The following is a 55,735-nucleotide window of genomic DNA, read 5'->3' as shown; positions in this document are numbered from 1 at the left end:
TCGGCCGTGCGTGCCACGTGCAGTCCGGCCGGATCCCAGACCATGGCGGCGAAGGTGCGCCGCGGCTCCGGCACCGATCCCGGCCGCGGGCCGTCGGCCCGCCAGGCCACCCGGCCGGTACGCGCGTCGAGCGCCACCAGCCTCCCGTCGGACCAGCGACTGACGACGGTGGTCTGCTCGGCGAACACTCCGGCCAGCTTCGCCGGCCAGCGGCGGAAGGACCAGAACGGCGTGACCCGGTGCCGTCCGGTGACCGGCTGGTCCGCGTACACCTGACGGGTGCCGGCGTAGACGCGGAGCCGGCCGTCCACCACCAGTGGCGCCACCGGCAGCCGGGCGAGCGCCCCGGAGGTCGGCGCGGGCGCCTCCGGGTAGGGCTTGCGGGCTGGGGTGTCGACCTCGGCGGGTGCCAGCACCCGGACGACCACGGCGACCGACGCCGCGACGGCGAGCACCGCCACCAGCGCCACCACGGCCCGCCGCTTCGCGGCCTTCGCCATCCGTCACCTCCGCCCCGGCACCATACCGGCCGGGTACGGGCCGGGTACGAGGAGCGGCCGGGTCGGCTCAGACGGCCTCGGTGGATCGGGCCGGACCGGCGGCCAGTGCCAGGTCGGCCAGGTCACGCCGGAGCGCGGCCTCGACCGCGCGGGCGGCCAGGCCGCCGAGGATCAGGGCCAGCACACGGCCGTACGCCCGGGTCGGCACCGCCTCCTGCTCGACAATGACCTCCGTGCAGCCGCGCCGCCGCCGCTCGACCGTGCGCAGCGTCCAGGTGATCCGGTAGTCGGCGCCGGCGCCGCGTGACCCGAGCACCAGGCGTCCGGGCGCGACCGCCTCGATCACCTCGAACTCCTCCGGCTCGGTGCCGCCGTCCGGCCGGACGCGGGTCTCCCGCCACACGGTGCCCGGCCCGAACCCGCCGGCGCCCAGGACCTCGACCGCGTCCACCGCCGAGAGCCAGTCGGCGCGGGCCGGGAGGTCGGCGAGCAGCCGCCACAGGTCGGCGTCCTGCGCTTCGATGAATGCGGATACCGTCACCGTCGACATGGCACCTCCCGTGTCGTACACGGTACGGGGCGTGACGGGAAACGGGGAGCCTCGCGCTGACATTTCCGCCACCGGTGCCCCGGCGGGGGCACCGGTGGCGCGGGGAGCGGTCAGCCGCCGAACGCGCCGCCCCGCAACGCGGTGACGAACGCGGCCCAGCCCGGCGGGCTCACCGCGAGCGCCGGACCGTCCGGGTCCTTCGAGTCGCGTACGCCCACCACGCCGTGCGCGGCGACCACGTTCGTCGCCACCTCGACGCAGAGGCCCTGATCGTTCGAGCGGCTGCTGGTGCGCCAGACGGCACCGGTCAACTCGGTCATGCTCGGTCCTTCCTGTTCGGCTTCCCGGGGTACGCCCCGACCCGGCACCGCCGGCGGCTCCCGGCTCGACCGGGAGCCGCCGGCCGGGCGTACGTGATCCGGACCGATCAACGGCGAAGGAAACGGCCCCGGTCGCACATCTGGTGCGACCGGGGCCGTGGCAGGCCGGATGTCAGCGGGCCGGGAGGATCGTCCCGGTGACCTCGCCCAACGCGACAGTGGTGCCGTCCGGGCCGGGCGCGGTGGCGGTGATCGTCACCGTGTCGCCGTCCTCCAGGAACGTCCGCTCGCGGCCGTCGGCGAACTTGACCGGCTCGGACCCGCCCCAGGTCAGCTCCAGGAACGACCCGACCTGGCCGCGCTCCGGACCGGAGACGGTGCCGGAGGCGTAGAGGTCGCCGGTACGCAGCGACGCGCCGTTGACGGTGAGGTGCGCGAGCTGCTGGGCCGGGGTCCAGTACATCCCGGCGAACGGCGGCTCGGCGACCCGCTCGCCGTTCCACTCGACCGAGAGCGTCAGGTCCAGCCCGAGGCGCGGGGTGTCGCGCAGGTAGTCCTGCACCGGCGGGTCCTGGTCCGGCGCCGGCACGAACGCGTCGGCAAGCGCCTCCAGCGGCGTCACCCAGGCCGACACGGAGGTGGCGAACGACTTGCCGAGGAACGGTCCGAGCGGCTGGTACTCCCACGCCTGGATGTCCCGGGCCGACCAGTCGTTGACGAGCACCACGCCGAAGACGTGGTCGGCGAAGTCGGCCACCGGCACCCGCTCGCCGAGCCGGCTCGGAACGCCCACCACGAAGCCCACCTCGGCCTCGATGTCCAGGCGTACCGAGGCGCCGGTGGTCGGGCCCTGTGCGCTGGCGCGCTGGCCGGTCGGGCGGGTCACCGGGGTGCCGGAGACGACCACGGTGCCGGCCCGGCCGTGGTAGCCGATCGGCACGTGCTTCCAGTTCGGCAGCAACGGCGGCTGGCCGGGCCGGAAGATCTGCCCGACGTTCGAGGCGTGGTGCTCGGAGGAGTAGAAGTCGACGTAGTCGGCCACCTCGAACGGCAGCGCCATCTCGACCTCGCGCAGTGGCACCAGCAACGGCTCGACCGCCGCCCGGTGCTCCGGTTCGGTGAGCAGCTCGATGATCCGCTGCCGGACCGCCGTCCACTGCGGGCGGCCGAGAGCCATGAAGGCGTTGAGCGTCGGCCGGCCCAGCGCGCCGCCGGCCAGCACCAGACCGGCCGCCTCCGCGCCGGCCAGGTCCAGCGCGACGTCGCCGATCCGGACGCCGACGCGCGGCTCGCCCTCGCCGTGCCGGAACACGCCGTACGGCAGGTTCGTCACCCCGTACGCCGAGCCCGCCACCCCTGGAACCCAGCTCATGCCGGCACTCCGCTCGGTGCGTTCGCTCATGCCTCGTAGCCTCCGTTCACCAGCCCCAGCCGGATCAGATCGGTAAGTGGTTCGGCGATGCTGCACGAGCCGTACCCGACCCAGAGCGGGCGCTCGGCGTCGCGGTGCGCCCGGGCCGGCTCGACCACGCGTACCGGGTCGGTGGCGGCGAGCAGCTCGGCCACGCCGTCCACCTCGGCGCCACCGACGGCGGCGAGCGTCGCGCCCAGCACGTTGACGAAACCGTGGTGGTTGAAGCCGGTCTCCGGGTCGCGGTGCCGGATCGCGTGGTGCAGCCCGGCGGTGAGCTTGAACGGCAGCTTCCGGTCCCGGCAGGCGCAGATCACCGCGGCCAGCTCGACCGGGGTGGGGAACAACTCGGCGGCGAGCCCGCCGGTGCGGAACTTGACCGCCACCGGCAGCCCGCCGGCGCGCGCCTCGGCGAGCGTGTCGAGCGCGCCCATCAGGCCGAAGGTCAGCGGGATCTCCGCGTACACGGCGGCGGCGCCGTCGAGCCGGTCGGCGAGCACCACCAGCTCGGACAGCCCGGGTTGCGGGTCCTCGCCGCGCTTGGCCACCGGCGCCTCGACCTGGCGGGCGGTGACGCCCAGCGGCGGGAGGAACGACAGCGCCTGCGGCAACCGGTCGAGGCCGGTGTCGCCGATGAGGCCGACGACGAAACCCTCGGCCGGGTCGACCAGGCCGTCGAGCGACCCGCGCTGGATCTCCGAGGCGGGCAGCAGCAGTGGGCCGACCATGCCGGCGTACCAGGCGGTGCGGTGGGTGCGGTGCGCGGTCACCGCGTCGGGCAGCGGGGCGTTGCCCGGCGGGAAGACCGCGGCGTCGTCCACCAGGCCGGAGAGGAGGCGGGGCACCTGCGTTGACACGAGACAAGAATGTACGGGACGCTACGAGGAACGGACAACAGCGTCCGATTATCGGACGCCACCGGCCGGAGAACGGGACATATCGGGAGGCGAGATGCCGTACTACCGCAGCGTCGGCGACGTGCCGCGCAAGCGCCACACCCAGTTCCGCCAGCCCGACGGCACGCTCTACGCGGAGGAACTGGTCGGCCAGGAGGGCTTCTCCTCCGACTCGTCGCTGCTCTACCACCGGCACGCGCCCACCGCGATCCTCGCCGCCGAGGAGTACGCCCCGCCCACCGTCACCCGCGTGCCGAACCTGCCGCTCAAGCCGCGCCACCTGCGCACGCACAAGCTCGACGGCACCGGCGCCGACCCGGTGCTCGGCCGGCAGTACCTGCTCGCCAACGACGACGTACGCATCGCGTACGTGCTGGCCGACCGCCCGTCGCCGCTGTTCCGCGACGCCACCGGCGATCACTGCCTCTACCTGGAGGCCGGGTCGATGCGGGTCGAGTCGCCGTTCGGCGTGCTCGACGCGGTGGCGGGCGACTACGTCGTCATCCCCACCTCGACCATCCACCGCCTGGTGCCCACCGGCGACGAACCGACCCGGCTGCTCGCCGTCGAGGCCGCCGGCCACATCGGGCCGCCCAAGCGCTACCTCTCCGTACGCGGCCAGTTCCTGGAGCACGCGCCCTACTGCGAGCGCGACGTCCGGGGACCGGACAGCCCGCTGCTCGTCGACGGCGAGGAGGTGGAGGTGCTGGTCAAGCACCGCCGCGGTTGGACGAGGTACGTCTACGCCAACCACCCGTTCGACGTGGTGGGCTGGGACGGGCACATGTACCCGTGGGCGTTCTCCATCCACGACTTCGAGCCGATCACCGGGCGGATCCACCAGCCGCCGCCGGTCCACCAGACGTTCCAGGGCCCGAACTTCGTGATCTGCTCGTTCGTGCCGCGCAAGGTGGACTACCACCCGGCCGCCATCCCGGTGCCGTACAACCACCACAACGTCGACTCCGACGAGATGCTGTTCTACACCGGCGGCAACTACGAGGCCCGGCGCGGCTCCGGCATCGAGCAGGGCTCGATCTCACTGCACCCGTCCGGCTTCACCCACGGCCCCCAGCCGGGGGCGGCGGAGCGGTCGATCGGGGCGGAGTTCTTCGACGAGCTGGCGGTCATGGTGGACACGTTCCGGCCGCTGGACCTCTGCGACGCGGCCGCCGACTGCGAGGACGACGGCTACGCCTGGACCTGGGCGCGCAAGTCCTGACGTACGCGACGAGGGGCCGCGCCCGGCACGGACGCGGCCCCTTCGCACGCGGTCGTCAGAACGTGGACGCGTCGATGACGAAGCGGTAGCGCACGTCGGACGCGAGCACCCGCTCGTACGCCTCGTTGATCTTCTCGGCTCCGATGACCTCGATCTCGGCGCCCAGCCCGCGCTCGGCGCAGAAGTCGAGCATCTCCTGGGTCTCCCTGATGCCGCCGATGCTCGACCCGGCGAACGACCGCCGGCCCGGGATCAGCGAGAACGCGTGCACCGACAGCGGCTCCTCCGGAGCGCCCACGTTGACGAGCGTCCCGTCCACCGCGAGGAGCCGCAGGAACGCGTTCATGTCGATGGTCGCGCTCACCGTGTTGATGATCAGGTCGAACGAGCCCGCCAGCGCGGTGAACGTGTCCTCGTCCGCCGTGGCGTGGTAATGGTCGGCGCCGAGCCGCAGCCCGTCCTCCCGCTTCTTCAGCGACTGCGACAGCACCGTCACCTCGGCGCCCATCGCGTGAGCCAGCTTCACGGCCATGTGGCCGAGGCCGCCCATGCCGATCACCGCCACCCGGCGGCCCGGCCCGGCGTTCCAGTGCCGCAACGGCGAGTACGTGGTGATGCCGGCGCAGAGCAGCGGCGCGGCGGCGTCCAGCGCGATGCCGTCCGGGATGCGCAGCACGAAGTCCTCGGTGACCACGATGGCCTGCGAGTAGCCGCCCTGGGTCGGCTTGCCGTCCCGGCCCACCCCGCCGTACGTGCCGGTGTTGCCCTTCAGGCAGTACTGCTCCAGGCCCTTGCGGCAGCTGTCGCACTCGCGGCAGGAGTCGACCAGGCAGCCGACGCCGACCCGGTCGCCGGCGGCGAACTTCGTCACCGCGGAACCGACCTCCCGCACCACGCCCGCGATCTCGTGACCCACCACGATCGGGTAGCGGGTCGGCCCCCACTCGCTGCGCGCGGTGTGGATGTCGGAGTGGCAGATGCCGGAGAACTTGATGTCGATGAGAACGTCGTCCGGTCCGAGATCGCGCCGCTCGATGGTGGTCGGGGTGAGCGGTTCGGTCGCGGACGTCGCCGCGTAGGCGTTGACGGTGAGCACTGGTTCCCGCTTCCTTCAGCCGGTGTTTCCGGTCCTCCTACCCTCTCACCGGCGAGCGAACGCGGTGAATCCCGCCACCACCGCGGCGGTGATCGCCCCGGCCAGCGGCCACGGGCCGCCGACCAGCGCGTACACGAGCAGCAGCAGCACCGCGGCGGCGGCCCCGTAGACCGGTGCGGACAGCCCGCGCGACATCGCCTCGCGCAGGCCGGGCCGCCATGTCGCCGGACGCCGCAACAGCACCGCCACCCCGGCCACCGACAGCACCGCGAACAGCCGCGACGCGCCCGGCGAGGCCGGGGCCAGGGCGGCGACCAGCACGCTCGCGGCCAGGGACCAGCCGGCCACCGACAGCAGGAGCCTCCGGATGCCGGCGTCCACGGTCCGCGCCGGGTCCGGACGGGCCACCGGCAGGTCTGCCATCGCGGTCAGGTGTTCCAGCGTCTCGGCGTACCGGCGTCGTTCCAGGCGGGCCACGCCCACGTCCTGCCCCGCCTCGCCCAGCTCCGGGTCCAGCCGCAGCGCCTCCCGGTAGGCCCGCTCGGCCAGGTCGAACAGTTGCAGCCGCACCGCGACCAGGCCGAGCACCAGATGCGCCTCCGGCTCGTCCGGGGCCAGCTCCACCCCGCGCCACGCCGCGTCCAGCGCCGCCTGCCCGTTGCGCGACGCGGAGAGGAGGGCGGCGGCACTGCGCTGCGCGTACGCGTCGCCCGGCGCACGCGTCAGGATCTCGTCGGCGGTGGCCGCGGCGGGCTTCCAGTGTTCGAGGTCGAGGAGCGCGAACCCGCGCGCCACGAGCGCCGGTACGACCGCAGCGGCGGCGTGCACGCCGGTGCCGGGTGTCTCAGCGGCGCGCGTCCCCGTGCCGGGTGTCTCAGCGGCCGGCTGCGCGCCGCCGTCGGCAGTGGCCGTCTCGACGGCCGGTGACACGGCGGCCACAGCCGTCTCCGTGGCGGCGAGCGCCTCGGCCGGGCGCCCGGCGGCCAGGTGCATCCGCGCCAGCATGGTCAGCGCGGGCAGGTGCCCCGGCTCGGCCGCGAGCAGCGCGGTGAGCTCGCCGATCCCCTCGTCGTAGCGCCCCAGCTCGGCGAGCAGGTGCGCACGCTGCAGGTAGCCGTCGGCGGCGGACTGGTCGGGTGCGGCGTCACTCGGCATCACCGCGAGCGTATCCGCCCCGGCCCACCGGGTACGGGCGTGCCCGGCGTCAGGCACTCCGGCAGGACGTGCCCGCCCGGCCGCCACACGTCCCCAGGCTGCACCACCGGCGCAGCCCGCTCTCGTCGAGGAACAACCACCCGCACCGCCGGTCCGGGCAGACCCGCACCGTGAACCGGGCCGGTTCGGCGAGCAACTGCGCGCCGCTGAACGCGGCGGCGTGCACCGGCAGCCGGAGCCCGGCCGTCAGGTCCGGCCACCAGCGGCCGCGTCCGTCGGCCTCGCGCCGGAAGACGAGCGTACGAGCGGCGGCCTCGGCGGCCCGGGCGACCGTCTCGAACGCCGGGCCGTCGTCCGGGTCGACCAGGCTGGCGTAGAGCGCGGCGCGGAGCGTACGGGCCTCGTCGAGCACCGCCTCCGCCGCTTCCGGGTCACGCCGCGCCAGGTGCAGCAGGCGGTTCACCGACACCTCGTCCACCAGCCCGACGTGGCCGGCCCAGACGGCAAGCGTCCGGTAGCCGCGCAGCCACTCGGCGCCGGGCAACGAGGGCTCGTGCCCCCAGCCGGCGAGGGTGTTGCAGAAGTCCAGGGCCGGGTGGCCGCCCACACTCCACGGCAGACTCTCGTCGCCGACCCGGATCTCGTGCATCGGCCGGCCGACCCGGTCCAGCCGGTCGTCGCCGGTGAGCACCCGGCGCTGCACCTCCCGGAGCCGAGGCCCCGGCTCGACGCCGAAGTCGGCCACGAGCAGGTCCCGGGTGGCGCGGTAGAGGCGCAGTGCTTCGGCCCGCCGGGCACCCCGGTACAGGGCTGTCATCAGTACTGCCACCAGGTGTTCCCGGGTCGGATGCAGGGCGGCCAGCGGCATCAGCTCGGCGATCGCCTGCGGGTGCCGGCCCAGCGCGAGCTGCGCCTCGGCGCGCAGTTCCACGGCGACCAGGCGAAGTTCGTCGAGCGAGCCGTGCAGCCGGTCGCGCAACTCGTCGTCCGCCGCGTCGGCGAGCAACGGTCCGCGCCAGAGGGCCAGCGCCCGGTCGAGCGACCGCACCCGCTCGCCGGGATCGACGGCTCTCCCGGCCGCCCGGACCAGCTCCGCGAACTCGTCGGCGTCGACCCGATGCCCGTCCTCCTCCACCACGTAGCCCTCGCCCCGGGTGCTGATCCGCACCCCGTACGGGTTGAGCGACCCCCGCAGCCGCCCGATGTACGTCTGCACCGCGCCGCGGGCCGTGGCCGGCGGCCGGCCGTTCCAGAGCAGGTCGATGAGGCGGCCGGTCGGCACCACCCGGCCCACGTCGAGCAGCAGCACCCCGAGCAGGCAACGCTCCTGGCGCCGGCTGCCGACCTCGACCGGTCGACCGTCGTGGCGGGCCTCGAACGGCCCGAGCAGGCGGAATTCCATACCGAACAGGACGACCCGGCCCGGGTCCCTGGTTGTCGTCCGACGGTGATCGCGTGGTGAGGGACCCGGCGGCCGGCCTCGCCCGCTCGGACGGGCCGTCGCTCGACGCGGTGAGCCGGTGGTGAGCAGGCCCGGTGATGCTGCCCGTCCAGACCAGCGACGGATGGAGTGAAGATGCGGTTCAGGATGAGTGTCACGGTGGCGAGCGTCGTGGCGGCGGTGGTCGCGGCGATGCCCGGCCCGGCGTCCGCCGCGCCGGAGCGGCACCACGGCGCCAGCGCCTGGGAACCCGCGCCCCAGGCGCCGTTCGAGATGCCGGCCGGTGCGCGGTGCGAGTTCGCGGTACGGGTCGAGCCGATCGTGGACGAGGTGCGGAAGCTGACGCTGGAGACCTACCCGGACGGCGCACCGAAGCGGGAGTTGTTCACCGGCGCCCTGATCAACCGGGTGACGAACCTGGAGACCGGTGCCACGTCCACGGCGGACGCGAGCGGCACCTCCCTCGTCGCCTACCGCACCGACGGCTCGATGACCTGGTACGTGACCGGGCCGGTGCTGCTCGGCTTCCGGGAGAACGCGGGAACGCTGCCGAAGGGGCTGTGGATCGTCGACGGCCAGTTCCGAGTCGAGTTCTCCCCCACCTTCGACAAGACCATCACGATGCTCCACGGCACGACCCACAACGTCTGCACCGACGTCGACTGATCCGCCGGACGCGGTGACCGGCGTTCCCGGTCACCGCGTCAGTCGGCCGGCGGCTCGTAGACCAGGGCCACAGCGATCCCGGCCAGTCCCTCCCCGCGCCCGGTGAAGCCCAGACCGTCGGTGGTGGCCGCGGAGACCGTCACCGGGGCGCCCACCGCCTCGGAGAGCACCCGCTGCGCCTCCTCCCGGCGCGGCCCGATCTTGGGACGGTTGCCGACCACCTGCACCGACACGTTGCCGATCCGGAAGCCGGCCGCCCGTACCCGGCGTGCGCTCTCGGTCAGCAGCGCCACCCCGGACGCGCCGGCCCACTCCGGCTGGTCCACCCCGAAGTTCGCGCCCAGGTCACCGAGTCCGGCGGCGGACAGCAGGGCGTTGCAGGCGGCGTGCGCCGCCACGTCGGCGTCGGAGTGACCGGCCAGGCCGTCCTGGTCCGGCCAGTGCAGGCCCGCGACCCAGCACGGCCGCCCGGCCGCGAACGCGTGCACGTCGGTGCCGATGGCCACCCGAGGAACGATCATGACCAGAGGGTACGCATATGCCGGGAGATATCTTGGTAGCAAGGAGCCCCTATGGGGGCCGTTACGTACCAAGATCTCGAAGCCGCGAGCGGCGAGCGTCAGGCGCCGGTGGTCAGCAGGTGTTCGGCCAGGGCCAGGTCGAACGGGCGGGTGATCTTCAGGGCCAACTCTGAGCCGGGTACGCAGGTCACCGCGCCGCCCTGCTTCTCGACCAGCCCGGCGTCGTCGGTGAGCACGTCACCAGCCGAACCGTGGGCCGCGATCAGCACCGACCGGCGGAAGCCCTGCGGCGTCTGCACCGCGCGCAGCGCGGACCGGTCGACGGTGCCGAGCACGCGCTCGGTCGCGTCGACCTCCTTGATCGTGTCGACCACCGGCAGCACCGGGATCACGGCGTCGTGCCCGGCGCGGACCGCCGCGGCCACTGACTCGACCAGGTAGGGTGGCGTGAGCGCACGGGCCGCGTCGTGCACCAGGACGATGTCCGGACCGGCGGGAACTGCCGCGAGGGCGGCCGCCACCGACGCCTGGCGTTCGGCGCCACCGGGGACCACTGCCACCGGGGCCACGGGGGCGAGCATCGCGCGGACCGTCTCGACCTCGGTGGCCGGCGCGGCCACCACGATCGTGTGCACGGAGGGCGCGGCGGCGATCCGGCGGACCGCGTGCACCAGCAGTGGCTCGCCGGCCAGCATCCGGAGCGCCTTGGGGGCGCCGGGTCCGAGGCGTACCCCGGCACCGGCCGCAGGAACGAGGACCGCGACGTCACCGCGCGGATTGAGCTGCGCGGTCACGTCGCGGTCCTCGGATTCGTTCGCTGCGGGGTGGGTAGAGGCAGAGGCGTGGATCAGGCCTCGGTCAGCACCTTGTCGAGCAGCGTCTCGGCCTCGTCCTTGGTGCTCTTCTCCGCCAGCGCGACCTCGCCGACGAGGATGTCACGAGCCTTGGCGAGCATCCGCTTCTCGCCCGCCGACAGGCCACGCTCCCGCTCCCGGCGCCACAGGTCGCGAACGACCTCCGCCACCTTCAGCGGGTTACCGGAGGCCAGCTTCTCCAGATTTGCCTTGTAACGCCGCGACCAGTTGGTCGGCTCCTCGGTGTGCGGTGCACGGAGCACGTCGAAGACCTTGCCCAGGCCCTCTTCGCCGACCACCTCGCGCACACCCACGATCTCGGCGTTCTCGGCAGGCACCCGGACCGTCAGGTCACCCTGCGCGACCCTCAGGACGAGGTATTCCCTGGGCTCGCCCTTGATGACCCGAGTCTCGATTGCCTCGATGAGTGCGGCCCCGTGGTGGGGGTAAACAACGGTCTCGCCGACACTGAAAACCATAGGTTCGAAACCCCTTTCGCTGTGTCTAGGGTAACACGCTCAGGCACCGATGTCTCACCGCTGTCCTGACCGTTGGCGCAGCTCAGGGGCCCTGTGAGAGGTATTTCTTCAGCTTGACAGGCGGCCAAACCAATGGTTTCAACACGCTCCGTCAGGAACACGTGACAACCCGGTAACGGGTGACGGGAGCGTCAGATCTAGGGCTATGCGCTCCTTCCATGGTAGCTCCGCAACTCCGTTCGCGCCCAGGTGTGGCGTTACGACGGCCGGTGCGGGACGCTGGTGAGGGACGTGACGTCCGCTCACCGAGACGTACCTGGGGGTCCGATGGGCGTGCCTGACGCTGACGGCCAGGGGCCGTCGGACGGGCTGCCCGGCCTGCCCCCGGAGTGGGGAAGGGTGGTCGTCCCGGACGACGCCTCGGCGCTCGCCGACGAGGCCCGGCAGGTCCGCCGGGAGCTGCGTGGCGCGCGGCGCAGCTCCGGCCGGCATACCGGCCCGGCCCGCCTCGGGCTGCCGGTGCTGATCCTGCTCGTGTCGGTGCTCGTCACGCTCGCCGGGCTGGCCGCCGTCACGTGGCCGCGTACCGGCACCCGGTCCGGTGCGCCGACGGTGCTCCCGCGCTCCACCGCCGCGCCCCAGCCGGTCGGCCCGCTGCCCGCCCTGGACCTGGTCGGCGCGGACGACACGCCGGTGCCGCTGCGCAGCCTGCTGCCCGCCGTGATCATCCTGGTCGACGCCTGTGCCTGCGCCGAGCAGGTCGGCACCGCGGCACGCGCCGCCCCGCCCGGCGTCACAGTGGTCACCGTCACCGAGGGCCGCAGCGCCGGGCCCGCGAGCGTCCCCGGGGTACGCCCGCTCGGCGACCCGGCCGGCGGCCTGCGCTCCTACCTGCACCTGTCGCCCCACCCCGGCACCGCCGCCGCGCTGCTCGTGGACCGGCGGGGCGCTCTGGTCCGGGTGGTGCCGGAACTGGGCCCGCTGTCGGACTACGGCGCCGACCTGGCCCGGCTGGCCGGCTGAGCCGCGGCGAGAAGGGCGGCGCGACCGCGGTCAGTAGAGCGCTTCGAGCCGGGCGTCCAGTTCGACCCGGCCGCGTACACCGCTGAACCGCACCAGCACCGGTGCGCCGGTCCCGCCCAGCACGGGCAGCTCCAGTCGCCCGCCGCACCGGAGGAACCGACGCCCGTCGCCGGACCCGGCGCCGGAGAGCTGCACGGCGACCGCCCCGTCCCCGGAGCAGCTCACCGTCAATCGGTAGTCGTCACCGCGCGAGGGGTTCACCTGCCGTACGACGGGCGGGCCGTCCGGCGTCAGGCCGGACGTCTCCCGCCACACCACGTGCGACGTCTGGAGCACGCGCGCGGTGCCGTCCGCCTCCACCCGCATCAGCACCGACCGGTCCGGCTCGGTGACCGCCCCACGGCGCACCCCGAGCGGCAGATCGCTTCCCGGACGGGACGGCCAGGCGGCGCCGGTCGACGGGTCGACCATCAAGGTGCGGGAGAGCGGTTCGACACTCGCGTCCGGGGCCGCCGTGGCCGGACCGGGCTCCGGTGCCGCCGACAACCACCAGGCCGCCCCGGCCACCAGCGCCAGAACGGTCAGGACGGCGAGCACCACCCGCCCGTCCCGCTCGTCGGAGGCCATGACGGCAGCCTATCCGCGCAGACCCGGGCGGGGCGAGCCGTCAGCCCACCCGTTCCAGCAACACCGCGTAGAGCGTCAGCCCTGGCCCGAACGCGAGCATCACCACCCAGCGCGGCGACGGCTCCGCGCGCCACAGCCGGTCCAGGATCAGCAGCACCGTCGGCGACGAGCAGTTGCCGTGCTCGGCGAGCGTCCCCCGGGACGCGGTGAGCCCGTCCGGCGGCAGGGCCAGTTCGCGCTCCACCACGTTGAGGATCCGCGGCCCGCCCGGGTGCACGGCCCAGCCGTCCACGTCGGAACGCTCGCACCCGTGCCGCGCCAGCAGGTCGTCGATAAGCGTCCGTACGTGCCGGGAGAGGACCTGCGGCACCTTCGGCGACAGCCCCATCCGGAACCCGGTGTCGGTGACGTCCCAGGTCATGTGGTCGGCCGTGGAGGTGTCGGTGACCGAGGCGACCTCGCGCAGCGCGTACCCCCGGCCGCCCGGGACGACCACGGCGGCGACCGCGGCGTCCGAGAACAGCGCGTGGGAGACGATCTGCTGGGTGTCCACCCGGGCGCCCGGCGGCTGGATGTGCAGGCTGGTCAGCTCCGCGCAGAGCAGCAGCGCCGGCCGCCCCCGGGCGGTGACGAAGTCGCTCGCCGCGCCCAGTCCGGGCAGCGCCGCGTAGCAGCCCATGTGCCCGACGAACATGCGCTGCGTGCTCGGCGACATGCCGAGGTCCCGGGCGAGCAGGATGTCCAGCCCCGGCGTGGCGTACCCGGTGCAGGAACAGACGATGAACAGGCCGATGTCGGCGGCGTCCAGCCCGGCGGCGGTGAGTGCCCGGCTGACCGCCTCCTTGCCCAGCGGCAGCGCCTCCACCTGGTAACGGCGCATCCGGCGCTCGGTCGGCCACTCCGAGACGTCCTCCAGCAGCGGGTTGACCGCCGCCTGCCGCCGGGTCACGCCCGAGTTCGCGAAGATCCGCTCGGCCAGTGCCCGGGTGTTCCCCTGGAAGTGCTCCGCGAAGAAACCCGTCCACAGCTCGTCCTGCGCCGCGGCCGGCGGTTGTGCCGTACCCAGACCCGCGATCACCGGTATGCCCACGTCCCCCACCCCTCGCCCTCCCTCACCTCTCGCACCAACCCTGCTCACCAACGAGGGAGCGCGCTGTCCCGGTCCGGGTCGCCGCCCAGCGCGGCGATGCCGAGCCAGTCGGCGCACACGTCGGACGTGGCCGGATGCAGCGATCCACAGCGGGCGTCCCGGTAGAGCCGCTCCAGCGGATGCCCGCGCCGCGTCGCCGACGTGCCCGCCGCCTCCAGCATCGAGGCGGCGACCTCGGCCGCGGTGGTGCCGGCGAGCAACTTGGCCCGCCACACCCAGCGGTTCGTCTCGGCGTCGCCGGGCGCCTCGTCGACCCGCCGGGCCGCCTCGGCGACCACCAGTTCGGCGGCGGCGGTGGCCGCGTCGGCCCGGCCCAGACGGGCCCGCACGGCGGGCAGGCCGGCGAGGTTGCGCGCGTTGAGGTGCTCGGCCGCGGCGTCGACGGCGGCCCGGGCCACGCCGACGTAGACCGCCGCATAGCTCGCCACCAGCCAGTGCGGCATGAGCTGGGCGACGACCAGGGCCAGCCCTTCGACGCCGCCGAGCAGCCGGTCGGCCGGGACCGTCACGTCCAGGTGCACGTCGTGCGAGGAGGTGGCCCGCATGCCGAGTGAGTCCCAGGTGGGCTCGACGGTGATTCCCTCCCCGGCCGGGACCAGGAACTGCGACACCACCGACTGGTCGGCGGCACTGCGGGCGGCCACCAGGTAGCCGTCCGGGTGGCCGGCCCCGGAGCAGAACGTCTTGCTGCCCTTGATGTGCCAGCCGCCCTCGACCGGCTCGTAGACGGTGCTGAGCTGGGACAGCCGGGCGCCGGCGCCGCGTTCGCTCATCGCGACCGCGTACCAGGCGCCGTCGGCCGCCGCGCGCAGCAGCCGGTCCCGCGCCGCCAGCGCCTCGTCCGGTACGCCGAGCGCCTCGGCCAGTTCCTCGGTGACCGCGCCCAGCGCCCCGGTGACCGAGGCGTGCATGTTGAACACCAGCGCGGTCGCGCCGTTGCCCCGGGCCAGTTCGGTGGCGACCGCCGCGTACTCGGCGAAGCTCGCGCCCGCGCCGCCCAGCTCGGGCGGCACCATCAGGCCGAACAGCCCGGCCGCCCGCAGGTCCGCGAAGTCGTCCACCGGGAACGAGCCGTCCCGGTCGTGCTCGGCCGCGCGGGCGGCCAGTCGCGGCGCCAACCGGCGGGCCGCCTCCAGCGCGTGCACACTCATGTCGCCCCCTTCTCGGCGTCCTTTACCCTGGGTGGCCCCGGCTACCCGCTCCGGCGCCCCCAGCCCTGGTACAGCACCGCCGTCGACCGGGTCGGCACGATGCGCGGTTCGGTCCTGCCCGGACGGTCGCCGCCGCCGCGCACACGGCGCAGCAGCCAGGCGAGTGTCCCGCCCAGCTCCGGGCGCACCCCGCGCACCGTCAGGGACACGCCGTGCCGGGCGCACTCGGCGACCAGTGCGCGGGCGTCGACGAACAGCCGTGGATCGTGGATGCCACGCGGCACCGTGGGCAGCCGTTCGCCCAGCTCCACCGCGATCAGCCGGGCCAGCAGCGTGTCGTTGAGCGTGTCCAGCACCAGCAGGCCGCCCGGTCGCAGCAGCCGGCACGCCTCGGCGACCGCCCGCCGCCAGTCCGGTACGTGCTCCAGCACCTCTCCGGCGGAGACCACAGCGGCGCAGCCGTCGGCCAGCGGCACCGCTGTCGCGTCGCCCTGGATCACCGTCACGCCGTGCGCGGCGGCCTGGTCGAGCGCGGAGCGGGTCAGGTCCACCCCGACGTGGTGGTAGCCCTTTCCGGCCAGGTGCGGCGCCAGCAACCCGGCGCCGCAGCCCAGGTCGACGAGCAAATCGTCCGCCGTGGACGCCGGAGGCACGAGCTCCGCCCGGGCGCGGGCCAGCCAGTGCAGCATCGCGAACGCTCCGTCCGGCCGCCACCACTCGCCGGCCAGGTCGTCGTACTGCCGGGGGTCGTTCGGCGGCAGCACCCGGTACGGAGTGGACACCGGGGACGCGTCGGGCATGCGTCGAGCGTGGCACGACTGACCGGTAACGACCAGACTTCCGGGTATGTCGACACGGGTGTCAGGGCTCGTCCGGGCGAGCCATCCGGAGCCGGCGGCGGCGGTCACGGTGGTCGCCGCGCTGCTCGCCGTCGGTGTCGGCCACTCGGCCGGGGGTGTCGTGGCGGTGGCGCTGACCGTGCTGGCCAGTCAGCTCGCGGTCGGGTGGAGCAACGACCTGATCGACGCCGACCGGGACGCCGCGGTGGGGCGTACCGACAAACCGGTGACCGACGGCGCGGTGGCCCGCCCGACGCTGGCCCGGGCCACCGCGGTGGCCGCCGTCGCCGTGCCCCTGCTGGCGCTGGCCGGCGGCCCGGCCGCGGCGGCCTGTGCCACCCTGGGCCTGGCCTCCGCGCTGCTCTACAACCGGCCGCTGAAGTCGACGCCGGTGTCGGTGCTGCCCTACGCGGTCTCGTTCGGCGCGCTGCCCGCGTTCGTGGTGCTCGCGCTGCCCGGCTCGCCGGCGCCCCCGCCGTGGCTGGTGGCCGCCGCCGCGCTGCTCGGCGCCGGCGCGCACTTCGCCAACGTGCTGCCCGACCTGGCCGACGACGCCCGCACCGGAGTGCGCGGGCTGCCGCACCGGCTCGGGCCGGCGGGCTGCCGGCTGGCCGCCGCCGGGCTGCTGCTCGCGGCCACCGTCGCGCTGGTCCTCGGCCCGCCCGGGCCGCCGTCGTGGACCGGCCTGACGGCGGTCGCCGCCGCCGTCGCCGTGCCGGCGGCCGGCTGGTACGCGGGACGCTCGGCCGCCGGACGTTCGGCCGCCGCCTTCCGGGCGGTGCTGGTGGTGGCGCTCATCGATGTGGTGCTCCTGGTGACGAGCGGCCGGGTCGTGTGAGCAGGCCCCTCCGAGGTGGTATTGCCGGGTCCGCGTGCGGGCCTCGATCAGCTCCAACTACCCTGGAGCGCGGTCTGCGCGGGTATGGCCACCCCGTGCCCGGTGGTCGACCGGGCGGGGATCGTGACGAGGAGGACCGACGTGACGCGCTCGATCAGGGGTTCCCGGGGGTCGGCCCTGCTACTGGCCGGCACGGCGGCGGCGGGCCTGCTGCTGTCCGGGTGCGGTACCGGGCAGATTTCCGAGACCGCCAACAAGATCCCGTCGGTGCAGGGCGTCAACGTCCAGACCTCCGACAACCTCTACAAGGTGCGCGGTCTCTACGTGCAGTTCCCGGGCCCGAAGGGCTACGAGGCCGGGTCGAACGCGCCGGTCAACGTGGTGATCTACAACGACAGCGAGAAGCCGGTCACCGTCACCGTCACCACCGACAGCGCGCGGGAGATCGTGCTCGCCGGTTCCGGAGCGGGCGAGAGCGGCGCGGCCACGCCGACCGGTTCGCCCACCGAGCCGGTCACCACCTCGCCGACCGCGAGCGACCCGAGCGCGTCGCCGAGCCAGTCGCTGGAGGTGACCGGGTCGCCGTCGGCGAGCGGGTCCGCCAGCCCGTCGCCGAGCGAGACCGAGTCCGCGCCCGCCGGCCAGCCGGCCCGGATCGAGATCCCGGCGCTCGGTTACGCCCAGCTCAACGCCGGCAACCCGCGGTTCCTCCAGCTCGTCGGCCTGACCGAGAAGCTGCTCGTCGGCCAGCAGGTCGACCTGACCTTCGACTTCGGCGACGGCAAGGTCATCAAGACCCCGGCCCCGATCGGCATCCCGCTGACCGCGGAGGCCACGCCGTCGAAGATCGTGAACCCGCGTGAGCACGCCGGTGAGGACGGCGGCGCCGAGGGCGGCCACTGACCTCCGTCCTCCTTCCGTCGGCACCGCCGCCGTGGCCAGCGCCACGCCGGCGGTGTCGCCGTTTCGGGTGGGCTTTCGTCGTACGGTCCGGTTAGCGTCCGGTGGTGACCTCGCCCCGATCGACCTCCTCCCGCGCCGGCGCCGGTCGCGGTCGCGCCGCCGCCCGCGAACCCCGCCCGGCCTACGAGTGCGACGCCTGCGGCCACCAGCCCCCGAAGTGGGTGGGCCGGTGCCCCGAGTGCGGCGAGTGGGGCTCGGTGGTCGAGTGCACGGTCACCGGCCCGATGGTCTCCGGCCGGGTGGTCAGCTCACGGATGCCGGCCGAGCCGGCCCGGCCGATCGCCACGATCAGCGCCGCGCCCGCCCGGGCCCGTCCCACCGGCGTCAGCGAGCTGGACCGGGTGCTCGGCGGCGGGCTGGTCCCCGGCGCGGTGGTGCTGCTCGCCGGTGAGCCCGGCGTGGGCAAGTCGACGCTGCTGCTCGACGTGGCCCAGCAGTGGGCGGCCGGGGCCGGCAGCCCGTCGCTGGTGGTCAGCGGCGAGGAGTCGGTCAGCCAGGTGCGGCTGCGCGCCGAGCGGATGGGCGCGCTGCACGATCAGCTCTACCTGGCCGCCGAGAGCGACCTGTCCGCGGTCCTCGGCCACCTCGACGCGGTGAAGCCGGGGCTGCTGGTGCTCGACTCGGTGCAGACCATCTCGACCACCGGCACCGAGGGGGTGCCGGGTGGCGTCACCCAGGTCCGCGCGGTCACCGCCGCTCTGGTCGCGGTCGCCAAGGAACGCGGCATCGCCACCGTGCTGGTCGGGCACGTCACCAAGGACGGCCAGGTGGCCGGTCCCCGGGTGCTGGAGCACCTGGTCGACGTGGTGCTGCACTTCGAGGGCGACAAGCACTCCTCGCTGCGCATGGTGCGTGGCGTGAAGAACCGCTTCGGCGCGGCCGACGAGGTGGGCTGCTTCGAGATGCACGAGGGCGGCATCAGCAGCCTCGCCGATCCGTCCGGGCTGTTCCTGACCCGCTACTCCGAGCCGGTGCCGGGCACCTGCGTGACGGTGGCGATGGAGGGGCGCCGGGCGCTGGTGACCGAGGTGCAGGCGCTGATCGGGGCAACTGTCGCCGGCTCGCCCCGGCGCACCGTCTCCGGCCTCGACAGCGCCCGGCTCGCCATGGTCCTCGCGGTGCTCCAGCGCCGCACCGAGCGGCTCACGCTGCACGACCGCGAGGTCTTCGCCGCCACCGTCGGCGGCATCCGGGTGGTGGAGCCGGCGGCCGACCTGGCCGTGGCGCTCGCGGTCGCGTCCGGCGGGCTCAACCTGGCGCTCAACCCGCACCTGGTGGCCATCGGCGAAGTGGGGCTCACCGGCGAGGTCCGCCGGGTCGGCGCGGTGCCCCGCCGGCTGGCCGAGGCGGCCCGGCTCGGCTTCCGGCTGGCCCTCGTGCCGACCGGGTGCGGGCCGGAGAGCAGCGGCGCCGGGCCGGAGAACATGCGGGTGGTCGAGGTCACCGACGTGCGAGCCGCCCTCCAGGCGGCCGCCCGGGCGTCGGCGGAGTGACACGGTGGGATCCGCCGGACGTTTTCGGGCAGGCCACGCAGGCCGCACCGACCCGCCCGAGCCGGGCATCGTGACACATCACAGTAACCACGAGAGCACCCACCGCATGGCAGTCCGTAGACTGTGCCCGTGCCGATCGACCGCGATGCCACAAAGCCCGCAACGGCGACGCCGCACGCCCGTACCGGCGCCGTGAGCGGCAACCCCGCTCGCGCCATCAGCGTGAGCGTCAACGGAAGCGTCGGCGGCGGGGCCGGCGCCGATCCGCTGCGCGCCAATCTCGCCCTGATGGCTCCGGGCACCGCCCTGCGCGACGGCCTGGAGCGGATCCTGCGCGGCCGCACCGGCGCGCTGATCGTGCTCGGCTACGACAAGGTGGTCGAGCAGATCTGCACCGGCGGCTTCCCGATGGACGTGGAGTTCTCCGCCACCCGGGTCCGGGAGCTGTGCAAGATGGACGGCGCGGTGGTGCTCTCCAGCGACGGCACCCGGATCGTGCAGGCCGGCGTGCACCTGATGCCCGACCCGTCCATCCCCACCGAGGAGTCCGGCACCCGGCACCGCACCGCCGAGCGGGTGGCCCGGCAGACCGGCTACCCGGTCATCTCGGTCAGCCAGTCGATGCGGATCATCAGCCTCTACGTCAACGGCCAGCGGCACGTGCTGGACGACTCGGCGGCCATCCTGTCCCGCGCCAACCAGGCGCTCGCCACGCTGGAGCGCTACAAGCTGCGGCTGGACGAGGTCTCCGGCACCCTCTCCGCCCTGGAGATCGAGGATCTGGTCACCGTCCGCGACGCGGTGGCGGTGGTGCAGCGGCTGGAAATGGTCCGCCGGATCGCCGACGAGATCGCCGGCTATGTGGTGGAGCTGGGCACCGACGGCCGCCTGCTGGCGCTTCAGCTCGACGAGCTGATGGCCGGCGTGGACGCCGATCGCACCCTGGTCATCCGCGACTACCTGCCGACCGGCCGCAAGTCGCGCACGCTCGACGAGGCGCTCGTCGAGCTCGACCTGCTCAGCGCCACCGAACTCATCGACCTCGTAGCGGTGGCGAAGGCGATCGGCTATCCGTCCGCCTCCGACGCGCTCGACGCGGCGGTCAGCCCGCGCGGGTTCCGCCTGCTCGCCAAGGTGCCCCGGCTGCCGGTCGCCGTGGTCGACCGGCTGGTGGTGCACTTCGGCAGCCTCCAGCGGCTGCTCGGCGCCACAGTCGAAGACCTTCAAGCGGTCGAGGGCGTGGGCGACGCCCGCGCCCGCGGCGTCCGCGAGGGCCTGTCCCGGCTCGCCGAGGCGAGCATCCTCGAACGGTACGTCTGACCGACCGCTCAGCCGGTGACGGTCAGCTTCACCGGCTCGCTGATCTTGGTGCCGACCCGGGCGAACAGCTGGTACGCGCCGATCGCGGCGAAGTCACCGTTCGCCACCCCGTTGGCGCACCTGTTGTCCCGCCGGCCGTTCCAGCCCAGCTCGTAGGAGCGCTCGAAGTTCGGCGTGAACGACTGCACGTCCGAGCCCTTGCCGGTGCCGCAGGTGTCCGACGACCAGATCTTCTCCGCGCCCGACTTGAGGTACAGCTCTTGGAGATCGGCGCCGACGTCCCGGCTGCAGGTACGCTTCGACACGTTCTTGACCTTGAGGCGCAGCGTGACCACAGTGCCCCGCTGGGCGGTGGGCGGCACCGCTACCGGCGTCACCAGCAACTCGGAGTCGGTGCAGGTGCCGTCGTCGGAGACCGGCTGGCCGGTCGCGCCGCCGTTACCGGTGCCGCCCCCGTTGTTCGCGCCGCCCCCGTTGTTCGCGCCCCCGCCGGTGTTGGCGCCACCGCCGTCGGCGTCGCCGGCCGTCGGTGACGGGCCGCCCGACTGCGGGGTGAGCACCGAACCGGACGGGTCGGGCTGAGCGCCGGCGGAACCAGTCGGGGACGGGTCCGTACCCGGCGCACCGGTGTTGCGGTCCGTACCGGTGCAGGAATAAAGCAGGACAATCAGGAAGAGCAGCCCCGCTCCGAGCACGACGGCACGACGCCGCCAGTACACGGCAGGGGGCAGAGGGCCGACCGTCAGACGCATGATGCGCCTACCGTAGCCGCGCGGCGCACGGCTCGTCGGTCCGACGCGCCGGGAACCCGCCGCGGCACCCGCGCAGCCGTCCAGAGTGGAGCACCACGGCCACCGTCAGAGGTAGACTTTGCGCTGGTAGATCGCGTGCGCGCCGGCCACCCGGTCGAGGAAGAGCAGCCCGGCGCAGTGGTCGATCTCGTGCTGGAGCGCACGCGCCTCGAAGGCGTCGGTCACCAGCCGGACCGGCTCGCCGCTGCCCGGAAGCACACCCTCGACCACCAGGCGGCCGGCCCGCTTCACATCGCCGGTCAGGTCCGGCACCGACATGCAGCCCTCCCGGCCGGCCTTCCACCGGGACGCCTCCACCACCCGGGCGTTGCAGAGCACGAACGCGCCGTGCACCGTGACCGCCTTCGGATGCCCCGTCACGTCCACCGCGAACACCTGCGCGCTCACCCCGACCTGCGGCGCCGCCAGGCCCACACAGCCGGGCGAGACGCGCATCGTGGCCACCAGGTCGGCGGCGAGGCGCACCACGTCGGCAGACGTCGGATCGACCTCCGGGCCGGGTCGGCTCAGCACCGGCTCCGGGGCCGTTACCACCGGACGTACCGCACCGGGAACGCCGAGCTTCTCCGGTGTCCAGCCGCCCAGGCCCGCGTACTCCGGCCCGGTCACAGCAGATCCGTGTCCGCCGGGCGGAGGCTGACCCCCACGCCCAGATCCGCGGCGACCCGGGTGAGCCGGCCGGCCACCTCGTCCGACACGCCGGGCGCCAGCTCGACCTCGGCGACCACCACGTAGAGCGAGCCGGTGAGCCGGGTGCTCAGGTCGGTCACGTTCCCGCCCGCGTCGGTGAGCACCCGGGTCATCGCCGCGACGATGCCCATGCGGTCGGCACCGTGCACCGTCAGCACGTACGGCTCCCCGGTGGGCTCGCTGCCGCCGTCCGGCGTGACCGCGCGTACGGTCGCCAGCAGGTGCCCCTCGGCGGCGAGCGGGGCCAGCGCGGCCTCCACGTCGGCGGCGGCCGGGCCGACGCAGATCAGCGTCATCGCGAAGTGTCCACGCAGCCGGGTCATCGTCGAGTCGGTGAGGTTCGCGCCGAGCCGGGCGAGGACCTCCGCGACGTCGGCCACGATGCCCGGCCGGTCCCGGCCGATGACGGTGATCGCGAGCTCGTTCATCCGGACATTCTGCCCCGTCGTCCATGATTGATCGCGGCCGGCCACCCGGCCCGCCCACCCTGCGGGAAAGACAGCCGTGACATGATCGGCGACGCGATGTCCGAGCCCACATTCGCCACCCTGGTCAGCCGGTGGTACGAGCGCAGCGCCCGCGACCTGCCCTGGCGCAAGCCGGGCATCGGCGCGTGGGCGATCCTGGTCAGCGAGGTCATGCTCCAGCAGACGCCGGTGGTCCGGGTGGTGCCCGCGTGGGAGGCGTGGCTGGCCCGCTGGCCCGAGCCGCGCGCGCTGGCCGAGGACACCCCGGCCGAGGCGATCCGGATGTGGGGGCGGCTCGGCTACCCCCGCCGGGCGGTACGCCTGCGCGAGTGCGCGGTGGCGATCGTGGAGCGGCACGGCGGCGTGGTGCCCGACCGGCTCGACCACTTACTGGCGCTGCCGGGCGTCGGCACGTACACCGCCCGCGCCGTCGCCGCTTTCGCGTACGGGCAGCGGCACCCGGTGGTGGACACCAACGTCCGGCGGGTGGTGTCCCGGGCGATCGCCGGTGAACCCGACGCCGGGCCCACCACCCGCCCGGCCGATCTCGTCGCCACCGAGGAACTGCTGCCGATCGAGCCGGCCGCCGCGGCGCTGGCCAGCGCCGCGTTCATGGAACTCGGCGCTGTCGTCTGCACCGCCCGCGCGCCCCGCTGCGCGATCTGCCCGGTCGAGTCGAGTTGCGCCTGGCGGGCCTCCGGCCAGGCCGCCCCCACCGGACCGACCCGCCGCCCGCAGCGCTACGCGGGCACCGACCGGCAGGTACGCGGACTGCTGCTCGCGGTGCTGCGGGAGTCCACCGGCCCGGTGCCACACCGGCGGCTGGACCAGGTCTGGCACGACGACGTGCAGCGGGCCCGCGCCCTGGCCGGCCTGGTCACGGACGGCCTGGTGGAACCGGTGGGCGAGGAGTCGTTCCGCCTGGCCGGCGACGGCCCGCCGTCCCCCTCCCCACTCCCCCACCTGCCCCACCCGCCCCACCACCAGCGTTGATCAAGGAGTGATACAAACTCCTTGATCACCGGGGTCTAGGGCCGGACGGGGGTGTGGAAAGGCGACGGCCCCGGTGGCTTTCGCCTACCGGGGCCGTCGCCCTTCGTGCTCTCGTTATGCGGCGGCGTCGTCCGCACCGGTGGCGGCGGTGCCGCCGAGGTCCGCCGGGACCGCGTCCGGCACGGCGTCCGGCCGGTCCGCGCCCCGGAAGACGAGCTTGGACTTGTCGATGTTCTCCGGGTCGCCCTCGCAGTCCACGACCACGATCTGACCCGGGGTCAGCTCGTTGAACAGGATCCGCTCGGACAGGTTGTCCTCGATGTCGCGCTGGATCGTGCGACGCAGCGGCCGCGCGCCCAGCACCGGGTCGAAGCCCTTCTTCGCGAGGTACTTCTTCGCGTTGTCGGTCAGCTCCAGGCCCATGTCCTTGTTGCGCAGCTGGGACTCGATGCGCTGGATCATGATGTCCACGATCGAGAGGATCTCGGTCTCGCGCAGCTGGTGGAAGACGATGGTGTCGTCGATCCGGTTCAGGAACTCGGGCCGGAAGTGCTGCTTGAGCTCGTCGTTGACCTTCTGCTTCATCCGGTCGTAGTTCGACTCGGAGTCCTCAGATGCCTGGAAGCCCAGCGAGACCGCCTTGGCGACGTCGCGCGTACCGAGGTTGGTGGTCAGGATGATGACCGTGTTCTTGAAGTCCACGATCCGGCCCTGGCCGTCGGTGAGGCGCCCGTCCTCCAGGATCTGGAGGAGCGTGTTGAACACGTCCGGGTGGGCCTTCTCGATCTCGTCGAAGAGGACCACCGAGAACGGCCGGCGACGCACCTTCTCGGTGAGCTGCCCGCCCTCGTCGTAGCCGACGTAGCCGGGAGGGGCACCGACGAGCCGGGACACCGTGTACCGGTCGTGGAACTCCGACATGTCGAGCTGGATGAGGGCGTCCTCGCTGCCGAACAGGAACTCGGCGAGCGCCTTGGACAGCTCGGTCTTACCGACGCCGGACGGGCCGGCGAAGATGAACGAGCCGGAGGGGCGCTTCGGGTCCTTCAGGCCGGCCCGGGTACGCCGGATCGCCTTCGAGACCGCCTTGACCGCGTCCTCCTGGCCGATGACGCGCTTGTGCAGCTCGTCCTCCATGCGCAGCAGGCGCGAGGTCTCCTCCTCGGTCAGCTTGTAGACCGGGATGCCGGTCCAGTTGCCGAGCACCTCGGCGATCTGCTCGTCGTCGACCTCGCTGACGACGTCCAGGTCACCGGCCTTCCACTCCTTCTCCCGCTGCGCCTTCTGGCCCAGCAGCTGCTTCTCGGTGTCGCGAAGCTGGGCGGCCCGCTCGAAGTCCTGCGCGTCGATCGCGGACTCCTTGTCGCGGCGCACCTGGGCGATGCGCTCGTCGAAGTCGCGCAGGTCTGGCGGCGCGGTCATCCGGCGGATGCGCATCCGTGCGCCCGCCTCGTCGATCAGGTCGATCGCCTTGTCCGGCAGGAACCGGTCGGAGATGTAGCGGTCGGCGAGCGTAGCGGCGGCGACCAGGGCGGCGTCGGTGATGGAGACGCGGTGGTGCGCCTCGTAGCGGTCCCGCAGGCCCTTGAGGATCTCGATGGTGTGTGCCAGCGACGGCTCGCCCACCTGGATCGGCTGGAAACGACGCTCCAGAGCGGCGTCCTTCTCCAGGTGCTTGCGGTACTCGTCGAGCGTGGTGGCGCCGATGGTCTGCAGCTCACCACGGGCCAGCATCGGCTTGAGGATGCTGGCGGCGTCGATCGCGCCCTCGGCCGCACCCGCACCGACGAGGGTGTGGATCTCGTCGATGAAGAGGATGATGTCGCCGCGGGTACGGATCTCCTTGAGCACCTTCTTCAAGCGCTCCTCGAAGTCACCGCGGTAGCGGGAACCGGCGACCAGGGCACCGAGGTCGAGCGTGTAGAGCTGCTTGTCCTTCAGCGTCTCGGGCACCTCGCCCTTGATGATCTTCTGGGCCAGGCCCTCCACCACGGCGGTCTTGCCGACGCCGGGCTCGCCGATCAGCACCGGGTTGTTCTTGGTGCGGCGGGACAGCACCTGCATGACCCGCTCGATCTCCTTCTCGCGCCCGATGACCGGGTCGAGCTTGCCCTCGCGGGCGGCCTGGGTCAGGTTGCGGCCGAACTGGTCCAGCACGAGGCTGGTCGACGGCGCGGCCTCACCCGGCGCGGCACCGGCCGCGGCCGGCTCCTTGCCCTGGTAGCCGGAGAGCAGCTGGATGACCTGCTGGCGCACCCGGTTCAGGTCAGCGCCCAGCTTCACCAGAACCTGGGCGGCGACGCCCTCGCCCTCGCGGATCAGGCCGAGCAGGATGTGCTCGGTGCCGATGTAGTTGTGGCCGAGCTGCAGCGCCTCGCGCAGCGACAGCTCCAGCACCTTCTTGGCCCGCGGCGTGAACGGGATGTGCCCGCTCGGTGCCTGCTGGCCCTGGCCGATGATCTCCTCGACCTGCTGACGCACGCCCTCCAGGGAGATGCCGAGGCTCTCCAGGGCCTTTGCCGCGACACCCTCACCCTCGTGGATCAGGCCCAGCAGGATGTGTTCCGTACCGATGTAGTTGTGGTTGAGCATCCGGGCCTCTTCTTGGGCCAGGACGACAACCCGTCGCGCTCGGTCGGTGAACCGCTCGAACATGCCCTCGTGCTCCTCACGTGCCGTGCGCCTTGATGGTCAGATCTCGGCGGGGCCGGTGCGCGGACGTCCGGGACGGGCGTCCGTGCCTCCTTACTCTATCGCCGCGGACCGTCTCCGCTGAGGTCGTGTGCCCCCGCGGATGACCGTTCCGACGTCGTTTCTGACAACCGTCCACGCTCAGGAGGTGTTCCGGGACCCCTGCCTGTACGCGCAGAGCGAAATCCGACCGGCGGCGGAACGGCCGGCCGAGTGGATCCGGGGCGCTGCCGATGCGCTCACCGCGGTCGTCCACAGCCTGTGGACGAAGTCTCCACCGCCTGTGGACAACGGCCCCCCGGGGCGATTTCTTCCCGGGAGAAGGCGACCGAGGACCGCAGGGCGGGCCGGACCGGACATCCCGCACCGGGCGGGACGGGACCGGGACGGCCGGACCCGAGCCGGACGCCGGCGGCGGAAACGGCGATGCGGCCCGGAGACGGCGACGCCGGCCCGGAGTGGCACTCCGGTCCGGCGTCGCGTCGCCCGTGACGAGGGTGGGGTCAGTGCCCCGCCTTCGCGTGGAACTCATCAACGATCTCCTGCGGGATCCGGCCCCGGTCGGAGATGTCCTTGCCGGCCTTCTTGGCCCACTCGCGGATGGCCCGGTTCTGCTCGCGGTCGGCGGTCGCGCCGCCCCGGCCCCGAGCGGCCCGGCCACCCACGACCACACCCCCGCGACCGACCTTCGTACCGTTCGCGATGTACGGCGCGAATACGTCCCGCAATTTACCGGCGTTGGATGCGGAGAGGTCGATCTCGTACTGCACCCCGTCGAGCGCGAACTTGACGGTCTCGTCAGCGTCCCCGCCGTCCAGGTCATCGACCAGCTTGTGAATGATCTGCTTGGCCACGTCCTACATTCCTTTCGAGCAGGGTTGTGCTCCTGCAATACCCCGAGCACAATAACCCGTCCGGCGCTTGTTCCGTCAATAGGACCGGGTAACGAGCCGGAGAAGGCTTCCGGGAGCGCCTACTCGGGCCGGACCAACGGGAACAGGATCGTTTCCCGAATTCCGAGCCCCGTCAGTGCCATCAGCAGCCTGTCGATTCCCATTCCCATGCCTCCGGACGGCGGCATTCCATACTCCATCGCTCGGAGAAAATCCTCGTCCAGCCGCATGGCCTCGTCGTCGCCGCGCGCCGCGAGCTGCGCCTGGGCCACCAGCCGCTCCCGCTGCACGACCGGGTCGACCAGCTCCGAGTACGCGGTGCCCAGCTCGAATCCGAGCACGTAGAGGTCCCACTTCTCGGCCAGGCCCGGCTCGCTGCGGTGGGCCCGGGTCAGCGGGCTGGTCTCCTCCGGGTAGTCCATCACGAACGTCGGCGCCTGAAGGGACGGCACCACCAGTTCCTCGAACAACTCCTCGGCCAGCTTGCCCGGTCCCCACTTCGGGTCGACGGAGAGACCGACCTTGTCCGCGTACTCGACGAGGCGCGCCCTTTCGGTGCGGACGGTGACCTCCTCACCGAGCGCTTCGGAAAGAACACCGAACAGTGACACCGACCGCCACTGTCCGCCCAGATCGAACTCACGCCCGTCGGCGTGGGTCACCACCGTCGAGCCGGCGACCGCCAGTGCGGCCCGCTGCACGAGATTTTGGGTCAGCTCCGCCATCGTGTGGTAGTCGCCGTACGCCTGGTACGCCTCGAGCATCGCGAACTCGGGCGAGTGCGAGGAGTCGGTGCCCTCATTACGGAAGTTGCGGTTGATCTCGAAGACGCGATCCACGCCACCGACCACCGCACGCTTGAGAAACAGTTCCGGCGCGATTCGCAGATACAGATCCGTGTCGAGCGCATTGCTGTGGGTCACGAATGGGCGTGCCGCCGCCCCGCCGTGCAGCAGTTGCAGCATCGGGGTCTCGACCTCGATGAAGTCCTGACCGTGCAGGGTGTCGCGCAGGCTGCGTACGGCGGTGGCCCGGGTGCGTACCATCTGCCGCGCCTGCGGGCGGACGACCAGGTCCACGTAGCGCTGGCGGACCCGGGACTCCTCGCTGAGCGGCTTGTGCGCCACCGGCAGCGGGCGCAGCGCCTTGGCGGTCACCGCCCACTCCTCGGCGAGGACGGACAGCTCGCCGCGCCGGCTGGTGATCACCTCGCCGGTCACCCCGACGTGGTCGCCGAGGTCGACCAGGCGCTTCCAGTCCGCCAGCCGCTCGGCGCCCACCCGGTCCAGCGAGAGCATCGCCTGGACCTCGGTGCCGTCGCCGTCGCGCAGCGTCGCGAAGCAGAGCTTGCCGGTGTTGCGAATGAAGATCACCCGGCCGGTGACCGAGGCCCGGTCGCCGGTGGCGGTGTCGGTGGGCAGGTCGGCGTAGCGCTCCCGCAGCCGCGCGAGCGTGGTGGTCCGCGGGAAACCCACCGGGTACGGCTCGACGCCCTCGGCGAGCATCCGGTCCCGCTTCTCCCGGCGGACCTTCATCTGCTCGGGAAGGTCGTCGGCGGGGTCAGTTGGCAGGGCGTTCTGCTCGGTCACGGCACGCTTCCTCAGGCCTTGGGAACATCGGCGGGGTCAGCACATGAGCGTACTCAAGCGCCCGGACGGCCGTTACGGGATAACCTGCCCGCCAGGACCGAGCCCACCCCTGCCCTCTCGTTCGGTGCCGCCGCGGCCGAGTACGACCGCTTCCGTCCCCGCTATCCGGAGGCGGCGCTGCGCTGCGCTGGACGGGCTGCCCGCCCCCCGGGTGGTGGATCTCGGCGCCGGCACCGGCATCCTCACCCGAGGGCTGCTGGCGCTGAGCGGGCCGGTGGCGCAGGTCGTACCCGTGGAGCCGGATCCCGGGATGCGGGCGCAACTGGCCGCCGCCACGCCCGGCACGACGGCGCTCGCCGGCAGCGCCGAGGCGGTGCCGCTGCCGGACGGGTCGGCGGACGCGGTGCTGGTCGGGCAGGCGTACCACTGGTTCGACAGGGAGCGGGCGCACGCCGAGGTGGCCCGCGTGCTGCGGCCGGGTGGCACGTTCGCGCCGGTCTGGAACATCCGGGACGAGCGGGTCGGCTGGGTCGCGGAGCTGACCCGGATCGCCCACCTCGGCGACGACGCGGGCGACGTGACCCAGCGGTACGCGGACTTCGGCCCCGCCTTCACGGCCGTCGAGGTGGGCGAGTTCGCGCACGCCGCCACGCTCACGCCGGACGAGGTGGTGGCGATGCTGCACACCCGCTCGTTCTGGCTGACCGCCGACGCGGACGAGCGGCGACGGGTGGACGCGGCGCTGGCGGAGCTGTTCGCCACCCACCCCGACCTGGCCGGCCGGGACGCCGTGGAGCTGCCCTACCGCACGTTCGTGCTGCGCGCCCGCCGCCGCTGACCTCAGACGTTGCGGTCGTAGACCATCCGCAGGCCGATCAGCGTGATCATCGGCTCGTGGTGGGTGATGGTGTGGCACTCGCCGAGCACCAGCGAGGCCAGGCCGCCGGTGGCGATGACCGCCTTCACGCCGCCCAGTTCCTCGGACATCCGCTCGACGATCCGGTCCACCTGCCCGGCGAAGCCGAAGTAGAGCCCGGCCTGGAGGCACTCGACGGTGTTCTTGCCGATCACCGAGCGCGGGCGGGTCGCCTCGACCTTGCGCAACTGGGCGGCCCGGGCGGCCAGCGCGTCGAAGGAGATCTCGATGCCCGGCGCGAACGCACCGCCGAGGAACTCGCCCCGGCTGCTGATCACGTCGAAGTTGGTGGTGGTGCCGAAGTCCACGACGATCGACGGGCCGCCGTAGAGCGTGTACGCGGCGAGCGTGTTCACCACCCGGTCCGCGCCCACCTCCTTCGGGTTGTCGATGGCGAGCTGGACGCCGGTCCGCACCCCCGGCTCGACGATCACGCTGGGCAGGTCGGCGTAGTACCTGTCGAGCATGGTGCGCAGCGAGCGCAGCGCGGCCGGCACGGTCGAGCAGGCGGCCACCCCGGTGATCTCCACGGCGTCACCGGCCAGCAGCCCGCGGAACATCAGACCCAGTTCGTCCGCCGTGGAGCGGGCGTCGGTCTTGATGCGCCACGAGTGCACCAGCTTGTCGCCGTCGAAGGTCGCCAGCACGGTGTTCGTGTTTCCGATGTCGATGCAGAGCAGCACAGCGGCAGCCTAGACGTCGCGCAGGTCGAGGGCGATGTCCAGGATCGGCGAGGAGTGGGTGAGCGCGCCGACCGAGAGGAAGTCCACGCCCGTAGCGCCGTACTCGGCGGCCATCGGCAGCGTCAGCCCGCCGGTGGCCTCCAGCTCCGCCCGGTCGCCCACCGACGCCACCACCTCGCGCAGCTGCGCCGGAGTCATGTTGTCCAGCAGCAGGAAGCGGGCGCCCGCCTCGACCGCCTCCACCGCCTCGGCCGGCGTGTCCACCTCGACCTGCACCGCGACGTCGGGGAACGCCTCCCGGACCCGGCGGAACGCGGCACCGATTCCGCCCGCCGCGACCTTGTGGTTGTCCTTGATCATGGCGACGTCGTACAGGCCCATCCGCTTGTTGGTGCCGCCACCGGCCCGGACCGCGTACTTCTCCAGCGCCCGCAGGCCCGGCGTGGTCTTGCGGGTATCCAGCACCGTCGCCTTCGTGCCGGCCAGCTCGTCGGCCCAGGCCCGGGTGTGCGTCGCCACGCCGGACATGCGGGACAGCAGGTTCAGCGCCGTCCGCTCGCTGGTCAGCAGCAGCCGGGTCGGGCCGGTCACCGTGGCCAGCACGTCGCCGCGCGTCACCCGCTGCCCGTCGTGGGCCACGAGCGACACCTCGACCGTACGCCCCGCGCCGGTCACCTCACCGACCAGCTCGAACACGGCGGCGGCCACCGGCAGCCCGGCCACCACGCCGTCGGCGCGCGCCACCAGATCGGCCGTGTCCTGCTGCTCGTCCGGGATGGTGGCCACGCTCGTGACGTCGAGGAAGTCGGGCCCCAGATCCTCGCGCAGCGCCTCGACGACGACGTGCCGGACCCACTCCGGGTCCAGGCCGCCCTCCCGCAGCGCCCGCTCCGTCGACTCCCTCATGGACTGTGCCTCCTTCGTTCGCGACTGCGGGGCTCGCAAGACCGGCTCACTCCTCGCGCTCACTGGATCCCTTCCCAGCGTTCGGCCACAATGCCGTCCGTACCCACCTCGGCCACCAGGTGGCCCAGCCACCGCTCGTCAGCCGTCGGGAAGTCCTCCCGCCAGTGGCAGCCCCGCGTCTCCTGACGCGCGTACGCGGCGGCGACCAGCGTCGACGCCACTGTGAGCAGGTTCGTGGCCTCCCAGTCGGCGGTACGCGGCACGCCCTGCCCCGTGCCCAGCGCGGTGAGCGTGGCGGCGGCGGCCTCCAGGGTCTGCGCCGACCGGAGCACGCCCGCGCCCCGGGTCATCGCCCGTTGCAGTTCCGCCGTGCCGGACGCCGGCACCAGCGGACCCGGACCGCCCACCCAGGCGCCGGTCTCCGCCGGGCGAGCCTGCTCGGGCAGCCCGGCGGCGATGTCCTCGGCGATCCGGCGGGAGAAGACCAGCCCTTCCAGCAGCGAGTTGCTGGCGAGCCGGTTGGCGCCGTGCACGCCGGTGCAGGCGACCTCGCCGCAGGCGTACAGGCCGGGGATGGAGGTGCGCCCGCGCAGGTCGGTCCGGACGCCGCCGGAGGCGTAGTGCGCGGCCGGCGCGACCGGGATCAGGTCGGTCGCCGGGTCCACGCCGATGGCCAGGCAGGACGCCACGATGGTCGGGAAACGCCGGGCCAGGAAGTCGCCGCCCAGGTGCCGGGCGTCCAGGAACACGTGGTCGGCGCCGTCGGCGAGCAGCACCCGGTGGATGCCCTTGGCCACCACGTCCCGGGGCGCCAGCTCGGCCAGTTCGTGCTGGCCGACCATGAACCGTTTGCCGTCGCCGTCGACCAGGTGGGCCCCCTCGCCGCGCAGCGCCTCGGAGACCAGCGGCTGCTGGGCCAGCCCGGCGCCCGGCCCGCCGGCCGGCACGATGAGCGCGGTCGGGTGGAACTGGACGAACTCCACGTCGGTGACGGCCGCGCCGGCGCGCAGCGCCAGCGCCACCCCGTCACCGGTGGAGACCGCCGGGTTGGTGGTGGCGGCGAAGATCTGCCCCATTCCGCCGGTGGCCAGCACCACCGCGCGGCCGAGGATCGCGCCGACGCCGTCCTCGCTGCCCTCACCGAGCACGTGCAGCGTGATGCCGCAGGCCGGGCCGAGCCCGCCCGGCCCGTCGCCGGGAGCGCGCAGCAGGTCCAGCACCAGGGCGTGTTCGACCAGCCGGATCCACGGGTCGCGGCGGACCGCGTCGTGCAGCGCCCGCTGCACCTCCGCGCCGGTGGCGTCGCCGCCGGCGTGCACGATCCGGTCGGCGCGGTGGCCGCCCTCCCGGGTCAGCATCAGCGAGCCGTCCGGGTTGCGGTCGAACTCCGCCCCGATCCGCATCAGCTCGCGCAGCCGGGTCGGGCCCTCCGCCACGAGCGCGCGGACCGCCGCCGGATCGCAGAGGCCGACGCCGGCCACCTCCGTGTCGTACGCGTGCGCGTCCGGCGTATCAGCCGGGTCCAGCACGGCGGCGATCCCGCCCTGCGCCCAGCGGGTGGAGCCCTCGTTCATGTCGACCTTGGTGACCACGGTGACGTGCAGGCCCGCCTCGCGCAGGTGCAGCGCGGCGGTCAGCCCGGCCACGCCGGAGCCGACCACGATCACGTCCGTCGTCTCCACCCAGCCTGGGGCGGGCGCGGCGAGCAGCCGGGGCAGCGCCGGCAGGTCGACTGTCGGTACGTCCATGAGCACAGTCAACCCGAAGCGTCCTCGGCTCGGGCGCGGGGGGCGTGACGAATGCTGTCGCTACCTCGTCCGGCGTGGAAGGGCGGCCGGCCCGGCACCCTTGAGCGAGGTGGTCACCGTACGGTCGCTGAGCCACAGGTAGCAGCGCACGCCCCGGTCGCCGACCGCCCAGCGACCCGCTGCGGGCGGGCGGACCACCACGTCGCTGCGGTAGCGCAGGTACGCGTCGGCGGGCAGCCCGGCGTACCGGGCGATCACGGCGAAGCAGCCGTCGTAGAGCGGCGCCCAGTCCTCCGGCTTCTTCGGGTACGGGCGGTCCGGCGCGGCCCACACGCCGACGAACTCGGCGTCGTGCGCCACGGTGCAGGCGATCGGGGTGAGCCGCTGCACGCGGCCCGTCTCCCGTACGGTGCGCTGGCAGCCCAGCCGCAGCGGCGACGGCGTCTTCAGCGCGTCGCGCAGGCTGCCCGTCCGGGTGACCACGGTGGCCGCCGCCTCGGTGGTCGTCAGCTCGGCCAGGTCGCACCGGTACCAGCGGGAGCCGGCCGTCCAGCCGATGCCCGTCGGCAGCGCCACGGCGAGCCGGAGCCGTCCGGCCCGCCAGTCGTCACCCACGTACCCGGTGGCCCGCTTGTCGCAGTCGGCGAACGCGGTACGCAGCTCGGGTGAGGCGAGCGGCGGCGGGGTGGGCCGGTCCGCGGTGAACGCGCCGACGTGCACCGTCTCCACCCGGTGCGGCAGCTCGCAGCCGACCGGTGCGTACGCGGCCAGGCCGACGCTCGGGGTGAAGTCGGCGACCTGGCAGACCCCGGCCGCCGGGGTGAACGGTGCGGGGGCCGCCATCGCGGCCCAGTCGTCGGTGAGGTCGCCGTCCAGCCCGCCGGTGCCGGCGCAGCCGGCCAGGGCGACGCTCGCGACAGTCGCGGCGACCAGGGCGCTCATCGCACGGCGCATCGCGGCCTCCCCCAGCCGACGACCGTCGATCCCCGACGGTCCGCTCAGGGTAGCCGAAAATGACCTTCCGGTGACAGACCGCGTTCCCCGCCATGACCGCCCCGCCGATCTTGCACCGGCTGCCCCGACAAGCAAGGACAAGAGACGCATCCGAGGGGCCGGAAGTGCAAGATCAGCGGGCGCGGGAAGCCGGGCGAGGGCGGCGGGCGGGTCAGCTCAGGGAGGCGGCCAGGGGGTTGGGGATCGGGGCGCCTGCGGTGCCGGGGGCGGCTGTCGTCGGGTCCGTCGAGAGATCGACGACCCTGTTGTCGGCGTCGACGTGCACCACCCGAGGGCGGTACGCGCGGGCCTCGGCGTCGTCCATCTGCCCGTACGAGATCAGGATGACCAGGTCGCCGGGGTGCACCAGGTGCGCGGCGGCGCCGTTGATGCCGATCACGCCGCTGCCCCGCCGCCCCGGGATCACGTAGGTCTCCAGCCGGGCGCCGTTCGTGATGTCCACGATCGCGACCTGCTCGCCGGGGAGCAGGTCGGCCGCGTCGAGCAGATCCTCGTCCACGGTGACCGAGCCGACGTAGTGCAGGTCGGCCTGGGTCACGGTGGCCCGGTGGATCTTCGACTTGAGCATGGTCCGCAGCATCGGGATGCCCTCCGCATTCGTGGTGGGGTTCAGGGACGCGGCGCGAGGTGGATCGCCGTGTTGTCGATCAGGCGGGTGGCGCCGACCCAGGCCGCGATCAGCAGCCGGGCCGGACCGTCGACCGGGCCGGGTTCCAGCTGGGTGTCGGTGAGCACCAGATAGTCCAGGCGGGCGTCCGGCGCGTCGAAGGCCCGGTGGGCGGCGGCGAGCACCGCGCCCGCGTCCTCGCCCCGCTCGGCCGCCTCGGTGCCGGCCCGCAACGCGGCGGACAGGCTCAGCGCGGTCTGCCGCTCGACCGCCGAGAGGTACCGGTTCCGGCTCGACATGGCCAGCCCGTCCGGTTCCCGTACGGTCGGCACGCCGACGATCTCGGTCGGCACGTCGAGATCCCGCACCATCCGGCGGACCAGGGTGAGCTGCTGATAGTCCTTCTCGCCGAAGAACGCGAGGTCGGGCCGGGTGAGCTGGAGCAGCTTCATCACCACCGTGAGCACGCCGTGGAAGAAGCCGGGACGGCTCAGGCCCTCCAGGTCCTCGCCGAGCGGCCCCGGGTTCAGCCCCACGGCCGGGCGGCCCTCCGGGTACATCTCGGTCACCGAGGGCGCGAACACCACGTCCACCCCCGCCCGGCGGCAGATCTCCATGTCGGTGTCGAGCGTGCGCGGGTAACGGTCGAAGTCCTCGTTCGGCCCGAACTGCAACGGGTTGACGAAGATCGTGACCACCACGTGGTCGGCCCGCTCGCGGGCGGCCCGCAGCAGCGCCTCGTGCCCGGCGTGCAGCGCGCCCATGGTCATCACGACGCCGACGGTGCCGGTCATGGCGTCGCGGGCCACAGCCAGCTCCTTGCGCGTGTGCATCACCTCGGCCATCAGGCCGCCACCTCGATTCCGTCGAGCACGTTCCGCAGCGCGGCCGCGTCCGCCGGGCGCAGGCGGCCGGCCGCGACGGCGCGGTCCGCCGTCCGTCGTGCCAACGCCAGGTAGGCGGGTACGGATTCCGGCGCGGTCCGCGCCAGCCGGTCCAGATGCCGGCGTACGGTGCCCGCGTCGCCCCGCGACACCGGGCCGGTGAGCGCGTCGTCGCCCAGCCGCAGCGCGTTCTCCAGCGCGGCCCGCAGCAGCGGGGCGAGCACCTTCTCCGGCCGCTCCACCCCGGCGTCGCGCAGCCGGTCGGCCGCTTCGTTGACGAGCGTCACCAGGTGATTCGCGCCGTGTGCGAGCGCCGCATGGTACAGCGGCCGGTCGGCCTCACCCACCCACTCCGGCACACCGCCCAGGTCGGCCACCAGCCGCGCCGCGAACGGGCGCAGCTCGGCCGGGGCGGTCACCCCGTAGGAGATGCCGGGCAGGCGGGACAGGTCGTCCGGCGTGCCGGTGAAGGTCATCGCCGGGTGCAGCGCGAGCGGCCGGGCACCCGCCTCGACGGCCAGGGCCAGCGCGGCCGGCCCGTGCGCGCCGGACGTGTGCGCCACCACCTGGCCGGGGCGCAGCGCGCCGCTCGCGGCCAACTCGGCGACCACGTCCGCGAGCGCGTCGTCCGGGACCGCGACGATCAGCAGGTCGGTCGCGGCGCGTGCCACGGCGGTCGCGGAACGGTGCGGGGTCTGTGGCAGCAGCAGCGACAGGCGGGCCCGTGTCGCGCCGGAGGCGCCGGACGCGGCGACCACCCGGTGGCCGGCGGCAGCGAGGGCCGCGCCCAGCACGGCGCCGACCCGGCCGGCGCCGAGCACGCCGACGGTGAGGGTACGGGGGAAGACGAGCGGGGCAGCGGTGGCCCGAGGGCGCAGCGGTGCGCTCATGGCAGCGATCCAGTCCTCGAAGGGGGTACCGGTCGATGGCAAGTATGCGCTCGGGTGACAGAGCGGAAACAAGAAGGTGTGAAAACCTTCACCAGCCACCGGAACCGGCCGCTGCGGTGGCGGGCAAACCGCCCGTTCCGGTACGTCCCGTAGGGTCGGCAGGTGACCTCCCCGCTGCGCTGGCGCGACGCGATGGAGCGGGCGCTGTACGGGCCGGACGGCTTCTTCGTCTCCGGCGCCGGGCCCGCCGCGCACTTCCGCACGAGCGTGCACGCCTCGCCCGTGTTCGCCGCGTGCCTGGTGCGGCAGCTCGAACTGGTGGACGCGGCGTTGGGCCACCCGGCGCGGCTGGACGTGGTGGACGTGGGCGCGGGCCGGGGCGAACTACTCAAGGCGCTGCTGGCCCAGGCCGCATCCGAACTAGCCGCCCGGCTCCACCCGGTGGCAGTGGAACTGTCGGCCCGCCCTCCGGACCTGCCACCGGAGATCGAGTGGCGCCCCGACATCCCCGAGGGTGTCACCGGCCTGCTCCTGGCCACCGAATGGCTGGACAACGTTCCACTGGACGTAGCGGTACACACCCCGGCAGGCTGGCGCCTGCTCCTGGTGGACCCCGAAACCGGCCAGGAGACCGTCGGCCCGCAGCCTTCCCCCACCGAGACCACCTGGCTCACCCAGTGGTGGCCACCGCCCCCCACCCCGCTGATCAAGGAGTTCGTGCCGGCGGAGGGCCCGGATCAGGACACAAACTCCGTGATCACCGGGGCCATGGCCGGTGAGAGGGCGGAGGTCGGGGTGGGGCGGGATCTGGCCTGGGCGGAGGCCGTGGGGCGGGTCACGCGAGGGCTGGCGCTGGCTGTGGACTACGGGCATCTGCGTGAGTCGCGTCCCTTTGACGGGACGTTGACCGGGTATCGGGATGGGCGGCAGGTGCCGCCGGTTCCGGACGGGTCGTGCGACGTGACGGCGCACGTCGCCATGGACTCGGTCGCCTCCGCCGGTGAGCGGGTCGCGCGGTGCGCGTACTCCCTGGTCTCTCAGCGGGAGGCACTGCGGGCGCTCGGGGCCGACGGCGGGCGACCGCCGCTGAGTCTGGCCTCCCGCGACCCGGCCGGCTATCTGCGGGCGCTGGCCGCGGCGTCGGCGGCGGCCGAGCTGACCGACCCGGCCGGGCTCGGCGGGCACCTGTGGCTGCGGCAGCCGGTCGGCGTCGCGCTCGACGCGGTCGTGGCACGATGACGGGCATGACCACGGACGCCGCCGACCTCCGCGAGCTCACAGTCGGCACCGGCGCGGGCGGTGAGCAGCTCGGCACCGACATGGTGCTCAACATCGGGCCGCAGCACCCGTCGACGCACGGCGTGCTGCGGCTGAAGCTGGTGCTCGACGGGGAGCGGGTGGTCGCGGCCGAACCGATCGTCGGCTACATGCACCGGGGGGCGGAGAAGCTCTTCGAGGTACGCGACTACCGGCAGATCATCGTGCTGGCGAACCGGCACGACTGGCTGTCGGCGTTCTCCAACGAGCTGGGCGTGGTGCTCGCGGTCGAACGGCTGATGGGCATGGAGGTGCCGGAGCGCGCCACCTGGCTGCGGATGGCGCTGGCCGAACTGAACCGGGTGCTCAACCACCTGATGTTCCTCGGCTCGTACCCGCTGGAGATCGGCGCGATCACGCCGATGTTCTACGCCTTCCGGGAACGGGAGACCATCCAGGCCGTGATGGAGGAGGTCTCCGGCGGCCGGATCCACTACATGTTCAACCGGGTCGGCGGCCTGAAGGAGGAGGTGCCGTCCGGCTGGACCGGGCGCGCCCGCGCCGCCATCGCCGAGGTACGCCGCCGGATGCCCGATCTCGACAACCTGATCCGGCGCAACGACATCTTCCTGGCCCGCACCGTCGGCGTCGGCGTGCTGTCCGCCGCCGACGCCGCCGCGTTCGGCGCGTCCGGGCCGGTCGCCCGCGCCTCCGGGCTCGACCTCGACCTGCGCCGCGACGAGCCCTATCTGGCCTATGACCAGCTCGACGTGCCGGTGGTGACGAAGACCGCCGGTGACTGTCACGCCCGCTTCGAGGTGCTGCTCGACCAGGTGTACGTCTCGCTCGACCTGGCCGAGCAGTGCCTGGACCGGGTGGACCGCATCAGCGGCCCGGTGAACACCCGGCTGCCCAAGGTGTTGAAGGCGCCGGAGGGGCACACGTACGCCTGGACCGAGAACCCGCTCGGCATCAACGGCTACTACCTGGTGTCCCGGGGCGAGAAGACGCCGTGGCGGATGAAGCTGCGCACCGCCTCGTACGCGAACGTGCAGGCGCTCTCGTCGCTGCTGCCCGGCTGCCTGGTGCCGGACCTGATCGCCATTCTCGGCTCGATGTTCTTCGTGGTGGGCGACATCGACAAGTGACGGTCGTCCCGGCGCGGTCAGCGATGTGGGCGGTTCAGCGCCAGCGGTCGGTGGCGTCTCCGTGCGGCCCGCCGTGTCCACCGCGCTCCGGGCTGCGCCACTCCGGTTCGGGCTGACGCCACTCCGGTTCCGCCGGCCGCCACTCCGGCTCGGGCCGGCGCCACTCCGGCTCGGGCTGACGCCACTCCGGCTCGGGCTGACGCCACTGCGGCTCGGGCTGCCGCCACTCCGGGGGCGGCTGCCGCCATTCCGGCTGGCCGCTGCGCTGCGTCGGTGGCCGCCACTCCCCGGGCACCGGCACCCCACCGGCCGGCAGCGCCGGGTGACTCTCCCCCGACCAGCGGCCGTCCGGCTCGCCCGGCCCGCTCGCGGCCGGACCGCCGCCGCGTACCGACGCCCACCGGTCCTCGACCCGGTACTCGGTGCCGCCGCCGTCGGCGTGCACCGCGGCCCGCCGTTCCCCGAGCCGGATCTCGCGGCCCGCGCCGTCGTCGCGGACCGCGGCCCACCGGTTGCCGGCACCCATCTCGGACCACTGGTCGCCGTCGGTGCTCGCCCGGCCGGCCGGGGCGTCGGGTCGGCCCGCTGCTGCCGCCGGCCACGCGCCCGCCGCCCGGTCGTCACCCCCGCCGGACCACTGTCGCTGCTCCTCCGCCGCCGTCCGGCCCTGGTCGCTCGACCAGCCGCCCCCGGCGGTACGCGTGGGCCAGCCCGGTTCCCCGGCGGCATGCCCGGACCGGCCCTGTTCGCCGCCGGTGCGCGCGGACCAGCCCGGTTCGCCGTCGGCGGCCCGGCCGATGCCCGCCCACGGATGCTCGGCGCCCGGGCGGCCGGGGTCGGTCCACGAGGGCCCGTCGCCGCCGGACCCGGCACCCCAGCCACCGTCATCAGACGCGGCCCGACGGCCCGACCGGTCGCCCGGGTCGCGGTGTCCCGCACGCCAGTGATCGGCCGGGTCCGTGCCCCGGGACCGGCTCTCGTCCGACCAGCCGCCGGGGAGTCCGCCGTACCGGTTTCCGGCCGGCTCACCACCGCCGACGATCGTGTGCCGGGTGGTGACGTGCACCGTCTCGGTGTGATGGACCACGCCGACCGGGCGGGCCGCCGGGTCGGAGACCCCCGCCGCGCCGTACACCCCGCTCGCCGGCCGGTCCGGACGTACGGTGGCCCGCGCCGGCTCGGCGTCGTGCCGGCCCGTCCGCACCGGGTCGGGTTCGTAACGGCCCGACCGGGACTGTTCGGGTTCGTAGTGGGCCGCCCGGGACGACTCATCGTCGTAACGGCCGGGCCGGGGCGGCTCGGTGTCATAGCGGCCGGCCCGGGGCGGCTCGGTGTCATAGCGGCCGGCCCGGGGCGGCTCGGCGCCCGCCCCTGGCGAGTCGGAGTGGTAGCGGCCCGCCCGGGGCGAGTCGGAGCCGGTTCCGTAGCGGCCGGCGGCGCTCGCCGGACGGGCCGGTTCGTCGTCGTCCCGGCCGGCCGGGTGCGCCGGTCCCGCGTCGGACGTGCCGGTGACCGGCACCCGGGCCGCACCGATCGGGCGCTCGGACGCGGACACGGAGGCCGAGGCGGGCGTGGACGCGGAGGCGGGCGTGGACGCGGAGGCGGGCGTGGACGCGGAGGCGAAGGCGGGCGTGGACGCGGAGGCCAGTCCGGCGGCGGCAACGTCGAGCCGGTGCCGTACCGCGCCGGCCACCTCCTCGGCCCGGCGTGCCTGGTCGAGTGCCTGGTTGCCGCGCTGGGCGGCGGCCACGATCTCGGCTCGCAACTCCCGCCGGAGCTGCGCCAACTCCTCGCGTAGCTCCTCGGCGGCCGCGTCGTCGGAACCGCCCTCCGGCCGCAGCGCCATGGACAGACCGATGAGCACGACGGCGAGGATCGCCAGGACCGCGCCGAACCGGAGCGAGCCGTTGCCGTCCGCGATCAGCAGGACGAGCGCCGCCAGGGGCGCCAGCCCCACGCCGACCCAGAACAGGACGGTGAGCAGGGTGGGCGTGCTCTTGTCGGTGGGCGCGACCGAGGCGGGCATGGCTGAGCAGATTACCGAGAGTTCCACCCGAGGGGAACGGGTCGGCACCACTCGATGCACGGACCGCCGAACGGGCTGCCCGTGCCGCCGGCCGGCACGTGTGCCGGCCGGCGGTGGTGCGTCAGCTCGTGGCCAGCGCGGCGTCGGAGGAGAAGACCAGGCCGACGCTCGCCGAGCCGGTCTTCAGCGCGTTCTTGGTCTGCGGGCCACCGGCGTCCAGCGAGCTGAACGAACCGGCCCTGAAGTCGTAGATCTCGACCAGACCGGCCTGGCACTTCGGCCGCTGCGGGCACTCCGGCGGGCCGGCCAGCACTGTCGCCTGGCCGGAGCACTTGGCGGCCAGCTCGGAGAGCGTGGACACGCCGTACTTGTCGGCGAACGCCTTGGTGACAGCGAACGCGTTCTGGTCCTGCGCCTGGGACGGCTGGCCGAAGACCAGGCCGTTCTTGTCACCCTGGGTCTTCAGCGCCGCGACCGTCTTGTCCAGCTCCGGCGAGGAGACGGGCTGGGCGTCCTTGCCGTTGTTCTTGGTGTTGAGGAACTCCGCCATGGTGGCGGCGTACTCCGGGACGACCTGGATCTGGCCCTTCTCCAGGGCCGGCTCGTAGAGCTCCCGGTTGCCGATGGTCTGCACCTTGACCTGGTAGCCGGCCGCGGTGAGCGCGATCTTGTAGAGCTCGGCGATGGTCTGGCTCTCGCTGAAGTTGCCCGCGCCGACGGTGATCTGGCCGCCCGGGCCCTTCTCGATCCCGTCGGTCGCGCCGTTGGCGGAGGCGAACTCCTGCGCGGCGACCTGAGGCGTCTTGCGGTCGACGTCGACCGCCCGGTTGAGCTGGATCAGCTTCGGGGTGTCGAGCTTCGCGGAGACCTTGTCCAGCGCGGCGACCAGCTGCGGCGTGGCCGCCTTCGCGTTGATCGCGGGGATGACGTTGTCGGTGTTCTGGAGCTTCTTGTCGTCGGTCAGGACGACGAGCTGGTCGCCCGCCACCGGGGCGCAGCCCGCCCCCGAGGCGCCCTGCTCGGGCGCGTCGGTGCCGGACGAGCCGGCGTCGCCGCAGCCGGTGAGCAGTGCGGCCGCAGTGAGAGCGCCGATCGCCCCGGCGGCCATTCGTGTACGCGCACGCATGAGTGCCCGCCTTCCGTGTCCCGGCGCGACCCGTCGGGCCGGCCGCGTGTCCGACGGGCGACCCGGACGGCCACCCGCGACTCCAGCCAATATCTTCCGGACCCGACCGACAAACTCGGAGCGGTTTTCGTCACCCGATCGTCACCGACGGCTCAACCGCCGGTCGTCGCCGCCGTCGCGCGGCGGTTCGCCCGCCGGCGTACCCGGCGCAGCGGGCGCGGCGTCACCACCCGCTCCACCACCGCGAGCAATCCCTCGACGAGCAGCGCCAACCCGGCCACCAGCACCCCGCCGGCGATGATCTGACCCCCGCCGGCGGCGATGTCGAGCCCGAACCCGGCCCGGATGATCTGGCCCAGCCCGCCGCCGTTGACGAACGAGGCGAGCGCCGCGGTGGCCACCACCTGCACCGCCGCGGTACGGAAGCCGGCCGCCAGGTAGGGCACCGCGAGCGGCAGCTCCACCCGGCGCAGCACCTGGCCGCCGGACAGGCCCATCCCCCGGGCCGCGTCCCGGGCCTCCGGGTCGGCCTGCCGCACCCCGGTGTACGCGTTCGCCAGCAGCGGCGGAACCGCGAAGACCGCGAGCGCCACCACCACGGCCGGCCGGCCGAAGCCGAGGAACGTCAACGGAAGGATGGTCAGCAGCGCCAGCGTCGGGATCGCCAGCGTGACGTTGGAGACCAGCAGGACCAGCCCGCCGCCCCGGCCGCTGTGCCCGAGCCAGAGCCCGATCGGCCAGGCCACCAGGCAGCCCAGCAGCACCGCCAGCGCGGACATGCTGAGGTGCTCGCCGAGGCGGTCCAGCACCCCGCCGGGGTTGGTCCAGTTCAGCGGGTCGTTCAGCCAGACCACTGCCTGCTCGACGGGGTTCACCGGGCGGACCTTGCGCGCAGCCAGGGAGTGAGCAGGCGTCCCACGCCCGCCAGCACCAGGTCGAGCACCAGCGCCAGCAGCACGCACAACACCGTGCCGGTCATGATCTGCGCCTTGTAGAAGTTGTTCTGGAAGCCCGCGAAGATGAGCTGGCCGAGCCCGCCCCGGCCGACCACCACCCCGACGGTGACGAGCGCGACAGTGGACACGGTCGCCAGCCGTACGCCGGTGAGGATGCCGGGTAGCGCCAGCGGCAGCTCGATCCGGAACAGCCGGCCCCACCTGCCGTACCCCATGCCCTCGGCGGCCTCGCGCACCTCCGGCGGCACCTGGGTCAGCCCGGCCAGCGCGTTGCGCACGATGACCAGCAACGCGTACAGCGCCACGACGGTGAGCACGGTGATCGCGCCGATGCCCAGGTATGGCGCCAGGAACGCGAACAACGCCAGCGACGGGACGGTGTAGAGCACCCCGGTCACCGCCACGATGGGCGCCGACAGCGACCGGAACCAGTACGCGAGCACCGCGAGCGGCAGCGCCACCAGCGCGGCGATCACCACGGCCCGGGCGGTCAGCCAGGTGTGCTCCCGCAGCGCGGCCAGGATCGTGTCAGAGTTGTCCCGCACGTACTGCCAGGAGAACCACGGATTACCCGGGTCGGCCCGGTAGCTCAGGTGGAGGGACACACGTGGACGGTACCCCGGGCAGGGCCGCCGGAGGCGGCGCGGCGTCGATCACGCTGGAGCGCATCCGCAAGCGCTACCCGGACGGCACCGAGGCGGTACGCGAGCTGAGCCTGCAGGTCACCGCCGGTGAGCTGGTGGTGCTGATCGGCCCGTCCGGCTGCGGCAAGTCGACGGTGCTGCGGATGGTCAACCGGCTGATCGAGCCGACCGACGGGCGGATCCTGCTCGGCGACGACGACGTCACCCGGGTCGATCCGGTGGCGCTGCGCCGCCGCATCGGCTACGTCATCCAGAACGTCGGCCTCTTCCCGCACCAGACCGTCGCCGCGAACGTGGCGACCGTGCCGGGGCTGCTCGGCTGGCCGAAGCAACGGACCCGGGCCCGGGTCGGCGAGCTGCTGGAACTCGTCGGTCTCGACCCGGCGCAGTTCGGCCGGCGGTACCCGCACGAGCTCTCCGGCGGGCAGCGGCAGCGCGTCGGCGTAGCCCGGGCGCTGGCCGCCGATCCGGTGGTGCTGCTGATGGACGAGCCGTTCTCGGCGGTGGACCCGATCGTCCGGGCCCGCCTGCAGGAGGAGTTCCTGCGGTTGCAGGCCGAGGTACGCAAGACGATCGTGCTGGTCACCCACGACCTCGACGAGGCGGTCCGGCTGGGCGACCGGATCGCGGTGCTCTCCGAGGGCGGCCGGCTGGAGCAGTACGACACGCCCGCCGCGCTGCTCGGCTCGCCCGCCTCGGACTTCGTCCGCGAGTTCGTCGGCGCCGACCGGGGCATCCGGCGGCTCGCTGTCACCCCGGTGACCCACGCGGTGCTCGACCCGCTCCCGGCCGACGGCGGCGCCGGCCTGCCCACCGTGGCGCTCGGCGACTCGGCGTACGACGCGCTCGGCGCGCTGCTCACCTCCGGCGCCGAGCACGCCGTGGTCACCGAGGAGGGCCGGGCGGTGGGGCTGCTCGCCCGCACCAGGGTGCTGACGCTGGGCGCTGTGGACTGACCTCAGGCCCGGCCGCCGAGGCTGGCCAGGCCGACGATCCAGCCGGCGAAGAAGCCGTACGTGACGCCGGTGCTGGCCGCCTGGAACGAGGCATACAGCGAGCCGTGCGGGCCGAGGAGCGTGGCGAGCAGGGCACTGAGCCCGGCGGCGAGCGCGTACGCGCCCCAGCCGGAGAGGAACTGGCTGCCCGAGGACGTCACCCGGTCGACCTGCGGGCCGGGCAACAGGTAGAGCAGCACCGCGGCCAGCACGAGGAGCAGGATCGCCCGCAGATTGGTGGCGAACACGCCCTCGTCGGCCTGCCACCGCCAGGACGGCCAGGCGAGCAGCCGCAGGAACCAGCCACCGGCCCCGGTCGGGTCGGTGCCGCGCTGCGCCCAGTCCACGTACATCGGGCTGCCGCCGACGGCGACGAGCAGGAACGCGGCGAGCATCCCGGTGCCGGCGGCCGTGCCGTACCGGGAGACGGTACGAGGGCGGTTGCTCAGAGCCATGCGACGGTCAGTTCCCGGCCGGTCCCGCCGGGCAAACCTGCGTAGGCGGGCGGCCGGCGTCGGCCGGCGGGCCGTCATCGACCTCAGTGCTTCATCAGGTAGTCGATGAAGGCGGCGCGCAGCAGTGGCGCGGACTCGTCGTAGCCGTGCCCGGTCAGCTCACGCCAGAGCGCGTTCGCCTCGTCGATGGTCGGGCCGATCGAGTTCGGCGCCCCGTCCAGCGCGGCGGCCTCGTCGGCGTTCGGCAGGTGCCGCAGGACCGACCAGAAGAAGCCCACGTCGCGGCGCTCGCGCGCCAGGTTGAACGCCTGCTCGCGCAGTTCCTCGGTGGAGAGCTTGTCGAGCTCGTCGAAGGTGCGGCCGCCGGGGGCAGGAGTATCGGTCATGCCGCCGAGCCTAACCGCAGAGATCAGTCCCGGCGTGCGTGACGCACGGCCACCGCCGGGTCAGCGGTCGTCGGCGTCCCAGCGCCGGGGTTCGCTGTCCCAGCGCGGGGCCTCCCAGGCCTCCACCGGGGTGTCGTGCTCGCGTACCGGCAGCACCGACGGCCAGGTGTCGCCCGGCTGGGGCGCCGGGGTCATCGTCCAGCCGCCGCTCGACGCGCCGTCCCGGGCCGAGCGGACCGGGACGGGCCCGACCGATGCCGCCGGTCGCGGCCGGCCGAACGTCTCGACCAGCCGGGTGACGAGCAGGCCGACGCCGAGCACGGCACCGCCGAGCGCCCACCGGCTGATCGTCCAGCCGTACGGCACGGTCCAGGCCAGGAACACCACCACCAGGCAGACCGCGAACAGGGTGCCGAAGATGCCGCCGCGCCGCCCGTAGGCGCTGGTGCCAGCGAGCATCGCCGTGCCGATCGCCAGTACGGTCCAGTCCAGTCCGGTGCCGGGCGCGACCTGACCGTCCCCGTTCGCCGCGATCAGCACGCCGGCGAGCATCGCCAGCACGGTGGACCCGACGAGCGCCAGCGCGGTCACCGTGGCGGCCACCGCGCCGCGCCGCCGGGCCGGGTCGGCGACCGGCCGGAACCGGCCGATCAGCCGGCGTACCGGCTTCATCGCGGCGAACAGGCCGCCGAGGACGGCCACCGCGGCGAAGCCGACGAAGAAGTACAGCGCGCTGCGGCGGGGGTCGTAGTCCCCCTGCACGGTGATCGGACCGGTCCGCCGTTCCAGGTAGACGATCACGCCGGCCGCCCCGGCCAGGCTCGCCGCCCAGCCGGGCACGTGCAGCACCACGACGGCCAGGGCGAGCGCCAGCCCGGCCGCCGCCGCCACCCCGAGGGCCGGCAGCAGCGCCTCCCGCACGCCCCGGTCGCCCTGCTCGGCGAAGTGCAGCGCGGAGGCCAGCGCGACCGGGCCGACCGCCAGGTTCACCGCGCCCGCCCGCAGGCTCAGGCCGGCTCCGAGGGTGAACAGGCCGAGCGCGGCCACGTCGACGAGCAGCGTCTTCAGGGCGGTGCCGTGCAGCGCGTCCGAGTCCTCCCGCCAGAGCAGCCAGGCCATCGCGACCAGCGCGGCCAGCAGCACGAACTCCCAGAGCACGTGCACCGCGATCCGGTCCCGGCCGGGCTCGCCGTGCGCCGGGTCGTCGAAGACGTTCTCCAGCACGGCAGCGGGCACCCCGGACGACGTCTCCGGCGGCGCTGTCCGGCCCGCATCGTCGTACGCCATTGGCTTGCGCCTCCCCAGGTGGCCGCGTCCGGCCCACGGGCGGGCGGACCGGTGGCGGCCGTCGCTCTCCGGTCGCCAGGGACGGTACCGCCGGGCCGGGGTGGGGGGAACCCTCAGAGACGGCCGCGGGGCGTCTCCCGGTCGCCCGGCTCCCGGTCCTCGTCGTCCTCCTGCTCCGGGACCCGGCAGGAGCGTTCCAGCCAGAGCGCGGCCGCGACCAGCGCGAGCGCGGCGATCAGGCCGCCGAGCGCGGCGGGCCGGTCGCCCACCGCCGCGTTCGTGCGCTCCACGAACAGCCAGCCGGTCAGCCCGGCGTAGAAGCCGGCGAAGATGGCACCGGCCAGCGCGGACGCCTTGGCCAGCACCACGAACCGGGCCACCAGCAGCGGGTTCACCGGCTCCCGGCCGGGCCGCCGCTCGATCCGGCCCCGGGTGTTGACCGCCGCGTAGCCCTCCAGCACGGCCAGCCCGGCCAGCGTGATCACCGGCAGCCAGGGCAGGTCGGGCGCGAAGTCGTAGTAGAAGCCGCTGATCAGCAGCCAGGCCACCGCGGCGGCGGCCAGGCCGGCCACCACCAGGGTGGAGGCCCGGGTCGGACCCATCCGGAAGCGGTCGGGCCCCTGCGGGGAGCGCGCGGTGCTCACCGCGCCTCCTCGGCTCGCGACGGCGGGGCCGCACTCCAGCGGGTCATGTTTCCGACTCTAGCGTCAGATCGGGCCGAGGGCTCAGTTCCAGGGCGTCCCCGGCCAGCGGCTCGGCGTTGAGCAGGTCGGTCAGCCAGCCGTGCCCGGGCAGCCGGCCGTGCGGCTCGATGTCGATCCACGGGCGCAGCACGAAGGCGCGCAGGTGGGCCCGGGGGTGCGGCACGGTCAGCTCGGGGTCCTCGCGGAGCACCGGCTCGCCGGCGTCGTCCCAGACCGCGATCACGTCCACGTCCAGCGTGCGCGGCCCGTACCGTCGTCGCGGGTCGCGGTCGCGCCCGGCCGCCGCCTCCGCGGCCCGGGCGCGGGCCAGCCAGTCCTCCGGCGCCGCCGCCGGGTCCGCGACCATCACCACCGCGTTCAGGTACGCGGGCTGGTCGGCGTCCCCCCACGGTGGAGTCTCGTAGACGCCGGAGGCCAGCAGCACCCGGTCGCCGAGCGCGGCCACCGCGCCACGCAGGTGGCCGAGGCGGTCGCCCAGGTTGCTGCCGATCGACAGCACGGCCCGGGTCACCTGGTACGCCGCATCGTGACGGCCACGTCCCGGAAGGCGTGCGGGATCGGGGCCTCGGGCTTGTGCACGGTCACCGTCGCGGCGTCCACCAGCGGCTCGGCCAGGCAGACCGCGAGCAGCCGGTCGGCGAGTGTCTCGATCAGGTTCACCGGCTCACCGGTGATGACCGCGACCAGACGGTCGGCCAGCTCGCCGTAGTGCACGGTGTCGGTCACCTGGTCCGATCCGGCGGCCGGGCCGAGGTCCAGTTCGAGCACCGCGTCGACCACGAACTCCTGCCCCTGCGCGCGCTCGAAGTCGTAGACGCCGTGTCGGCCGTGCGCGCGCAGGCCGGTCAGCTCGATCCGGTCGGTCACCTGTCGCCTCCGCTCGGGCCGGTGGCCGTTTCGGCCGGCCGCGTGCCGCCCGTGGCCGTTTCGGTCCGCCACGCTGTCGCACGCCGGGTGCCGGTCGCGGTGGCGAGCCGAGGGCTGCCGGTGGCCCGCCAGACGGCGAGCGCGTCGGCGGTGCCGCGGACGTCGTGCACGCGTACCCCCCAGGCGCCGGCCGCGACGGCGAGCACGCTCGTGGCGACGGTCGCGGCCTCCCGTCCGGCGGTGGGCCGGGGTTCGCCCGCCGGGTCGGCGAGCAGCCGGCCCAGGTAGGACTTGCGGCTGGCCCCGAACAGCACCGGGAAGCCCAGCTCGACCAGCTCGGGAAGGCGGGCGCTGAGCGCCCAGTTGTGCGCGGCGGTCTTGGCGAAGCCCAGGCCCGGGTCGACGATGATCCGGTCGGCGGCCACCCCGGCGGCGAGCGCGGCGTCGACGCGGCGGCTCAGCTCGTCCCGGACGTCGGCCACCACGTCGGTGTACGTGGCCAGCTCGCGCATCCCTCGGGAGTGCCCCCGCCAGTGCATGAGCACCCAGGGGCAGCCCGCGTCGCGGACCACCCGGGCCATGTCCGGATCGGCGAGGCCGCCGGAGACGTCGTTGACCGCGTACGCGCCGGCGGCGAGCACCGCCTCGGCGACCCGGGCGCGGCTGGTGTCGATGCTGACGAGGATGTCGGCGGCGCTCAGCTCGCGGACCACCGGCAGCACCCGGGCGGTCTCCGTCTCCGGGTCGACCCGGTCGGCGCCGGGCCGGGTGGACTCGCCGCCCACGTCGATCAGGTCCGCGCCGTCGCCGCGCAGTCGCACCCCGTGTGCGACGGCCGCGTCCAGATCGGCGTATCTGCCGCCGTCGGAGAAGGAGTCGGGCGTGACGTTGAGGACGCCCATCACCACCGGGTTCTCCGCCCGTACCAGATCGGTCACGGCCCGACAGTACCGTTCGCCGCCAGGGCTTCCGGCCACCGGGCGAACGCGGAACGTGGCACCCCTGACGTGCGCATTGGAACAGGTGTACGATCGGACATCCGGGCCTTCGGAGGTCGAGTCTTCGCGGCTTGTCGCAATGGTGGGCGGGCCGTACGCTTTGGAATTGCCCAGCATGGAGATGGCGAAGCCTGGAGGGAGGGCCGAAGCGGGAAGAATCCCCCCAAAACTCACCACTCTACGTGATGGGTGACGGACTCAGCGTTGACGGCGCTGTCTCTGACGAGCACCATCCCGCCAGGCTTGCCTACTTGCACCAACGCGGCGCCGCCGGCCGCGACCTTGGGGAGGTTTTCCAGTGATCGCCATCGAGCTCATGGCAACGGCGTCCAGTGCCGTGGACCACGCGCTCCACACCCTGGCGTCGACTCCACTCGCCGAGCCGGCCCCGAAGGGCATCGACACCGACAACGTCGTCACCTTCTTCGCCAGCAAGGTCGCGCCGATCCTGCTGGCCGTCCTCGGGGTGATCTTCATCGGCCGGGCCAGCCGGGGTGAGATCTCCAAGGTCCTGACCAGCTCGGCCATCGCCATCATCGGCCTGGCCTTCATCGCCGGGGCGGCAACACTCTTCTTCGTCGGCGACTACCTGATCAACCTGATCTTCGAATAGGCGCGGGCGACGATGCGGCTGCGCACCGACGACGACATCTACCGGGCACGCCTCGTCTACCTGGGGCCGCCCGGGTACACCCTTCCCGTCCACCTGCCGTACGCCCAGTACGGCCTGTTCATGCTGCTCGTACCCCTCTACATGTTCATCCACTGGTTGCTCACGCTCCAAGTCGAGCTGTTCCCCGCCTGGGAGATCTCGCTGGCGATCGTGACGACCTCGTTCATCTTCCGGTACGTCGACCCGGACCGGCCCGCGCGCATGGTCATCCGGACCGCGCTGACCGACTGGCGACGCACCCGGGAACCGGCCACCGAGCAGCGGGATCCGCGGCTCGTCGCGAGCCGGATCAGGATCCGGGAGGAACTGGCATGACTGGGCGTACGACAACCGTGCAGACGAACGACGCGGGTGAGGCGGTCGCATGAGTCGCTCTTCCACGCCGGGTTCCCCGGCCGGGCGCCCGGCCGGGCCCAACGGTAACCGTGCGCGATCACTCGACTACCCGCCGGACGAGGATCTGGACGAGGTGGTCCTGGACAGCGCGCTCGTCACCAGCCCCGGGCACGGCCGCGTCGGTGTCTTCCAGCCGCCACGCCCGATCACCCCGCGTGAGCCGGTACGCCCCGACGGCGACATCGACTCGCCCTTCCTCGACCTGTTCGGCGGCGCGCAGCCCCGGCGGCGACCCGCCGCGTCCGCGCCGCCCACGCCGGTCGAGCCGGTGGTGGCACCACCACGCCGCGGCGTCGGCCGCGAGCCCCTGCCGATCCCGCACCAGCCCGCCGTGCCGGTCGAGCCGGCGCCCCGGGCCGCACCGGAGCCACCAGTCCGCGAGCAGACCCCCGGGGTACGCGCGGTCCTTCGCCCCCGGCCCGAGCCCGCACACGCCGCGCCGCTACCGGTCGAGCCGTCCCTGCCCGAACCGCCCGCCGTGCTCGCGCCGCCGCCGCCCTCCCGGAGCCGGGTGCCGCAGCAGGCCGGTGACCGGCTGCCCGTGCTCCGGCCCCCGGCCGAACCGGAGCCGGCGCTGCCGCCGCCCCCGCAGATCCCCGCGCCACCCGTGCCCGCCCCGGCCGAGTACCGGGAAGCGGACCTCGCCCCGGCGGAGACGATCGCGGCCGGCGCGGCACCGTCACGCGAGGTGGGTCGTCCGGCGCACCGCGAGGTGACGCCACCCCGGCAACGCACGCCGGAACGCCGCAACCGGCCGGCCAAACCGGCCCGGGTCCGCGCCCCGAAGATCAAGTTCGGCGACCGGGACCCGTCGGTCGAGCTGGCCATCACCGAGATCGCCGGCCACCTCACCTTCACCCCCAACACGGTCACCGCCTGGTACTGGCTGCCCGAGGTGCGGTGGGCGTTCCGGCCGGACGCGGAACGCGAGGCGCTGCTCTCGGCGATCTCCGAGCAGTACGCCGGCCTCGCCGGGTTCCGGCTGCACCTGCGCCGGACCACCCGGCCCTTCCCGGCCGACGAGTGGGCCCGCACCATCGACGCGCACACCGCCGCACCGCTGCCCGACGTGCCGGGCACCACCGGCTGGGCCGACCACCTGGTCGCCGCCCAACGGCACCTGATGGCGGTCAACCACGCCGAGGGCCAGACCTACCTCGGTGTCACGTTCGCCCGCCGGTCACTCGGCGACTCGCTCACCGAGCGACTGCTGCGTACGTTCGGCCGGGGCACCGCCGACGGCGAACGGCGCCGGCTGAGCCGTACCGTCGAGCAGTTCGACGAGGTCCTCGGCGCGTTCGGCATGCGCGGGCGGCGGGTCAGCGCGCCCGAGCTGGAATGGCTGCTCTACCGCTCGGTGGCGCTGTGCATGGCACCGCCCGGCGTGCTCTCCCCCATCACGAACGGCCGGTGGGAACGCGGCGACCTGCTGGCCCTCACCGAGCAGGTCGAGCGCTACCGCACCCCGTACGGCTCGACAGTGAAGCTGGTCAACCGGATGACCGGCGAGGAGCGCCACGTCGCGGTGCTCGCTGTCGGCCGGATGGAGCCGCTGGAGATCCCCGAGCGGCACGAGCCCTGGCTGCACTTCCACGAGCGGCTGCCGTGGCCGATGGAGCTGTCCACCCGGGTCGACATCCTCGGCCCCAACGACTCCTTCCGGAACCTCGAACACCGCCTCCGGATGATCCGCTCCCAGCAGCTCGACTACGCCGAGCACGGCATCGACGCGCCACCGGAGCTGGAACGACTGGCCAAGCGCGCGCTGGTGATCGGCGACGAGATGACCACCGGTCTGCCCGTCGACTCGGCCCGGGCACACGGCTGGCACCGGGTCGCGGTCGGCGGCCGGACCCGGGAGGAGTGCCTGGAGAGGGCCCGGCGGCTCATCCAGCTCTACTCCCGCGAGCTGCGGATCTCGCTCCAGCACCCGAAGAACCAGGACTGGCTGGCCCGCGAGTTCATCCCCGGCGAGCCGATCGCCAACACCGGCTACGTCCGGCGGATGCCCGTCAACCTGCTCGCCGCCGCGCTGCCGCAGGCCGCGTCCACCGTCGGCGACCGGCGCGGCGACCTGATCGGGCGCACCGCCGGCACCTGCCGCCGGCCGGTCTTCCTCGACCTGCACTTCCCGATGGAGGTACGCGAGCGCTCCGGCCTCGCCGTCTTCGTCGCCGAGCCCGGTGGTGGCAAGTCGACGCTGCTCGGCGCGCTCGGCTACCTGGCCGCGCGCCGTGGCGTGCAGGTGACGCTGCTCGACCCGTCCGGCCCGCTGGCCCGGCTCTGCGCCATGCCCGAGCTGGCCCCGTACTCCCGGGTGCTCAACCTGACCGGCTCGGAGCAGGGCACGCTGGCGCCGTACGCGCTGATCCCGACGCCACTGCGCAGCGAGTTCGCCGGCGGCGCGGCGGGCGACCGCGAGTTCGAGATCGCCGTGTCGAACGCCCGCGCCGAGCGCCGGATGCTGGTGCAGGACATCTGCATGATGCTGGTGCCGCCGCAGGTGGCCCGGGAGGCGTCCACCGCCACGCTGTTCCGGCACGCCGTACGCCAGGTGCCCGCCGAGGAGACCTCCACGCTCGACGACGTGGTCACCTGCCTGCAAGGGCTCGACGACGACGCCGGCCGCGAGCTGGCCCACCTGCTGCTCGACACCGCCGAGATGCCGCTGGCCATGCTCTTCTTCGGCCGGCCGCCGGAAGGGCTGCTCGGCGCCGACGCCGCGCTCACCGTCATCACCATGGCCGGCCTGCGGCTCCCCGACCTCAAGATCGAGCGGGAGTACTGGTCGGCTGAGGAGGCCCTGGCGCTGCCGATGCTGCACACCGCGCACCGGCTCGCGGTACGCCGCTGCTACGGCGGGTCGATGTCCTCCCGGAAGCTGGTCGGTCTCGACGAGGCGCACTTCATGGAGGGCTGGCGCTCCGGCCGGTCGTTCCTGGTCCGGCTCGCCCGCGACTCCCGCAAGTGGAACCTGGCCGCGCTGGTCGCCTCGCAGAACCCGAAGGACATCCTCGGCCTCGACGTGCAGAACCTCGTCTCCACCGTCTTCGTCGGCCGGATCGCCGAGGACAGCGAGATCGCCTCCGAGGCGCTGCGCCTGCTGCGGGTGCCTGTCGACGACGGGTACGAGGCGACACTCGCCTCGCTCTCCCAGGCCGACAGCGGGTCGGCCAACCGGCTCGGCTTCCGCGAGTTCGTCATGCGCGACGTCGACGGCCGCGTGCAGAAGGTCCGGGTCGACGTGTCGTACGTCGACGGGCTGCTGGAACACCTGGACACCACCCCCGCCGCGGCCGCCCAGGCCGCCGGGATACTGCCGACCGTCCTGGCTGATCTGGAGGCGTGACATGGCGAGGGCCCGGGCACGGATCGCGGCGCTCCTCCTCGCGCTCGGCGTACTCGCCGGGGCCACGATCTCCTGGCCGGTGATCGGGGCGGCGACACCCGCGTACGCCGCCGCGCCGGTCGCCCAGGCGCGCGCCGAGCTGTGCAGCACCAAGGAGTGGCAGGCGGACTTCCGGTCCTGCGTCGGCAAGCTCAAGGCCGTCAGCGAGGACCAGGTCGAGTGCCGCAACGCGCCGGTGCCCGCCGCGCCGGACTCGGGCCTGGCCGGCTGGTTCGCGTCCCGGCCCGACTCGGCGAAGGAGCCCGGCCCGAGTGGCCTCTACAGCCGCTACGGGTACTCGGGATACAGCTACAACACGTACGACATCGACGGCGGCTGCGCCTCCTCGGTGCTGCATCCGGACTACCGTTTCACCACGATGGTCGCCAACGGCGAGTTCATGTTCGCCAACGCGGTGATCGGGGCCTCCAACGCGCTGCGCGAGCGCGCCTGGGATCCGCGGACGATGTGGAGTTGGGCCGATCCGCTGGTGGATCAGGCCACGAAGGCCGTCTACCAGAAGGTGTTCAGCGTCTTCGGCATCATCACCGTCTGCGTGGTCGGTCTCTACCTGCTCTGGCGGTCCCGCCAGTCGGACATGAGCAACGCGATGACCACGGCCGGCTGGGCGCTGCTGGTGATGGTGGCGGTGACCGCGCTGGCCGCCTGGCCGGTCAAGTCCGCGAACATCGCCGACAGCACACTGATCACCACGCTGGGCGTGGTGCACGACGCGGTCGGCCCTTCCACCAAGGACACGCCGCCAGGCCAGTGCGACGACCCGAGTCCGCAAGCGTGCAAGGACCACCGTCCCCCAGCCGTACGCGCCAGCGACACGGCGACCGAGACGATGCTCTACCGCAACTGGCTGCGCGGTGTGCTCGGCTCGGCGGACAGCGAGACCGCGAAGAAGTACGGCGAAGCGCTCTACGACGCGAAGTCGCTCACTTGGGACGAGGCGGAGTCGATCCGGTCCAACCCGGCCACCCGCGACGTCGTCATCAAGGGCAAGCAGCAGCAGTGGGCCAAGGTAGCCGAGCAGATCAAGACCGAGGATCCGGAGGCGTACGAGTACCTTCAGGGCACCCGGGACATGGACCGGATCGGTGCCGGATTCATCGCGGTGCTGGCCTCGGTGCTGTTCGCCATGTTCGACCTCACCGCGTCGCTGCTGGTGCTGCTCGGCTTCCTGATCTTCCGCTGGGCGGTGATCGCCGCGCCGATCCTCGGCACTGTCGGCCTGATGCGCCCGGCCAGTGCCGGCCTCCGGCGGCTGGCGAACGCGGTGGTCGCCGCCGTCTTCAACATCGCCATCTTCGGCACCGGCGCGGCCATCTACCTCTTCGCCGTCGACCTGATCATGAACACCGCCACGCTGCCCGGCTGGCTCCAGGTGGTCCTGGTCTGGCTCTGCGGGGTGGTCGGCTGGTTGCTGCTGCGCCCGTACCGCCGGATCACCCAGCTCGGCGGCAAGGACAGCAGCGAGGCGGTCAGCTCGGCCGGGTCCTGGCACCGCCGGTTCTTCCGGGACATGCGTATCGCCGCCCGGCTGGACGTGGCCGAGCCCGGCGGCACCAACGAGCCGGCGATCGGCAAGCGCCGCACCGTCACGGCCGACCAGCGCAGCCTCCGGCCGGAGGCCCGGCACGAGGATCCGGCGCACAGCGCCACACCCGCCGAGCGGGAACGGCCGGACGGACGGGAACGGCCGGAGGAGCCGCCCGCGACCGGGCGACCGGGCGGGCGTCCCACCGCCACGCCCCGGCCTCGACGCGCGCCGTCGACCTGGACCGAGCCGGACGTGCCGGAGGAGTCACCCTCCTACGCCGTCTACCGGCCGGACTCGGCGGGCCGCGGCACCTCCCCGGCCCGGCCGGCGCCGCGCATCCGCTCCGAGGCCCGGTGAGTCCGGTGCGGCGGGCGCTGGAATTCCTCTTCACCCGGGTTCTCCGGTCCCGGATCGGTGTCGCCCTGGTGATCGCCGTGCTGGTGTTCGGGGTGATCGGCGCGGCCCGTCTGGTCGCCGGGCCGGGCGACGCCGGCCCCGGTCTGACCAGCCGCCCCACCCAGCCGGTCAGCACGGCCGACCCGGCGGTCGGTGACGACGGCGTGCTGTCCAGCCCGCCCGCCG

56 protein-coding genes (2 of these 56 only partly in view) are annotated in these 55,735 nt (G+C 73.6%); 17 read left to right on the top strand and 39 right to left on the bottom strand.

Annotated elements, in window-relative coordinates:
• From ACFYON_RS11315 to ACFYON_RS11295, 5 genes are all read right to left on the bottom strand, one after another.
• Positions 1–500, bottom strand: the beginning of a protein-coding gene (locus ACFYON_RS11315) for a PQQ-binding-like beta-propeller repeat protein (RefSeq protein ID WP_354868808.1). The gene continues 754 nt to the left of window position 1, outside the view; the window shows 500 of its 1,254 coding nt (coding positions 1–500); its start codon is at positions 498–500; the stop codon falls past the left edge of the window.
• Positions 501–567: 67 nt separating this feature from the next.
• Entirely contained in the window at positions 568–1,050 is a 483-nt protein-coding gene (locus ACFYON_RS11310; RefSeq protein ID WP_355015087.1) for an SRPBCC family protein, read from the bottom strand.
• Between the two features lie 110 nt (positions 1,051–1,160).
• Entirely contained in the window at positions 1,161–1,370 is a 210-nt protein-coding gene (locus tag ACFYON_RS11305) for a DUF397 domain-containing protein (protein WP_128137238.1), read from the bottom strand.
• A 172-nt stretch (positions 1,371–1,542) separates the two neighbouring features.
• Positions 1,543–2,742, bottom strand: a complete 1,200-nt coding sequence (gene fahA, locus ACFYON_RS11300; protein ID WP_354869171.1) for a fumarylacetoacetase — start codon at positions 2,740–2,742, stop codon at positions 1,543–1,545.
• Positions 2,743–2,768: 26 nt separating this feature from the next.
• Positions 2,769–3,638, bottom strand: a complete 870-nt coding sequence (locus tag ACFYON_RS11295; RefSeq protein WP_354868812.1) for a hypothetical protein — start codon at positions 3,636–3,638, stop codon at positions 2,769–2,771.
• A 94-nt stretch (positions 3,639–3,732) separates the two neighbouring features.
• On the opposite strand from ACFYON_RS11295, the gene ACFYON_RS11290 reads away from it, so the two are divergent.
• Positions 3,733–4,899 (top strand): homogentisate 1,2-dioxygenase domain-containing protein, encoded by a 1,167-nt coding sequence (locus ACFYON_RS11290; RefSeq protein ID WP_354868814.1) that lies wholly within the window; start codon positions 3,733–3,735, stop codon positions 4,897–4,899.
• A gap of 55 nt (positions 4,900–4,954) precedes the next feature.
• Here the strand turns inward: ACFYON_RS11290 and ACFYON_RS11285 are convergent, their stop codons facing one another.
• The 3 genes from ACFYON_RS11285 to ACFYON_RS11275 are packed head-to-tail and all read right to left on the bottom strand — an operon-like array spanning position 4,955 to position 8,552.
• Positions 4,955–5,995 (bottom strand): NAD(P)-dependent alcohol dehydrogenase, encoded by a 1,041-nt coding sequence (locus ACFYON_RS11285; protein ID WP_354868816.1) that lies wholly within the window; start codon positions 5,993–5,995, stop codon positions 4,955–4,957.
• Between the two features lie 45 nt (positions 5,996–6,040).
• Positions 6,041–7,150, bottom strand: coding sequence for a tetratricopeptide repeat protein (locus ACFYON_RS11280; RefSeq protein WP_354868819.1), 1,110 nt, complete (start codon positions 7,148–7,150; stop codon positions 6,041–6,043).
• 49 nt (positions 7,151–7,199) lie between these two features.
• Positions 7,200–8,552 (bottom strand): BTAD domain-containing putative transcriptional regulator, encoded by a 1,353-nt coding sequence (locus ACFYON_RS11275; protein ID WP_354868821.1) that lies wholly within the window; start codon positions 8,550–8,552, stop codon positions 7,200–7,202.
• 174 nt (positions 8,553–8,726) lie between these two features.
• On the opposite strand from ACFYON_RS11275, the gene ACFYON_RS11270 reads away from it, so the two are divergent.
• The gene (locus tag ACFYON_RS11270) at positions 8,727–9,257 is read left to right on the top strand and encodes a hypothetical protein (protein ID WP_354868823.1); all 531 of its coding nucleotides are present in this window, start codon (positions 8,727–8,729) and stop codon (positions 9,255–9,257) included.
• A 38-nt stretch (positions 9,258–9,295) separates the two neighbouring features.
• Here ACFYON_RS11270 and ispF read toward each other — a convergent pair whose 3' ends face one another.
• From ispF to ACFYON_RS11255, 3 genes are all read right to left on the bottom strand, one after another.
• Positions 9,296–9,778, bottom strand: a complete 483-nt coding sequence (ispF, locus tag ACFYON_RS11265; protein WP_354868826.1) for a 2-C-methyl-D-erythritol 2,4-cyclodiphosphate synthase — start codon at positions 9,776–9,778, stop codon at positions 9,296–9,298.
• Between the two features lie 98 nt (positions 9,779–9,876).
• Positions 9,877–10,572: a 2-C-methyl-D-erythritol 4-phosphate cytidylyltransferase gene (gene ispD, locus ACFYON_RS11260; protein WP_354868829.1), complete on the bottom strand. Its 696-nt coding sequence runs from the start codon at positions 10,570–10,572 to the stop codon at positions 9,877–9,879.
• Between the two features lie 53 nt (positions 10,573–10,625).
• Positions 10,626–11,111 carry a CarD family transcriptional regulator gene (locus tag ACFYON_RS11255; RefSeq protein WP_013288937.1) on the bottom strand — a complete coding sequence of 162 codons (486 nt, stop codon included), beginning with the start codon at positions 11,109–11,111 and terminating at the stop codon, positions 10,626–10,628.
• A gap of 327 nt (positions 11,112–11,438) precedes the next feature.
• Here ACFYON_RS11255 and ACFYON_RS11250 point away from each other — a divergent pair, with 327 nt between their 5' ends.
• A complete protein-coding gene (locus ACFYON_RS11250) occupies positions 11,439–12,134 on the top strand; it encodes a hypothetical protein (RefSeq protein ID WP_354868833.1) in 696 nt (231 codons plus the stop codon).
• Positions 12,135–12,164: 30 nt separating this feature from the next.
• Here the strand turns inward: ACFYON_RS11250 and ACFYON_RS11245 are convergent, their stop codons facing one another.
• Genes ACFYON_RS11245 through ACFYON_RS11230 form a run of 4 tightly spaced genes read right to left on the bottom strand, consistent with a single transcriptional unit; the run spans position 12,165 to position 15,862 of the window.
• Positions 12,165–12,761 (bottom strand): hypothetical protein, encoded by a 597-nt coding sequence (locus ACFYON_RS11245; RefSeq protein WP_354868836.1) that lies wholly within the window; start codon positions 12,759–12,761, stop codon positions 12,165–12,167.
• A gap of 40 nt (positions 12,762–12,801) precedes the next feature.
• Positions 12,802–13,851 carry a type III polyketide synthase gene (locus ACFYON_RS11240; RefSeq protein ID WP_387188104.1) on the bottom strand — a complete coding sequence of 350 codons (1,050 nt, stop codon included), beginning with the start codon at positions 13,849–13,851 and terminating at the stop codon, positions 12,802–12,804.
• Positions 13,852–13,895: 44 nt separating this feature from the next.
• The gene (locus ACFYON_RS11235; protein WP_354868842.1) at positions 13,896–15,062 is read right to left on the bottom strand and encodes an acyl-CoA dehydrogenase family protein; all 1,167 of its coding nucleotides are present in this window, start codon (positions 15,060–15,062) and stop codon (positions 13,896–13,898) included.
• Between the two features lie 41 nt (positions 15,063–15,103).
• Entirely contained in the window at positions 15,104–15,862 is a 759-nt protein-coding gene (locus ACFYON_RS11230; RefSeq protein WP_354868845.1) for a methyltransferase domain-containing protein, read from the bottom strand.
• A 46-nt stretch (positions 15,863–15,908) separates the two neighbouring features.
• On the opposite strand from ACFYON_RS11230, the gene ACFYON_RS11225 reads away from it, so the two are divergent.
• From ACFYON_RS11225 to disA, 4 genes are all read left to right on the top strand, one after another.
• Positions 15,909–16,739 (top strand): UbiA family prenyltransferase, encoded by an 831-nt coding sequence (locus ACFYON_RS11225; protein WP_354868847.1) that lies wholly within the window; start codon positions 15,909–15,911, stop codon positions 16,737–16,739.
• Between the two features lie 141 nt (positions 16,740–16,880).
• Positions 16,881–17,642: a hypothetical protein gene (locus tag ACFYON_RS11220; protein ID WP_354868849.1), complete on the top strand. Its 762-nt coding sequence runs from the start codon at positions 16,881–16,883 to the stop codon at positions 17,640–17,642.
• A gap of 101 nt (positions 17,643–17,743) precedes the next feature.
• Positions 17,744–19,195, top strand: coding sequence for a DNA repair protein RadA (gene radA / locus ACFYON_RS11215; protein WP_354868852.1), 1,452 nt, complete (start codon positions 17,744–17,746; stop codon positions 19,193–19,195).
• Between the two features lie 129 nt (positions 19,196–19,324).
• The gene (disA, locus tag ACFYON_RS11210; protein WP_349880028.1) at positions 19,325–20,515 is read left to right on the top strand and encodes a DNA integrity scanning diadenylate cyclase DisA; all 1,191 of its coding nucleotides are present in this window, start codon (positions 19,325–19,327) and stop codon (positions 20,513–20,515) included.
• 8 nt (positions 20,516–20,523) lie between these two features.
• Here the strand turns inward: disA and ACFYON_RS11205 are convergent, their stop codons facing one another.
• The 3 genes from ACFYON_RS11205 to ACFYON_RS11195 form a co-directional block, all read right to left on the bottom strand.
• Positions 20,524–21,267, bottom strand: a complete 744-nt coding sequence (locus ACFYON_RS11205) for a hypothetical protein (RefSeq protein ID WP_354868855.1) — start codon at positions 21,265–21,267, stop codon at positions 20,524–20,526.
• A gap of 105 nt (positions 21,268–21,372) precedes the next feature.
• Positions 21,373–21,936, bottom strand: coding sequence for a peptide deformylase (locus ACFYON_RS11200; protein WP_354868858.1), 564 nt, complete (start codon positions 21,934–21,936; stop codon positions 21,373–21,375).
• Positions 21,933–22,445: an ACT domain-containing protein gene (locus tag ACFYON_RS11195; RefSeq protein WP_354868861.1), complete on the bottom strand. Its 513-nt coding sequence runs from the start codon at positions 22,443–22,445 to the stop codon at positions 21,933–21,935. Before ACFYON_RS11195 ends, ACFYON_RS11200 begins: the two co-directional genes overlap by 4 nt.
• 96 nt (positions 22,446–22,541) lie before the next feature.
• Here ACFYON_RS11195 and ACFYON_RS11190 point away from each other — a divergent pair, with 96 nt between their 5' ends.
• Complete coding sequence (locus ACFYON_RS11190; protein WP_354868864.1) at positions 22,542–23,477, top strand: A/G-specific adenine glycosylase; 936 nt, start codon at positions 22,542–22,544, stop codon at positions 23,475–23,477.
• A 114-nt stretch (positions 23,478–23,591) separates the two neighbouring features.
• On the opposite strand, the gene ACFYON_RS11185 is transcribed toward ACFYON_RS11190, so the two are convergent.
• The 3 genes from ACFYON_RS11185 to lysS all read right to left on the bottom strand — a co-directional run bounded on the left by ACFYON_RS11185 (position 23,592) and on the right by lysS (position 28,650).
• A complete protein-coding gene (locus ACFYON_RS11185; protein ID WP_354868867.1) occupies positions 23,592–26,132 on the bottom strand; it encodes an ATP-dependent Clp protease ATP-binding subunit in 2,541 nt (846 codons plus the stop codon).
• 539 nt (positions 26,133–26,671) lie between these two features.
• Positions 26,672–27,022, bottom strand: a complete 351-nt coding sequence (locus ACFYON_RS11180) for an Lsr2 family protein (protein WP_354868870.1) — start codon at positions 27,020–27,022, stop codon at positions 26,672–26,674.
• Positions 27,023–27,141: 119 nt separating this feature from the next.
• On the bottom strand, positions 27,142–28,650 hold the full coding sequence (gene lysS, locus ACFYON_RS11175; RefSeq protein ID WP_354868872.1) for a lysine--tRNA ligase: 1,509 nt from the start codon (positions 28,648–28,650) through the stop codon (positions 27,142–27,144).
• A gap of 214 nt (positions 28,651–28,864) precedes the next feature.
• Between lysS and ACFYON_RS11170 the strand changes: the two genes are divergently transcribed.
• Positions 28,865–29,488: a class I SAM-dependent methyltransferase gene (locus ACFYON_RS11170; RefSeq protein ID WP_354868875.1), complete on the top strand. Its 624-nt coding sequence runs from the start codon at positions 28,865–28,867 to the stop codon at positions 29,486–29,488.
• A gap of 2 nt (positions 29,489–29,490) precedes the next feature.
• Here ACFYON_RS11170 and ACFYON_RS11165 read toward each other — a convergent pair whose 3' ends face one another.
• The 7 genes from ACFYON_RS11165 to ACFYON_RS11135 form a co-directional block, all read right to left on the bottom strand.
• Entirely contained in the window at positions 29,491–30,249 is a 759-nt protein-coding gene (locus ACFYON_RS11165; RefSeq protein WP_354868878.1) for a type III pantothenate kinase, read from the bottom strand.
• Positions 30,250–30,258: 9 nt separating this feature from the next.
• Positions 30,259–31,155, bottom strand: coding sequence for a carboxylating nicotinate-nucleotide diphosphorylase (gene nadC, locus ACFYON_RS11160; protein ID WP_354868880.1), 897 nt, complete (start codon positions 31,153–31,155; stop codon positions 30,259–30,261).
• A 59-nt stretch (positions 31,156–31,214) separates the two neighbouring features.
• Positions 31,215–32,903 (bottom strand): L-aspartate oxidase, encoded by a 1,689-nt coding sequence (locus ACFYON_RS11155; protein ID WP_355093780.1) that lies wholly within the window; start codon positions 32,901–32,903, stop codon positions 31,215–31,217.
• 60 nt (positions 32,904–32,963) lie between these two features.
• The gene (locus ACFYON_RS11150) at positions 32,964–33,857 is read right to left on the bottom strand and encodes a septum formation family protein (protein WP_355093782.1); all 894 of its coding nucleotides are present in this window, start codon (positions 33,855–33,857) and stop codon (positions 32,964–32,966) included.
• 211 nt (positions 33,858–34,068) lie between these two features.
• On the bottom strand, positions 34,069–34,497 hold the full coding sequence (gene panD, locus ACFYON_RS11145) for an aspartate 1-decarboxylase (protein WP_354868886.1): 429 nt from the start codon (positions 34,495–34,497) through the stop codon (positions 34,069–34,071).
• A 29-nt stretch (positions 34,498–34,526) separates the two neighbouring features.
• Positions 34,527–35,369, bottom strand: a complete 843-nt coding sequence (panC, locus tag ACFYON_RS11140; protein WP_354868888.1) for a pantoate--beta-alanine ligase — start codon at positions 35,367–35,369, stop codon at positions 34,527–34,529.
• Positions 35,369–36,298 (bottom strand): Rossmann-like and DUF2520 domain-containing protein, encoded by a 930-nt coding sequence (locus ACFYON_RS11135; protein ID WP_354868891.1) that lies wholly within the window; start codon positions 36,296–36,298, stop codon positions 35,369–35,371. Before ACFYON_RS11135 ends, panC begins: the two co-directional genes overlap by 1 nt.
• Positions 36,299–36,490: 192 nt before the next feature.
• Between ACFYON_RS11135 and ACFYON_RS11130 the strand changes: the two genes are divergently transcribed.
• Together ACFYON_RS11130 and ACFYON_RS11125 are read left to right on the top strand one after the other, a co-directional pair.
• Positions 36,491–37,537, top strand: coding sequence for an SAM-dependent methyltransferase (locus ACFYON_RS11130; protein ID WP_354869174.1), 1,047 nt, complete (start codon positions 36,491–36,493; stop codon positions 37,535–37,537).
• Positions 37,534–38,703 carry an NADH-quinone oxidoreductase subunit D gene (locus tag ACFYON_RS11125; protein ID WP_176722867.1) on the top strand — a complete coding sequence of 390 codons (1,170 nt, stop codon included), beginning with the start codon at positions 37,534–37,536 and terminating at the stop codon, positions 38,701–38,703. Before ACFYON_RS11130 ends, ACFYON_RS11125 begins: the two co-directional genes overlap by 4 nt.
• Positions 38,704–38,737: 34 nt before the next feature.
• Here ACFYON_RS11125 and ACFYON_RS11120 read toward each other — a convergent pair whose 3' ends face one another.
• The 4 genes from ACFYON_RS11120 to ACFYON_RS11105 form a co-directional block, all read right to left on the bottom strand.
• Positions 38,738–40,729 (bottom strand): hypothetical protein, encoded by a 1,992-nt coding sequence (locus ACFYON_RS11120; protein ID WP_354868894.1) that lies wholly within the window; start codon positions 40,727–40,729, stop codon positions 38,738–38,740.
• 121 nt (positions 40,730–40,850) lie between these two features.
• The gene (locus ACFYON_RS11115; protein ID WP_354868896.1) at positions 40,851–41,855 is read right to left on the bottom strand and encodes a glycine betaine ABC transporter substrate-binding protein; all 1,005 of its coding nucleotides are present in this window, start codon (positions 41,853–41,855) and stop codon (positions 40,851–40,853) included.
• Positions 41,856–42,007: 152 nt separating this feature from the next.
• Complete coding sequence (locus ACFYON_RS11110; RefSeq protein WP_091425704.1) at positions 42,008–42,730, bottom strand: ABC transporter permease; 723 nt, start codon at positions 42,728–42,730, stop codon at positions 42,008–42,010.
• Positions 42,727–43,416: an ABC transporter permease gene (locus ACFYON_RS11105; protein WP_354868899.1), complete on the bottom strand. Its 690-nt coding sequence runs from the start codon at positions 43,414–43,416 to the stop codon at positions 42,727–42,729. The genes ACFYON_RS11110 and ACFYON_RS11105 overlap by 4 nt, the downstream gene beginning before the upstream one ends.
• A gap of 2 nt (positions 43,417–43,418) precedes the next feature.
• Between ACFYON_RS11105 and ACFYON_RS11100 the strand changes: the two genes are divergently transcribed.
• Positions 43,419–44,411 carry an ATP-binding cassette domain-containing protein gene (locus ACFYON_RS11100; RefSeq protein WP_354868902.1) on the top strand — a complete coding sequence of 331 codons (993 nt, stop codon included), beginning with the start codon at positions 43,419–43,421 and terminating at the stop codon, positions 44,409–44,411.
• 2 nt (positions 44,412–44,413) lie between these two features.
• Here ACFYON_RS11100 and ACFYON_RS11095 read toward each other — a convergent pair whose 3' ends face one another.
• From ACFYON_RS11095 to folP, 7 genes are all read right to left on the bottom strand, one after another.
• Positions 44,414–44,905, bottom strand: a complete 492-nt coding sequence (locus ACFYON_RS11095) for a hypothetical protein (RefSeq protein WP_354868904.1) — start codon at positions 44,903–44,905, stop codon at positions 44,414–44,416.
• Positions 44,906–44,988: 83 nt separating this feature from the next.
• A complete protein-coding gene (locus tag ACFYON_RS11090) occupies positions 44,989–45,291 on the bottom strand; it encodes a hypothetical protein (RefSeq protein ID WP_269703652.1) in 303 nt (100 codons plus the stop codon).
• Positions 45,292–45,351: 60 nt separating this feature from the next.
• Positions 45,352–46,578: an ABC transporter permease gene (locus ACFYON_RS11085; protein ID WP_354868907.1), complete on the bottom strand. Its 1,227-nt coding sequence runs from the start codon at positions 46,576–46,578 to the stop codon at positions 45,352–45,354.
• 113 nt (positions 46,579–46,691) lie between these two features.
• Positions 46,692–47,180, bottom strand: a complete 489-nt coding sequence (locus ACFYON_RS11080; RefSeq protein WP_120574102.1) for a DUF3180 domain-containing protein — start codon at positions 47,178–47,180, stop codon at positions 46,692–46,694.
• 85 nt (positions 47,181–47,265) lie between these two features.
• Positions 47,266–47,793 (bottom strand): 2-amino-4-hydroxy-6-hydroxymethyldihydropteridine diphosphokinase, encoded by a 528-nt coding sequence (gene folK / locus ACFYON_RS11075; RefSeq protein WP_354868909.1) that lies wholly within the window; start codon positions 47,791–47,793, stop codon positions 47,266–47,268.
• Positions 47,790–48,149, bottom strand: coding sequence for a dihydroneopterin aldolase (folB, locus tag ACFYON_RS11070; RefSeq protein ID WP_354868911.1), 360 nt, complete (start codon positions 48,147–48,149; stop codon positions 47,790–47,792). Before folB ends, folK begins: the two co-directional genes overlap by 4 nt.
• Positions 48,146–49,087, bottom strand: a complete 942-nt coding sequence (folP, locus tag ACFYON_RS11065) for a dihydropteroate synthase (RefSeq protein ID WP_354868914.1) — start codon at positions 49,085–49,087, stop codon at positions 48,146–48,148. Before folP ends, folB begins: the two co-directional genes overlap by 4 nt.
• Before the next feature lie 358 nt (positions 49,088–49,445).
• On the opposite strand from folP, the gene ACFYON_RS11060 reads away from it, so the two are divergent.
• The 5 genes in view from ACFYON_RS11060 to ACFYON_RS11040 are tightly spaced (at most 49 nt apart) and all read left to right on the top strand, a layout consistent with a single transcriptional unit that may run on beyond the window.
• Positions 49,446–49,760 carry a hypothetical protein gene (locus ACFYON_RS11060; protein ID WP_354868917.1) on the top strand — a complete coding sequence of 105 codons (315 nt, stop codon included), beginning with the start codon at positions 49,446–49,448 and terminating at the stop codon, positions 49,758–49,760.
• A gap of 12 nt (positions 49,761–49,772) precedes the next feature.
• The gene (locus ACFYON_RS11055) at positions 49,773–50,135 is read left to right on the top strand and encodes a hypothetical protein (protein ID WP_354868919.1); all 363 of its coding nucleotides are present in this window, start codon (positions 49,773–49,775) and stop codon (positions 50,133–50,135) included.
• 49 nt (positions 50,136–50,184) lie between these two features.
• Positions 50,185–53,565 carry an ATP-binding protein gene (locus tag ACFYON_RS11050; RefSeq protein ID WP_354868921.1) on the top strand — a complete coding sequence of 1,127 codons (3,381 nt, stop codon included), beginning with the start codon at positions 50,185–50,187 and terminating at the stop codon, positions 53,563–53,565.
• Between the two features lies 1 nt (position 53,566).
• Entirely contained in the window at positions 53,567–55,510 is a 1,944-nt protein-coding gene (locus ACFYON_RS11045) for an MFS transporter (RefSeq protein WP_355095758.1), read from the top strand.
• Positions 55,507–55,735, top strand: the 5' portion of a protein-coding gene (locus tag ACFYON_RS11040; RefSeq protein ID WP_355095760.1) for a hypothetical protein. 332 nt of this gene lie beyond the right edge of the window; only the first 229 of its 561 coding nucleotides appear in the window; its start codon is at positions 55,507–55,509; its stop codon lies off the right edge, out of view. Before ACFYON_RS11045 ends, ACFYON_RS11040 begins: the two co-directional genes overlap by 4 nt.

Origin of the sequence: Micromonospora sp. NPDC005686, assembly GCF_042871665.1 — a bacterium.
Lineage (GTDB): Bacteria > Actinomycetota > Actinomycetes > Mycobacteriales > Micromonosporaceae > Micromonospora.
The sequence above is the reverse complement of the archived record's forward strand: the minus strand, read 5'-3'. Positions and strand labels throughout refer to the sequence as shown.

Excerpts from the sequence above, each read along its gene's own strand:
- ACFYON_RS11155 (WP_355093780.1), bottom strand. The coding sequence starts at position 32,903 with ATGGACGTACCGACAGTCGACCTGCCGGCGCTGCCCCGGCTGCTCGCC.
- ACFYON_RS11125 (WP_176722867.1), top strand. The coding sequence starts at position 37,534 with ATGACGGGCATGACCACGGACGCCGCCGACCTCCGCGAGCTCACAGTC.
- ACFYON_RS11130 (WP_354869174.1), top strand. The coding sequence starts at position 36,491 with ATGGAGCGGGCGCTGTACGGGCCGGACGGCTTCTTCGTCTCCGGCGCC.
- fahA (WP_354869171.1), bottom strand. The coding sequence starts at position 2,742 with ATGAGCTGGGTTCCAGGGGTGGCGGGCTCGGCGTACGGGGTGACGAAC.
- ACFYON_RS11085 (WP_354868907.1), bottom strand. The coding sequence starts at position 46,578 with ATGGCGTACGACGATGCGGGCCGGACAGCGCCGCCGGAGACGTCGTCC.
- ACFYON_RS11235 (WP_354868842.1), bottom strand. The coding sequence starts at position 15,062 with ATGAGTGTGCACGCGCTGGAGGCGGCCCGCCGGTTGGCGCCGCGACTG.
- ACFYON_RS11305 (WP_128137238.1), bottom strand. The coding sequence starts at position 1,370 with ATGACCGAGTTGACCGGTGCCGTCTGGCGCACCAGCAGCCGCTCGAAC.
- ACFYON_RS11310 (WP_355015087.1), bottom strand. The coding sequence starts at position 1,050 with ATGTCGACGGTGACGGTATCCGCATTCATCGAAGCGCAGGACGCCGAC.
- ACFYON_RS11275 (WP_354868821.1), bottom strand. The coding sequence starts at position 8,552 with ATGGAATTCCGCCTGCTCGGGCCGTTCGAGGCCCGCCACGACGGTCGA.
- ACFYON_RS11255 (WP_013288937.1), bottom strand. The coding sequence starts at position 11,111 with ATGGTTTTCAGTGTCGGCGAGACCGTTGTTTACCCCCACCACGGGGCC.
- panD (WP_354868886.1), bottom strand. The coding sequence starts at position 34,497 with ATGCTGCGGACCATGCTCAAGTCGAAGATCCACCGGGCCACCGTGACC.
- ACFYON_RS11115 (WP_354868896.1), bottom strand. The coding sequence starts at position 41,855 with ATGCGTGCGCGTACACGAATGGCCGCCGGGGCGATCGGCGCTCTCACT.
- ACFYON_RS11045 (WP_355095758.1), top strand. The coding sequence starts at position 53,567 with ATGGCGAGGGCCCGGGCACGGATCGCGGCGCTCCTCCTCGCGCTCGGC.
- ACFYON_RS11245 (WP_354868836.1), bottom strand. The coding sequence starts at position 12,761 with ATGGCCTCCGACGAGCGGGACGGGCGGGTGGTGCTCGCCGTCCTGACC.
- ACFYON_RS11090 (WP_269703652.1), bottom strand. The coding sequence starts at position 45,291 with ATGACCGATACTCCTGCCCCCGGCGGCCGCACCTTCGACGAGCTCGAC.
- panC (WP_354868888.1), bottom strand. The coding sequence starts at position 35,369 with ATGGCCGAGGTGATGCACACGCGCAAGGAGCTGGCTGTGGCCCGCGAC.
- ACFYON_RS11095 (WP_354868904.1), bottom strand. The coding sequence starts at position 44,905 with ATGGCTCTGAGCAACCGCCCTCGTACCGTCTCCCGGTACGGCACGGCC.
- ACFYON_RS11055 (WP_354868919.1), top strand. The coding sequence starts at position 49,773 with ATGCGGCTGCGCACCGACGACGACATCTACCGGGCACGCCTCGTCTAC.
- ACFYON_RS11050 (WP_354868921.1), top strand. The coding sequence starts at position 50,185 with ATGAGTCGCTCTTCCACGCCGGGTTCCCCGGCCGGGCGCCCGGCCGGG.
- ACFYON_RS11185 (WP_354868867.1), bottom strand. The coding sequence starts at position 26,132 with ATGTTCGAGCGGTTCACCGACCGAGCGCGACGGGTTGTCGTCCTGGCC.
- ispF (WP_354868826.1), bottom strand. The coding sequence starts at position 9,778 with ATGATCGTTCCTCGGGTGGCCATCGGCACCGACGTGCACGCGTTCGCG.
- ACFYON_RS11270 (WP_354868823.1), top strand. The coding sequence starts at position 8,727 with ATGCGGTTCAGGATGAGTGTCACGGTGGCGAGCGTCGTGGCGGCGGTG.
- ACFYON_RS11080 (WP_120574102.1), bottom strand. The coding sequence starts at position 47,180 with ATGGGTCCGACCCGGGCCTCCACCCTGGTGGTGGCCGGCCTGGCCGCC.
- ACFYON_RS11280 (WP_354868819.1), bottom strand. The coding sequence starts at position 7,150 with ATGCCGAGTGACGCCGCACCCGACCAGTCCGCCGCCGACGGCTACCTG.
- ACFYON_RS11230 (WP_354868845.1), bottom strand. The coding sequence starts at position 15,862 with ATGCCCGACGCGTCCCCGGTGTCCACTCCGTACCGGGTGCTGCCGCCG.
- nadC (WP_354868880.1), bottom strand. The coding sequence starts at position 31,155 with ATGAGGGAGTCGACGGAGCGGGCGCTGCGGGAGGGCGGCCTGGACCCG.
- ACFYON_RS11225 (WP_354868847.1), top strand. The coding sequence starts at position 15,909 with ATGTCGACACGGGTGTCAGGGCTCGTCCGGGCGAGCCATCCGGAGCCG.
- ACFYON_RS11120 (WP_354868894.1), bottom strand. The coding sequence starts at position 40,729 with ATGCCCGCCTCGGTCGCGCCCACCGACAAGAGCACGCCCACCCTGCTC.
- ACFYON_RS11250 (WP_354868833.1), top strand. The coding sequence starts at position 11,439 with ATGGGCGTGCCTGACGCTGACGGCCAGGGGCCGTCGGACGGGCTGCCC.
- ACFYON_RS11150 (WP_355093782.1), bottom strand. The coding sequence starts at position 33,857 with ATGCGCCGTGCGATGAGCGCCCTGGTCGCCGCGACTGTCGCGAGCGTC.
- ACFYON_RS11135 (WP_354868891.1), bottom strand. The coding sequence starts at position 36,298 with ATGAGCGCACCGCTGCGCCCTCGGGCCACCGCTGCCCCGCTCGTCTTC.
- ACFYON_RS11205 (WP_354868855.1), bottom strand. The coding sequence starts at position 21,267 with ATGCGTCTGACGGTCGGCCCTCTGCCCCCTGCCGTGTACTGGCGGCGT.
- ACFYON_RS11195 (WP_354868861.1), bottom strand. The coding sequence starts at position 22,445 with ATGAACGAGCTCGCGATCACCGTCATCGGCCGGGACCGGCCGGGCATC.
- ACFYON_RS11190 (WP_354868864.1), top strand. The coding sequence starts at position 22,542 with ATGTCCGAGCCCACATTCGCCACCCTGGTCAGCCGGTGGTACGAGCGC.
- ACFYON_RS11290 (WP_354868814.1), top strand. The coding sequence starts at position 3,733 with ATGCCGTACTACCGCAGCGTCGGCGACGTGCCGCGCAAGCGCCACACC.